Genomic DNA, 57671 nt, shown 5'->3' on the forward strand with positions numbered 1-57671 from the left:
GCACGTTTTAAAAAGTTCATATCATTTCCTCCTATGTTTCATGTATAACGTCCACTGTTATTGCTTACAAATAGGAGTATATGATGCAAATAGGTCAGGAATATGTCAGCGCAAAAAAATAGAACCGCTAAGCGATTCTATGTTCTATTATAAGCATGCCTCTTTCATCAATAACTGGACGAGTTCTCCAGCAGGCATCATTCGGATTTGTTCAAAATTGACACCTGCCCACATTGCCAATATGTCTGGTCGATCGAGCGCAGCCGCTTTTTTACGAAGTGATTGTGATACGTAATGCATTTCTGGATAAGCTTGTGGTGCTTCCTGATGACGCTTCATAAAATCGTTTGCAAGGCCGCGTGCGATTCTTCCCGTATAAGCACGCGTCAGCATCGTTTCGGTAAATACGCCACTCGTCAACGCTTTAATGTGTGTCGGTTTTGTCCCACTTTCCGGACAACATAAAAACGCCGTCCCGAGTTGTGCCGCCGTTGCACCCGCATCGAGTACATCGCGAATCATTTGACCATTCATTATGCCGCCCGCTGCAATAATCGGCACATCGAGCACTGCTGCAAATTGTGCAACGAGTTGTGGAAGTGGCAATACGTCTCCTGTATCAGCATCATCAAAAGCGGCGCGGTGCCCACCTGCTTCAATCCCTTGAAGACAGATAGCATCTATCCCCTGTGCCACTGCTTGTTTTGCTTCTACTAATGTCGTCACCGTCTGAATTGTGTACATATTAGCACGTTTGCATGCATCAATCACTTGTGTAGACGGTAAAGCAAATGTAAAACTGACGACCGGTACGCGTTCATCTATGAGTAATTGTACTTTTTCTGTCCATTCATCATCAGAAAAAACGTATGTACCTACTTGTTCCCCTAATAACGTCGCTTCTTCTGTCAGTGCTGTTATATGTGCTTCGATCGCTGTCGTCCGTTCGTTCGGTGCTTGTGGGACGAACAAGTTTACCCCAAATGTCGTCGTTCCGAGCGTCCTTAATGAATGAATTTCTTCTTTTAATGCTTCTGTCGTTTTATAGCCCCCTGCTAAAAAGCCGAGTCCCCCTGCTTCTGATACGGCATGTGCCAATGCGGGCGTTGCATTGCCACCTGCCATCGGTGCTTGAATAATTGTTCGCATGTCACCTTCCCCTTTCTTCATATAAAAAAAGCTGCCCTCAAAGAGCAGCTCATCAAGCATTTAGCGTACGCCTAACGCCATTTTTGCATAACGTGACATATTTTCTTTAGACCAAGGTGGATTCCACACGATGTTAACATCTACGTCTTTCACTTCTGGAAGATCAAATAATGCTGTGCGAATTTGATCCACGATGATTGGACCTAATGGACAGCCCATAGATGTTAGCGTCATTGTGATCATCGCTACGCCTTCGTCATTCATATCAATTTCATAAACTAGACCTAAGTTAACAATGTCGATACCAAGCTCTGGGTCGATAACGTTTTCTAATGCGCCTAGAATGCTTTCTTTCATATCTGCTTCAATTGCCATGAGAAAGTTGCTCCTCTCTATATCATACTTATTTCTATCATACAATTAACGTAAATACTGTGCAAGCCAAGCAACTCCGGCAAGCATACCGCTACGGTTTACTTTATGACCTTCATGTTTTGCAATATCAAAACGAATGCGTTCCGGTGTTTCTACATATAATGGTTCGAACTTTTCGACGAATGTATCGTGCGCTAATTTAAATGGTACAGTCTGGTCTTTTGCGCCATGCCAGAAGTAAATGGGACGATTGTTCAAATGTTCTGGCGTTTTACTTAAATCAAATGCTTCTAACGTCGTCATCAATTTTTGCATTTCATCATCTGACATCTTTAAATCGAACCCTTGTGCTTCGATTTGTGCAAGCTGCCCTTGTGCAAGTTTCACGTATGTAGCTGTGCCCATATAAACCGCAGCCGCTTCAATCCAGTCATACACCTTTAAGCAACCGAGTGTCGTAATACCACCCATCGATGTCCCCGCTAAACCGAAGCGACCTGTGTACCCTTTTTCGCGTAAACTATCATATAAATATTTTACTTCTTGAATATTCGTTAGTACCATTTCCCAAAAGCGCATACTCATTTCAACGGTACTTAATCCTTCTGAACGTTCACCGTGTAAAATCGCATCTGGCAATAGCACGCGCATACCTTGTGCCACTAAATTGTATGCATAGTGTAAATTATGCTCTTTTGCACTTTGGAAACCGTGTACAAAAATGACGATAGGCGTATCTTTTGTCGCATGTTGCTCGTCGTATACATGTAGTAAAGGGATATTTCCCCACGTTTCGTTATCTATTTTCATTGCGCCATCACTCCTATTCTCCTTTTATCGTAACAAAAATGCGAATATGAGACAAAATTTTGACGTAGGACAAAAGAAAAAGTAAACTTATTTCGTTAGCACTAGCTGAACGTACAGAAAGGGGTAAAAACTTATGAACCCTCATTTAATTGTGTTAGACTTAGATGGTACGCTATTAACCGATGAAAAAACGATCTCTGTTCATACAAAAGCTGTATTAGCAGAGGCGCGCCGTCAAGGTCATGAAGTAATGATTGCCACTGGTCGCCCATTTCGTGCGAGTAAATTGTATTACGAGGCATTAGACCTTTCGACACCAATCGTGAACTTCAATGGTGCATATGTCCATCACCCAAAATCGCGTGCTTTTGCGGCGACACATTCGCCCATCGCACTGAATATGGTTCATGATATCGTCGATTCACTAGCACCGTTTGAATTAGATAACGTGCTTGCTGAAGTGATGGACGATGTATATATTCAACGTCACGATGATCAATTACTCGACATTTCAAGTAGTGGCAATCCAAAAGTCACGACAGGTCCACTTATTCAGACATTAAAAACGTCACCGACGAGTATTTTACTGCAAGCGAAAGAACAACAAGTTGCGTTGATTCGTCAACATTTAGCGGATACGAAAGCAGATTTGATCGATCATCGTCGGTGGGGAGACCCATGGCATGTCATTGAAATCGTTCGCAATGGTGTTCATAAAGCAAAAGGTGTGGCCCACGTCTCACGTGAACTTGGCATTCCAAGCGAACGTATTATTGCATTTGGCGATGAAGATAATGATTTAGAAATGATTGATTATGCGGGAGTCGGTGTTGCAATGGGTAACGCGATTCCGCAATTAAAACATATAGCAAACGAAATAACTGACAGTAATAACGATGACGGTATTGCTGCCCTATTAGTTGATCGTCTTCAGCTGAAATTATAGGAGGTAATTATATATGAAAATTTTTACAGATAGTGCTTGTGATTTACCAAAAGCATATTACGCAGAGCATGATGTACACTTATTCCCACTACGTGTGGAAATCGATGGAAAGGAATATGCCGATGTCATCGGTATTGATCCATTCGAAATTTATAATGAGATTCGTAATGGTAATCGTCCAAAAACATCTCAAGTGTCTCCTGAAGCATTTATAGAAGCGTTCACAGATCTTGCAAAATCAGGTGAACAAGGTATTTATATTGCCTTTTCTTCTGGTCTATCAGGTACGTATTCAACAGCAATGATGCTTCGCGAACAAGTAAAAGAAGAATATCCAAATTTACAACTTGAAATTATCGACTCAAAATGTGCATCACTTGGCCTTGGTTTAGTCGTTGAGGAAGTTGTCCGTTTACGTGATGAAAACTTCAATTTTGAAGAAATCGTCAAACGTGCGAAATTCCAAGCAGAACATATGGAACATTTATTCACAGTAGAAGATTTAGACTTCTTAGCAAAAGGCGGACGCGTGTCAAAAGCGAGCGCATTTATCGGTGGTCTATTAAGCATTAAACCGTTAATGCATATGGAAGATGGTAAACTCGTTCCGATTGAAAAATTACGTGGACGTAAAAAAGTGTTCAAACGCATCATTGAAGTAATGGCTGAACGTGGCGAAAACTTATCAGACCAAGTGATCGGTATTTCACACGGTGATGATATGGATGCTGCGAATGAAATGAAACGTATGATTGTCGATGCTTTCCACCCGAAAGCGGTTCAAATCGAAATCGTTGGTTCCACAATCGCGAGTCATACAGGTCCTGGCGTTATTGCCATTTTCTTCTTAAACAAACAATTTGGCGCATAATAAAAACACTCCCGTGACGGGAGTGTTTTTTTAGCGTAAAAATGTCATACCTAGTGGTAAGTAGCTACCTAATAAGAATGTAGCGATGAAAACAACGATAAAACCGATAAAGAAGCCTTTACCATTTTGACCTTTAGCTGTTTTCACTAATGCCATTTCCATCATTGCAATGACAACTACACCTAAAATAAGTTTAATACCATAACCCATCTCACTTAGTTGATGATTACCAATAAATAAGAATAAACCTGATGCGATAATGATTAAATAGAATAGACGTAAAATCATATGTGTAATTTTACGGCCTTTCGCTGCCGGATTCATAAAATACGCGACGAAAAATAAAATAATGCCAATCGCCCAAGCTGTAATATGCAAGTGCGTTGTACTTGATAACATGTCCATCAAAGTACCCCCTCAAAAAATTTTGTTCGCTCTTATCGTATCAAAGCCATTTCAACTTCACAACTGATAAAAGCCCCGCAAATATGTATTTGCGAGGCTTTTGCCTAAAATTAGACAATTATTCGAAGTAGTTAGCTAGTGTACCGATACCTTCAATTGACACTTTCACTGTATCGCCTGCTTTTAAAAATTGTGGTGGATTCATGCCTTTACCAACACCCGCTGGCGTACCTGTTAAAATAACATCCCCTGGTTCTAATGTGACAAGGTTTGAAATTTCAACAATTAAATCTGCAACTGAATGTGTCATTTGTGCAGTCGTACTATTTTGACGTACTTCGTCATTGACTTTCGTAACGATTGTTAAGTTTTGTGGATCAGGAATTTCATCTTTTGTCACAAGGTATGGACCCATTGGGCAAGAACCGTCTAAAGATTTTCCTAAGAAGTATTGTTTATGTTTAGCTTGTAAGTTACGCGCTGTTAAATCGTTGGCAATTGTATAACCGAATACGTAGTCGAATACTAACGCTTTCGGAATGTTTTTACCTTTTTTACCGATGACAACAGCAAGTTCACCTTCATAATCATATGAATCTGTTACGTCTGCGTGTACTGATAAAGTTTGTTCATCTGCAGCGATTGCTGTTGGGGCTTTCGTGAACACGACGATATCTTCTGGTGCTTCTCCACCCATTTCAGCTACGTGCTCGCTGTAGTTTTTACCGACACAAATAATATTTTTTGTCGTACGTGGAATCGGTGCTAACCATTCAATTTCAGTAAATGTACGTTTGAAATCAGCTGGATTTTCTGATTTTTCGGCTGCTTCAACAAGTTTACGGGCAGCTTCTACGAATTCGAAGCCAAATGTCATACCTTCAACAATTGTTTTAGCGAATGATGGTAATACTTGTAGTTGTTCTTGGATTGCTAGCACGTCCCAAACGGCTTCCTCTTTTTTTACTTTCGGTCCGAAGCTAACAACATCGTTATAGCGAAATGATAAAATTTTCATGAATAGTAGCACTCCTTCTTTTTTTTCCATCATACATCATTTTTCAAACAATTTCCTCAATTTTCACATAATTTTTCAGTAAGTTATGAATTTATGCATAATTCAAAGAAATGCCATTAAAAAATGATCGGTTGTGAATGTTTTGATTTACAAAACATGATGCAAACGTGCACGATAGGCCAAGTTTACAATCATGATTTTACAATAATAATTTACAGTACCACTGTTTTCGCTATATCAAACGCATAAATGACTTTTTGTGCAATGCGAATACTTAAAATATGTTCGATTGCTTCCGTATAAATATCGAGCTGTACGGCATAACGGTCGCGTAATACACTTTCTGGGTCTTCTACGTGCTGTAGGTGGTCCGTTTTGTAATCTAGTAAAATCCACTCACCGTCTGTCGTCTCTATTAAACAGTCGATAATCCCTTGAACGATTTGATCGTCGCCGTCTTCGTCTGCGCGACGATACGTAAATGGCAATTCACGATGAAGTGATTTCGCTTGTTGGAATACGTGGCCGATATTCGTATCAAAGAACGATAAAACATTTTTATAGTAAACTGTTTTCCCTTCAGATGGCGTTAACAACTCTTTATCGACAAGTTTTTCAACGAACGATGCGACTTCTGCAATCGTTTTAAATCCTTGCTGTGGCGCATGTTGCATCACCGTATGCATCGCTGTTCCTGCTTCTGCTGCAGTCATCGTACGTTGTTGCATAAAGCGCGGGCGTGTCGCGACACGTTGTGACGATGCCTTCGTATCATTAAAAATTTCAGGCAGCTCTTGTTGCGCTAACGTTTGCAAACGTTTTAATTCACTCACCGACGCTTTCGAACGTTTGTGTAAACGATTTTTGTACGGATACGGTGTATCAAACGTTTCCGTAATACGCGTTAACAATGGTTGTTCCACTACCGTTTGCGGTACATCTGTCGCCTCTTCTGTTATGTCAGCAGCTTGGAATTGCGTCACATCAACAATTTGAATGTCAAAGCGCGATGGTTCATCTTTTCGTGCTGCCAGTGGAAGTGACAATTGCGTTTGATAATCGGCATGACGAGCGACTGCTGGACCGATCCAGTCGAAATAGCTATTTGCCGTTCGACGTACGTACGGTGGTAATGGTTCATCTAACGAAAGATGCAACATTTCTTGCCAGCGCACTTGCGTCGTTTCCCAATCTTTCACATGGCCGACTAAATAAAGCTTTTCTTTCGCACGCGTCATCGCCACGTATAAAATACGCATTTCTTCCGATTTCATTTCTAATAGCTTTTTCTCTTTAACCGCTAAAAATGGTAACGACGTATATTGCAGACGTTTTTCTGGGTCAATCATTTTAACAGCAAGACCGAAATCTTGGTCGAATAAATACGGTAAATGGAAATCCATTTTGTTAAATGAGCGACCGAGACCTGCCACAAAGACGTACGGAAACTCTAATCCTTTAGACGCGTGAATCGTCATTAAACGGACGACATTTTCCGATTGGCTAATCGCCTTCGCTGTACCTAAATCTTCACCACGTAAACGAATGCGATCGACGAAACGAAGGAAACGGAACAATCCACGGAAAGCCGTTTTTTCATAAGCGACAGCGCGGTCATACAATGCGCGTAAATTCGCCTGGCGTTGTTTGCCGTTCGACATGGCCCCAGCCATTTCATAATAGTTCGTATCCATATACACTTGCCAAATTAATTCAGCTAAAGACCCACGACGCGCTAAATCACGCCAATCATCAAATTGCAGTAAGAAGCGTTGTAATTTTTCAGCCGTTTTCGCATGAAGACCGCTTCGTTCACGTAACACAAATGTTTTCAACGCATCGTAAAACGCGCCTTTCGGTTCCGCTAAACGAATTGCCGCTAAATCATTTTCCGTCATGCCGACGAACGGTGCGCGCAATACAGAAGCGAGAGGGATATCTTGATATGGGTTATCGATAATACGCAACGTATTCATCATAATCATCACTTCAAGTTCTTCAAAGTAACCTGCTGATAATTCAGCATATAACGGAATACCTGCTAATTTAAACTCTTCAACGAAGTCATTTGACCACGTCATTGAACGCATTAAAATGACGATATCGCGATATTCTAAATCGCGTTTTACCGGATTGCCCGCCGCATCTTTTTCGTATGCATCATACACTTGTGCACCGGTATTCATTAACTGTTGAATTTGGCGAATAATGTAGCGTGCTTCTAGTTGCGATTTTTTCATTTCTTCTTCCGCTTCAAGCTCTGGTGTATCCGCCTCTTCTTCCAATTCTGGCGCATGTAATACCGATACGGTCACCGGCATGTCGAGTGTCGGATACGGCGCACGTGGTTTTAACGCCGCCGCGTCGTCATAATCAATTTCGCCGACTTCTTCGGTCATAATTTGTTTAAAAATGTAGTTCGTACCATCGAGCACTTCCCGACGGCTACGGAAGTTCGCATTTAAATCAATTTTTAAACCACCAGCGTCCCCCGTCGTCGTAAAGTCACGATACTTTCCTAAAAATAGCGCTGGTTCTGCGAGGCGGAAACGATAAATCGATTGCTTCGTATCACCAACCATAAATAAGTTGCCGTCTGCTTCCGTACCTGATTTCACGAGCTGTAAAATCGTCTCTTGCAATCGGTTCGTATCTTGGTACTCATCGACAAGCACTTCTTTAAAACGTGCTTGATAATCTTTCGCTACGTCAGAAGGTACAACTTCGCCATCTTCATCAGTCGTTAAAATCGCTAACGCAAAATGCTCTAAATCTGAAAAGTCGACGATGCCTTTTTCTGCTTTTGCCGCACTATAACGCATACTAAATTGCTTCGCTAATTCAACGAGCGTTTGCATGAGTGGATACATATGCTGCATTTCTTCAAGCAAGCGATCTGGGTGACGGCTGAAAAATTGCTCCGTCGCATCGGCTAACACTTTTTTCGCATCGTTTCGTTTCGCTTTTGCACGATCGAGTAACGATTCATCGCACGTCCCCTTTTTTTGCGACTTTAGTTTTCCCCATTTGAACGTGCTGAAAAATTCATACGCTTCTTGCCAACTACGCTCATTAATGAACGCGCGCGCTTCGTATAACACCGTTAAATCCATCTCTGCCGTTTCACCGTATGCGTCTGGTCCGTCCGGCATGAGCGCTAATGCACGCATTTCTAAAATGAGTGCTATCGCTTCATCGACGCTATGAGACATCGTTTGGCGAATCGATTGAATGATCGATAAATCATCAATGCGCTCGACATCTTCCATGTTGTAACGCTCTGGTAATGCATCAAGCCATTTAAACGGCTGTGGATTCACACGTGCCATTTCATACAATTTTTCAATCAACACTTCGATATCTTGGTCGTTACGGTCTGATGTGAACGCATCAACTAAACGATACATCGCAGACGGGTCCGCAACATCATAGGCCGCTTCAAGCACTTCTGCCATCGTATCGTCTTTTAATAACGCTGCTTCATTTTCATTCGCAATACGGAACCCGGGGTCAATATTTAATAAATACGCATATTGACGCACGATATTTAAACAAAATGAATGGAGCGTTGAAATTTGCGCTTTGTTAATCAATGTTAATTGACGGCGTAAATGTTGAGATTCCGGATTGTTTTTGACCGCTTTTTCAAGTGCTGCGGCCATTCGTTGGCGCATTTCCGCAGCAGATGCGTTCGTAAACGTCACGACGAGCAATTCATCGACGTTCATCGGATTCGTTTCATCGATTACTTTTTGAATCAAACGTTCAATGAGCACCGCCGTTTTCCCTGAACCGGCAGCCGCTGATACGAGCGTATCTTGCCCTTTCGCCCAAATCGCTTGCCACTGTTCATCTGTCCATGTTACTTCTTGTGGTTTAATCGGTATGTTCGGCATCTATAGCTGCCTCCTTACGAATTTTTTCAATCACTTTTTCTGGTTTATCAATCGGTAACGCGCGGAATTGTTGATGCGCATCGTTCACGTCGAACTGACAAACCGATTTGTATGAGCAATATTCACATGCCGTTTTTTGCTTCATGCGGTACGGGCTAATCGACGTATCACCTTTTAAAATGCCTTGGCCCGCTTCTTTATGTTTGTGACGGACAAACTTTTGTAAATCGGCCATATCTTTTTCATTAATGACCGAGCTCCAACTCGCAGACGTCGAGCCATCTTTTTTCAAATAAGCTGGAACGATATGCGAGCGACCACCTGCTTCGGCAAGCGTTTCGTCCATCTCGACGATAACGTCGCGATTATCGAGCAGTAGTCCTTTCATTTTAAAGTCTTTCAGCACTTCTTCTTCGTACGCATCTGGCGTCATGAGCGTATCCGCTTTTAACATCGGATTGTGGACGTGAATGTATAAAACGCCACCCGCTTCGGCATGCAGTGGCAACCATTCGCTTGAATTGGTCATCGCTACGTCTAAATACGTCAACATTTGCAGCGACAAACCATGATATACATCATTCAAATCAAGTTTTTGCGATGACGATTTGTAGTCGATGACACGAATGTACGGTTTATCATTAATTTCAGTTGCGTCAATACGGTCAATACGACCTCGCATTTTCAATTGATGTTCATCGTCTAATTGAATCACGAGTGGTGGTAACATATCCGCTTGGCCTGGACCGAATGCCGCTTCAATCGCAATCGGTTTAAAGCCTGTCACACGTGCATGACTCGTCAGCGATAGCATCGTTCGTTCAACAATTTGCGTTAGCTTGCGCATAATGTAACGATAACGTGCGGTACTTAATAAAATTTTGTGATACAACATCGGTACGATGACTTCTACCGCTTCTTTCGATAACGCATGACATTGTTCCGGCGATAATTGCGCCCATGTCAATTGTTGTTCCGCTGTTTTTTCAGAAATGTATTTGAGTGCCGCGTGGAATAAATCCCCGATCGTTGGCGTTTCGAGACGATATTCTTTTCGTTCTTCTAAATGCAAACCGTACGTCGTAAAGTGAGAAAATGGACAGCTATAATATTTCTCAATGCGCGATACGCTTGAAATAATGTCTTTGCCGTACAGTTGTTGCGTATATTGTGGCAATAAATCTTCTGCCTTATTGTGCGTAATGAGTGGTTTCATTAAACGTGCAAGCACATCCGCCCAATACGGATCGTTTTCGTAATATGCCTTTAATGCTGCCCATGATGCGGGTAACGGTTCTGCATCGTAATATTGTTTTCGCAATTGCACCATTAAGTAAGCAAGCGCTGTTCGTGGATGCGCGATGTAATGCCAATCGTCTTCTGTATCGAGCGATTGTTCTGGACTCATGTAAACGTAGCGCTCTTCCATTTGCGGTACGATATCCCGTATTTTTTTCACATACGTTGATGGTAGTAACGCTTTCCCTTCGCTATCGGACATCGCATAACTAATGAACAATTCATCACTCGCTACTGTCAAAGCACTATAGACGATTAAATTTTCTTCGAGTAATCGCTCACGTGATGTCGGCGCAATTTCGTTCCCCGTTTTTTCAAACCATTCGCGTTCTGCATCTGCTAGTAGTCCTTCACTGTCCAGTCGTTGTGGGTAAACCCCTTCGTTCATACCGATAACAAACACAGCTTTCATATGTGTTAAACGGGCTAAATCAGCGGTCACGACAGTCACTTCATCGATTGCTGGTGGGATACGTGAAAATTCGAGCGTATCCAACCCTTCATCTAAAATGTGAATAAACTCCTCTAACGATAGTTCTTGGTCACCAAACATTTCGACGAATTGATCGAGTACGTTCACCCATTCATTCCATGCTTGCTCGTGCTCTGTTGCGTCGAGTAATTTTCCTTTATCGTGCTCATAATCTTTCAATTCTACGAGCTTCGCGTAAATGTTCAATTCATCAATAAACGTATAGAGCGCTGTCGCATAGTCAATGCCTGTTTCTGCGCGTTCAAGTGCATCCGCTAACTGTTTTAACGGCTCACGTACGAGCGCGCGCACCGCTTCGATTTCAGCTTGAAAAGCACGTTCTTCATCGGTCTGTTTCGTCGTGAAAAACTCAAGCCCTTTATATTTTTTATAAAGCCAGCGCGTTTCATCAAACCAGCGATCGCCATAAATCCCTTGTGCCATAACAAAGTTTTCAAGACGGTCTGCGCGCTCACGCCAAATTTTACGATCGGCATTCACCGGGAAAAATAAATCCGTTTTAATCGCGCGGAATATCGGTTCATATTTCCAATCCGTTTGAATGCTTTCTAAAATCGAGCGACTAAACTCAATGAGTGGATGATGCAACATCGGTTTTTTCTGACTTAAGAAAAATGGAATGTCGTATTGCGGGAAAATCGTCGAAAGCAGCGGGTCATATTGTGCTGACTGACGATAAATGAGCGCCATTTCGTTGTACGCAATGCCTTGCTTTGACAACTTACGAATATGACGGGCCACTTCATGAATTTCCGCATGTGGATTGACCGCAGCGACGACTTGAACGTGATCCGCTTGTGTCGCCTGCACCGGATGAAATTGGTCAAATTGTGATTCAATCAACTGTAATGTCGCATCATTAAATCGTTGCATTTCTGTTAAATGCACGTCTGGTTTTACTTCAATACCGTTCGCAAAAGCGGCATCTTTTAAACGGCGCGCTGTTGAAGCAGTTTCATAAAACAATGCTTGCTCATCATCTGCATCAAATTCATTTTCATAAGTCAGTGCAATCGTCACATCTTTCGCCGTCGCGAGTAATTCTTGCACGAGTTCAAACTCTTGGGTCGTAAACGAGTTGAAACCATCGATATAAATCGATGCTTCACGAATCATTTCTGATTCCACGAGCTTTTGTTGGAGAAGTGGTAAATAACCTTCACTATCTACGTACGTCGTGCCGAGACGTTGCTCTACAGCAGCTTGAATCAATTGAATATCGTGCACTTTATCGCGCAACGTACGCGGTGCATCTAATTGGTCAAATTCGGCTTGAATACCGGCCATTTTTTCACCATTCACGTTATAACGGCTTAATTCCCGAAGCAGTTGCTCCATCTCTTCGGTAAAGCCACGTTTATCGGCTGCTTTCGTAAATAGTTTTAATTCATCTTTATGTTCATCTAACACACGTTTCAATAACATACGATAGCCAAAACCGTTCAGCTCTTGTCGGCTAATCCCACCTGCTTCTTGCAAAATACGCCATGCAAGTCGTTTAAACGATGTTACTTGCACGCGAATCATACCGCGCGCATCACCTGCTAATTTCGTTAAATCACGTTCACTTGAGAACGACATTTGATCGGGCACGACCATGAAAATCGGCGCTCCGAGTGGTGCCTCTTCGACGGCTTTCATTACTTCACACTCCATGAAATGCGTCTTCCCTACACCTGTTCGACCTGAAATTACGCGTAAAGCCATGTAAATCCCCCTTATTTCGTAGTTCTTTTATTATACATGTTCTGCACGTATTAATCATAAAAAACGAACATATATTCGTATGCAAAAAAGACTCTTATTGAGAAGAGTCTTTGTTTTTTATAGTACTATTTAAATCATCAGCCATTTTTTGATGCATTCTTTTTTCAACGTATTTTCCGCCACCCCAAAGTGCCGCGATGAGCACAAGTACAATAATCGTACGTGATGGTTGTGTAATGAGCGCACGTAAATCTGACCCAATCCAACTAATGACAAATAGTTGGATTACTTTCGCAGCCATAATCGTGAAAAAATAATGTTTTTTCTTTAACTTCGATAAACCTGCAACGACATTGACGATGGACGTCGGTGTAAACGGAAAACAAAGCAGCACGAATAACGGTGTAAATCCATGGTATTCAACCCAATGAATTAACTTGATAACTGCTTTTCTTTCCGTAATGATGCGAAAGATTTTCCAATGACCATATCGTCTCACGAGCCAAAACACACTGTACGCCCCTGTGACAGAACCTGCCCACGATAATAAAAAGCCAAACCATAAGCCATATGCCGAAGCATTCGCAACAACGAACGCAGCGAGTGGTAAAATCGGTAAAAACGCTTCTAAATACGTTAATAAAAAGCCAATGATCATGCCAACTAATTGGTATTCATGGGCAATGCTTTGAAAATTTTCTAGCGTAAGCCATGCTGGCATATAAGCATCCCCTTTCATCCGAACTATCCTTTTATATTAGGACGATATAACTATTAAAAAGTTGCCCATAAAAAAGGAAGGTACAATACTGTACCCTCCTTTGACGTTATTTTAAAACAATTAATCCGATTCGGAAATGGTCATGTCGGAAAATGACATGTTGACGAATGCGGATTTCGTGCTGTGCATCGAGTACTTCAATACGACAATGTGCGGCATTAATTTGTAATGCTTCGTACAATTCTTCTTCCGTTTTCACCGGAATACCATTGACACGACGAATGACTTCACCAATTTGAATGCCCATTGCTTCTGCAGGGGATTCTGGTAAAACGGCCGCGACAACGACACCATCATTTTGTGGTGTTACTGCAAAGACACCTTTGCGTTCACGAACAGAATAAATAATCGAAATTAAAATACGTCCGATGATTGCAACACCGACTGCAGCGATGCCCATAATTGGGAAGAAAATCGCGATAATCGCTTCGATAAACACTAACAGCGCCAATAGTTGCATCGTTAAGCCAACTTGCGGGTAAAATGCGTTCGGTAACATTTTACGTGCGCGCTGTTGGAAGCCCATGACGATTGGGAATAATACGATACCATACGAATCGCTACCTAATGATAATTGTGGCCACCATGGAGCCCAATCTGGAATAGCACTACCTGGTATTAAGAAAAATACGGGTAAAATCCATAAGCGTTTCGCTAAATACGTCACAGCTTTTAAACCGCGCTCTGTCGTTTGCAAACGAGGAGATGCATTGTTAGCAGCATATTTTTTCACGAGTTGTCCTTCGACAAATAATAAAATACTCATCAATAACGGTACTGTGATTAATAAATGCTTATGCATGACATCTGCATCAAACGTAAAGCGCCATACTTGCCATGACCAATCGTACATATATGTAAGCCATAAAATGATGAATGCTACCCCGAAGCTATAAACGACCGAAGCCAGATGATAATAAAATGTTACGATACAAATCATCATGACGATCGTTACGAGCACTATGTATTGTAACGGTAAAACGAACCCGACAAGTAAACTAATCGCAGACAGTATGAGCGCCATACCCCAGCCTTCTTTTAATAAGTAAACTGCTTCGTACATGCCCCAATGAATGCGGCGGTTAAATGACTGACGCTCACTCATCACACGTCGATATCCAATTAGTACACAAAATAAAATCGCTACATAAAGTAGCGGATTCATAAATAGTCGTCCGATACCTTTTAAAACTTCCACGACGATATCCAGTATGATTCACCTCGCTATGTTGTAAATTATTAACTATTCCTATTGTAACAAAATGCGTCGTATTAGGCGAACGAACATGCCATTTTCCTATAAAAAAAGAGGATGCTTATGCAACCTCTTGTCATTATTTTACCGCTAAATATTTACGAACGGACAATGCACTACCAAATACGCCAATAATGATACCCATCAGCAACAAACTAATGCTTAACGTCCCTAGTAATTGACTCGGTTCAATAAAATGAAATGCTTCATTTTTCACGAGTGGTGCGATGCGATTGTAAACATTGACGTAACTAATCGCGACAATCGTAATCGGCAATATCGCTCCTAGCATACCTAGCCACATACCTTCTAACATAAATGGTACACGTACGTAACGGTTTGTCGCGCCGACAAGCTTCATAATCTCGATTTCCGTGCGACGTGCCGCAATCGTTAATTTAATCGTATTGAAAATTAAAAATGTCGCGATTAATACGAGCACGACGATAAAAATTGTCCCAACCGTACGTGCTGTATCGACAACGTGAAATAGTTTTTCAATTTTCCCTTTACCATAGACGACTTCGTACGTTCCTGCAACGTCGCTAATTTCTTTTGCTAATTGTGCCGTTTTTTCAGGCTCACTCGCTTTTACATACAATACGTTATGTAGCGGATTTTCTTGATCAAACAAACTTAAATCTTCCCCAAAATCATCGACGACTTTTTTAAGTTCATCTTCTTTTGAAGCATAGCGCACCCCTTCAACGTCAGGCATTTTTTTAATCGTGCGCTGTATCGTAAAAATATCTTTTTCTTTGACCGTCGTATCGATAAGTACTTTGATTTCGACGTCGTTTTCAAAATCTGATGCAATTTTATTTAAATTCATTATTATCGCGACGAATACACCGACGAGTAATAACGTAACCGTTACAGCACCGATCGAAGCAAACGACATCCAGCCGTTACGCCAAATCGTTTGCAAACTCGCACGAATATGACGATTCCACGTTTTAATAGCCATCGTAACTACCTCCGCGTTGGTCGTTGACGATACGGCCTTTTTCAATACGAATGACGCGATGGCGCATCGCATTAACGACTTCACGGTTATGCGTCGCCATAATGACGGTCGTTCCTTGCGCATTAATTTCTTCAAACACACGCATAATATCCCACGTCGTTTCCGGATCTAAGTTGCCTGTCGGTTCATCAGCAATGACGATATGTGGTTGATTGACGATTGAACGCGCAATCGATACACGCTGTTGCTCGCCACCGGATAATTCATGCGGGAACCGTTTCGCTTTCGATGCGAGTCCGACAAGTTTTAACACTTCTGCGACACGCTTTTTAATAAACTTCGTATCTTTTTCAATAACTTCTAACGCATACGCCACATTTTCGTAAACGCTTTTTTTCGGTAACAACTTATAATCTTGGAACACAACACCGAGCTGACGGCGTAAAAACGGTACTTTTCGTGCCGGTAACTTCGTAATATCAACATCATTGACGATGACATGCCCTGCCGATGCGCGTTCCTCTGCATACAATAATTTAATAAAGGTCGATTTCCCAGCTCCACTCGGCCCAACGACATAGACGAATTCACCTTGCGCTATTGAGACGTCTATCCCTTGTAGTGCTTTGCTACCGGTCGGATACTTTTTGACGACCTTTTTCATTTCAATCATCGTGGCGCTCCACCTTTTCTATAATCTCTGTCTGTATCATATCATAAAAAAAGAGGATGCTGAGGCATCCCCTAGAAATCGATGATTACAATGCGTAACGAATTGTGACAGAGCTTGTGCGCGCTTCTGCTTCTAAAATTAATGGCGCATTTTCATCTACTTTTTTCTCAAAACGTACAGATTTCGATAAGAACTGATCTTGTGATTGAATTAGTTGCACATCTGGTAATTGTACGTCGATTTTACCGAAGTTTGACGTTGCTTCACCGCGAATACCGACCGTATCCGGCACTTGAATTTCTAGCGCACCGGCTGTCGTTTGTGCTTTAATTTTTTCTGCATTTGGATCCGTCGTTTTCACTTTAATCGCGCCATTTGCCGAACGTGCGACGATTTCACGGAACGCGCCATCAACCGTTACAGCACCGTTAATCGTCTCTGCTTCAATCTCTGTTGCTGCCGTATCACGCACGTCAATCGCACCGTTTGATGACTCAATGTCTATTTTACGGAAAGTTGCGTGATCAACTTGAATTTTCCCATTCATCGTTTGCACGTCTAGCTCATCAGCATCCATATTTGAGAGCTTAAAGCTACCGTTAAACAATTCTGCACGTACTTTTTGATACGCACCACGTGGTAAATATAGTGTGACGTTCGCATGGAAACCACGACTATCGCTCGTAATACGTACTGTACCGTGGTCATTTTCAGCGCTGAAATGTTCTTTAAACTCCGCTTCTACATCATCATTGCGAACGATAAATGATGGAGAAACAGCAGCTTCAACATAAGCTGTCCCATTTGGCGATTGCTCAACTGTAAAGTGGCCGTTTGGAATTTTTGCATTCACACTCGTAATCGACGTGGCGTTTTGTAAATCCACGTGATGTGTAAAACTACGGCGTTCACCCGTAAAGTCCATATCACGTACTTTTGAAAATGTATTCGTCAGCATGTCCATAAATTTCGTACTAAATTGCGTAAAATCTTGCTTTAAATCTTCAATAAATTCTTTATCCGTTTTTTCATCGAATGAACGATCATCAAACGGTTCATCTTGTCGTTTTTGCTGTTGTTCTTTTTTCGGTTCTTCTACTTGTTTTACTGGTTCAATTTTCGGGATGTCTTCGACTGGTGTCGCTTGCTGTGATTTTTCGACATCAATTTTTTCAAGTAAGTCGAGTGCCTCTGTTGCGGAAATAACACCTTTTTCAACCAAATCTAAAATACGTCTACGTTCATCTTGCATGCAAACAGCCCCTTTAAAAGTTAATACTACTATTTACGAAACGACGCGTAAAAAGTTTCATTCCGAGCGAATGTTTTTCACGAGCGCTTCGATACGCGCCTCTGTTAATGGTAATCCATTGTCATATGAAATTACGACATTTTGCTCAAATAACTCGCCATCTGAATAAACCGGAAAGCGCGTTGCAACGTGTGCATCAAAATCTATCGACGCGTATAACGCTGGGTTATGTGCCGCTAATTGTGCTCGTTCTAACGCTACGTCCATCGTAATTTCCACATGCTTTACAGCCATTTCATGACGTTCGACGATGTGCGCATCACTATAATACGTCGATAACTCTAGCACCGTATCTAACCCAACTTCATCAAAATCTAGTACCATTTGACGCAACGCTGCGACGGCACGATCCGTTTCTAAACGTTTTTTCATCGTCGTTTGAAAATCATCACCATCTAACCGTTTCGCAATGATGATTTCTTCCATTAAATGTTCAACCGTTTGCGGACCGTTAATAAACGCCGCGTTCATTTTATTGGCAATTCTTTTCGCTATCGTCGTTTTACCGACACTCGCATATCCAGAAACTATCACTAACACTACTTGTTCATCCTTCCAAAAAAAGAGACGTTTGCACGTCCCTTTTCGTTATTACTTCGTTGCAGCGTCTACTTGACGTTGCATACGTTTACGGTCACGTTCTAATATCGGTTTTAAATATTTACCCGTATAAGAACCAGACACTTCAGCTACTTCTTCCGGCGTACCTGTTGCCACGATTTGACCACCGCGGTCGCCACCTTCAGGACCGAGGTCAATAATATGATCGACCGATTTAATAACATCTAAATTATGTTCAATAACGATGACCGTATCACCGTTATCGACAAGACGTTGTAACACACCGAGTAATCGCGCAATGTCATCAGCATGTAGCCCTGTCGTCGGTTCATCTAAAATGTAAATCGATTTCCCATTTGAACGTTTATGCAGTTCAGAAGCGAGTTTCACACGTTGCGCTTCACCGCCTGATAACGTCGTTGCGGATTGACCAAGTTTCATATAGCCTAAGCCGACGTCGACGAGCGTTTGCAATTTACGGCTAATTTTCGGGATATTTTTGAAAAATTCCGTACCGTCTTCAATCGTCATATCGAGTACATCGGCAATGCTTTTATCTTTATATTTCACTTCAAGCGTTTCACGATTATAACGTTTACCATGACAAACTTCACACGGAACATACACGTCTGGCAAGAAGTGCATTTCGATTTTAATAATCCCGTCACCTTTACATGCTTCACAACGACCGCCTTTCACGTTAAAGCTGAAACGACCTTTTTTATAGCCGCGTACTTTCGCTTCATTTGTCGTTGCGTACACGTCACGAATGTCGTCAAATACACTCGTATACGTCGCCGGATTTGAACGCGGTGTACGACCGATTGGCGATTGGTCGATATCGATAATTTTTTCAAGTTGCTCGATACCTTCTACCGCTTTCACTTTCCCAGGCTTCGCTTTCGCACGATTAATTTTTTGTGCAAGCGTTTTGTATAGTACTTCGTTTACGAGTGTACTTTTTCCCGAACCAGAAACGCCGGTAATCGCTGTGAAAATACCGATTGGAATATCAACACTGACATCTTTTAAATTATTTTCAGCCGCGCCTTTAATCGTAATTTTACGACCGTCACCGCTTCGGCGTTCGACAGGTAGCGGTACGAATTTATCACCACTTAAATAACGACCTGTCAGTGATTTTTTATTTTTCATTACTTGTTGAGGTGTTCCTGCCGCAATAATTTCACCGCCGTGCACGCCCGCACCAGGGCCAACATCGATTAAATAATCAGCTGCAAGCATCGTATCTTCATCGTGTTCAACGACGATTAACGTATTGCCGAGGTCGCGCATCGATTTTAATGTCCCAATTAAACGGTCATTATCGCGTTGATGTAAGCCGATTGACGGTTCATCTAAAATGTAAAGCACGCCCGTTAGTCGAGAACCAATTTGTGTCGCTAAACGAATACGTTGCGCCTCGCCACCTGATAACGTACCTGATGCACGATTTAACGTTAAATAATCAAGACCGACATTATTTAAAAATGACAGTCGCTCATGAATTTCACGTAAGACGAGCTTCGCAATTTGTAAATCTTTTTCGGATAGCGTTAACGTATCGAAAAATTGTTGTGCTTCTTGAATCGAATATTCCGTTACTTCACCGATATGTTTGCCATTAATTTTGACCGCAAGTGTTTCCGGTTTTAAACGATGACCGTGACAGCTCGGACAAGGTAGCTCGGTCATATATTTTTCCATTTGCTCGCGCACCCAGTCAGAATTCGTTTCGTGGAAGCGACGTTGCACGTTGTTTAATACCCCTTCAAACGGCGCTGTTTTTTTACGTGTATTGTTGAACTCATTCGTATAAACGAAATGAATATTTTCCGTACCTGAACCGTTTAAAATAATGTCCATTTGTGCTTTCGGTAAATCTTTCACCGGCGTATCCATATCAATATTGAAATGGTCACAAACCGTTTTTAAAAGCGTTGGGTAATAAGCCGAACTCGTCGGAATCCATGGGACGATAGCATTTTCATTCAATGATAAATCCCAATTCGGAATGACGAGGTCTGGATCGACGACAACTTGTGAACCGAGACCATCACACGTCGGACAAGCGCCGAACGGACTATTAAATGAAAACATACGCGGTTCTAATTCACCGATTGAAAAACCACAAATCGGACATGCATGATGCTCGCTAAATAACAGCTCTTCTTCGCCGATGACATCTACTTTCACACGACCTTCCGCTAGACGAAGCGCCGTTTCAAGCGAATCACTTAAGCGTGCTTCAACACCTTCTTTAACGACGATACGGTCGACTACCGCTTCGATATCATGCTTTTTATTTTTTTCTAAGCTCACACCATCATCTAAATCAACGACTTCCCCATCAATGCGGGCACGAATAAAACCTTGTTTTTTCAAGTCGTCTAAAATTTTCACATGCTGCCCCTTGCGACCCGAAACGATCGGCGCTAGCAATTGAATTTTCGTACGTTCTGGATATGTCATGATACGGTCGACCATTTGCTCTACCGTTTGTGAAGAAATTTCGATGCCATCGTTTGGGCAAATCGGTTTGCCGACGCGCGCATATAATAAACGTAAATAATCATAAATTTCCGTAACCGTTCCGACTGTTGAACGCGGATTTTTACTCGTCGTTTTTTGGTCGATTGAAATCGCTGGCGATAAACCTTCAATTAAATCGACGTCTGGCTTATCCATTTGGCCTAAAAATTGACGCGCATACGCAGATAAAGACTCTACGTAGCGGCGTTGACCTTCTGCATAAATCGTATCGAATGCGAGTGATGATTTCCCTGATCCAGATAACCCAGTCATGACGACTAGTTGATCGCGTGGAATCGTCACATTAATATTTTTTAAATTGTTAGCGCGTGCACCTTGCACGACAATTTCAGTATTTTTCACGATGTCACCCTTCCGCCTTTAACTCTATGATCGTATCGCGAAGCTCTGCTGCACGTTCAAAATCAAGCGCACGTGCGGCTTCGGACATTTCGACTTCTAATGTCGCGATTAATTCATCGCGTTCTTTTTTCGTTAATTTTTTATTCGTTACATATTTTTCGACTTCTTCGGCTACCGTTGTTGCGCGAATCGATTCACGAATTTCTTTATGAATCGTCGTCGGCGTAATGCCATGTTTTTCGTTGTAAGCGATTTGAATCGTACGACGACGCGCCGTTTCATCGATTGCTTTTTGCATCGAATCTGTTATTTTATCCGCATACATAATGACATGACCGTTCGCGTTACGCGCAGCACGACCGATTGTTTGAATCAATGAACGCTCAGAACGTAAAAATCCTTCTTTATCCGCATCTAAAATCGCGATAAGTGACACTTCTGGAATGTCGAGCCCTTCACGCAATAAGTTAATGCCGACGAGGACGTCATAAGTGCCGAGTCGCAAGTCGCGAATAATTTCCGTTCGTTCTAACGTTTTTACTTCTGAATGTAAATATTGCACTTTAATGCCGATTTCTTTTAAGTAGTCCGTTAAATCTTCAGACATTTTTTTCGTCAGCGTCGTAATTAATACACGTTCATTTTTCGCAATACGTGCTTGAATTTCATCGATTAAATCATCAATTTGACCTTCGATTGGACGCACTTCAATCTCAGGATCTAATAAACCTGTCGGACGAATAATTTGTTGTGCCATCTCTGGCGTATGTTCTAATTCGAACGGTCCAGGCGTCGCTGATACGAAAATCGCTTGTTCGATATGTTTTTCAAATTCTTCAAAACGCAACGGACGGTTATCCATCGCAGAAGGTAAGCGGAAACCATGATCGACAAGCATCTTTTTACGCGCCTGGTCACCATTATACATACCTCTAATTTGCGGTAGCGTAACATGACTTTCGTCGATAATGAGTAAGAAATCATCCGGGAAATAGTCAAGTAACGTATACGGCGTCGCCCCTGGACCACGTAATGTTAAATGACGTGAATAGTTTTCAATTCCTGAACAGAAGCCCATTTCGCGCATCATTTCTAAATCATAATTCGTACGTTGTTCTAAACGTTGCGCTTCTAATAGCTTCCCTTCCTCCCGTAATACGTCAAGACGTTCTGCTAATTCTGCTTCAATATTTTTAATCGCAATTTGCATTTTATCTTCACGCGTCACAAAGTGAGATGCTGGGAAAATTGCGATATGTTGACGGTCACCGAGCACTTCACCTGTTAAGGCATCAATTTCACGAATACGATCAATTTCATCACCGAAAAATTCAATACGGACACATTGCGTATCACGAGACGCCGGGAAAATTTCGACAACGTCACCACGTACACGGAATTTACCACGTGAAAAATCGATATCATTTCGTTCGTACTGAATGTCTACGAGCTTGCGCAACAATTGATTGCGCTCGATTTCCATTCCTGGACGAAGTGATAATAACATTTCTTTATATTCTTCCGGCGAACCTAAACCGTAAATGCATGATACCGACGCAATAATAATGACATCGTCGCGTTCAAATAATGAAGATGTCGCAGAGTGGCGCAGCTTATCGATTTCATCGTTAATACTTGCGTCTTTCTCAATATACGTATCCGTTTGTGGTACGTATGCTTCCGGTTGATAGTAGTCATAGTAACTCACAAAATATTCGACCGCATTATTCGGGAAAAACTCTTTAAACTCGCTGTACAATTGCCCTGCAAGCGTCTTATTATGCGCAATAATAAGCGTCGGCTTTTTAATTTGTTGAATGACGTTCGATACCGTAAACGTTTTCCCTGTACCTGTTGCACCGAGTAACGTCTGATAGCGCTTATTGTCGCGCACACCTTCTACTAACTCAGCAATCGCTTGTGGTTGGTCACCACTCGGCTTATACGGTGCTTGTAAATCAAAATCCATGAAATTTCCTCCTCACAGTTGCCATAATCGTACGTACATTTTATCATAAACAACATAAAAAAGCCGAACATACGTTTCAAACATAAAAAAAAGAAAAACACCCACTCTCATGGATGTTTGTCGTTTATTCTGACGCTCGTAGCGCATTTAATTCAGATGTTAAGCGCATAAACAGAACTTCATCACGATTGTCTAATGCTTCATCAATCTTTTGCATATAGTATTCTTCATATTGATCTGCATGCACATGGTTTAAAAATAAATCTAAGTAAATGTCATTCAGTAATTCTTTTCCTTGCAACCCGTGGCTTAAGTGATTTGTATCATTTGATTTAATAGAACGATATTCCATATGTCATCACCTCTATACCTTTTTTTCATTATATACTAAATACTCTACATAATTCAATATAAATTTTCTGAATATTTTGTATAAATATCAGTAACATATTGGAAAAAAGTTAGATAAATAGTATTGAAAAATAACAAATATGTCGTTTATAATATGGTTGTAAAACGAAAGGAGGTGATGTGTACGTGAAATTAAAAATGATGGACTTGCAACATTTTACGATCTCGCGAGACCTCATGTTACTCGAACCTCGTATTTGGAAAGGACAACGTTGCACGCTTGTTTATGAACGTGACCGTACATATGTTGTACTCGCTTCTGTCAAACGCGTCATTTCCCGCGCATGTGCTTCCTACGGGACATCTTTACAAACATCGACTTTGTTATCGAAAGAGATAACGAAGGGTACGAAGAAGTTACCAATCGGTCTAGGGACGAAGCAACCAATCATTTTAATCCCTACTTCTTCACCTTCCAACGGTCATACACAATGGGTTGTTTATGACGCTATCCAAAATTATTCACCAGCATTGTATAACGAATGCCACATACAATTCGTCAACGGTGATACTTTCACATTACGATTATCTTATCATAGCTTGCGCACGCAGCTATCCCACGCTCACGCAATCTCTAAATATTTCCAAGCCTTAAGCGTTGAGCAAATCTCCCACTTACAATCCTCCCTCTTTTTTGGCGAAGTATCAATGGATGCCCTCTTGCCCGTTGATTAACGCAAAAAAAGCAACGGCCATTTGAAGCCGTTGCTTTTTCTATTGTTACATTTGTGCGCGTAAGTACGCGTTGATGAACGGATCTAAATCGCCATCCATAACCGCTTGGACATTCCCTGTTTCCTCATTTGTACGGTGATCTTTCACCATTGAATAAGGGTGGAAGACGTATGAACGAATTTGGCTAGACCAGCCAATTTCTTTTTGTTCCCCACGGATTTCATCTAAATGTTCTTGTTTTTCTTCTAATTTTAATTGATACAATTTCGCTTGCAGCATTTTCATCGCTGTTTCACGGTTTTTCAGTTGTGAACGTTCCGCCTGACATGCGACAACTGTATTTGTCGGTAAGTGTGTAATACGAACAGCCGATTCCGTTTTGTTAATGTGCTGACCCCCGGCACCTGACGCACGGTACGTATCGATTTTTAAATCTTCCGTACGAATATCGACAACGACTTCATCAGTAAACTCTGGCATAATATCGCATGATACAAACGACGTATGACGACGCCCCGCTGAGTCAAACGGTGAAATACGCACTAAACGGTGTACCCCTTTTTCCGCTTTTAAATAGCCATATGCATTATGACCGCGTACCGCAATCGTAACCGATTTGAGTCCTGCTTCATCACCTGCTAAATAATCGAGCATTTCCACTTTGAAATCATGTTTTTCAGCCCAACGTGTATACATACGTAACAACATCGAACCCCAGTCTTGAGACTCTGTACCACCCGCACCTGGGTGAAGTTCTAAAATTGCATTGTTTTTATCGTATGGACCACTCATCAGTAGTTGTAGCTCGAATTCAGCAACGCGCGCTTCAAATGCATGCATCGCTTCACCAAGTTCTTCAAGCATATCGTCATCCATTTCTTCTTTTAGCAATTCAAGTGTCATTTCTAACTCTTCTTGTTCTCCTTGAAGTGCGTAAAATTCATTGACGATATCTTTTAACCCTTTTGATTCGTTAATGATAGCTTGTGCTTTCGATTGGTCATTCCAAAAAGATGGATCTAACATAATTTCATCCATTTCTTGAATGCGGAACTCTTTGTTTTCTAAGTCAAAGAGACCCCCTAAAATCTTCAATTTTCGTCGCTGTTGCGTCTAATGCATTTCTAACATCTGATAGTTCTAACATAACGTTCCTCCAGTAAGATTCTACAACAAAGAGCTGTGACAAAACTTCTATAGGCGAAGTCATATGCCACAGCTCTTTCAGCTGAATCAATTATTCTTCAACTGCACCGTGACAGTTTTTATATTTTTTACCGCTACCACATGGGCATAAATCGTTGCGGCCGATTTCTTGTTTTTTACGAATAGGTTGGCGTTTTTTCTTTTTCGCGCCGCCTTCTTCTTTCGGATTCACCGCTTGACCTTTTGCGACTTCTTCACGTTCTAAGTTTGAACGGATTTCTGCTTTCATCGCGAAGCGTGCAACGTCTGCTTTAATTGCTTCAAGCATTTCGTTGAACATACGGTAACCTTCTTGTTCGTATTCGTGAAGTGGATCTGTTTGTGCATACGCACGTAAGTGGATACCTTGACGAAGTTGTTCCATTGCGTCGATATGGTCGATCCATTTTGAATCAATCGCACGTAATAAAATAACTTTTTCAAATTCACGCATACGTTCAGGTGACATTTCTGCTTCTTTTTCATCGTATTGTACTTTCACTTGCTCACGTACCATATCGATGATTTCTTCAGATGATTTATCTTGAAGGTCTGCAATTGTAAACGTATCATCACGTAAAATGTTTGCATGTAAGAACGCTAACATTGAGTCATAGTTCCAATCTGCGGGATCTTCTGACGCTGTGAACGCTTGAATGTTCGCTACTAATACGTCATCGATCATTGATTCGACTAAATGACGCATATCTTCTGAATCTAACACTGCATAACGTTCTTTATAGATGATTTCACGTTGTTGACGAGATACATCATCATATTGTAATAAACGTTTACGTGCATCGAAGTTGTTACCTTCTACACGTTTTTGCGCAGATTCAACCGCTTTTGAAACCATACTTGATTGAATTGGTTGAGAGTCGTCCATACCTAGACGTGCCATCATCGCTTTCATGCTATCAGAACCGAAACGTTTCATTAAGTCATCTTCAAGTGATAAGTAGAATTGAGACACACCAGGGTCACCTTGACGACCGGCACGACCACGTAATTGGTTATCAATACGACGAGATTCGTGACGTTCTGTACCGATTACTGCTAAGCCGCCTAATTCTAATACACCTTCGCCAAGTTTAATATCGGTACCACGACCAGCCATGTTTGTTGCGATTGTAACCGCACCTTTTTGACCTGCAAGTGCAACGATTTCTGCTTCACGTTCGTTGTTTTTCGCATTTAATACTTCATGTGGAATACCGTGTTTACGTAATAATGAAGAAAGTAACTCTGACGTTTCGATGGCAACTGTACCGACAAGTACTGGTTGGCCTTTTTTATGACGTTCTGCAATTTCTTTTGCGACCGCTTCAAATTTACCGCGCATCGTTGCGAAAATTAAGTCTGGACGGTCCTCACGTGCAATCGGTTTGTTCGTTGGAATGACGACAACGTTCATGTTGTAAATGTTACGGAACTCTTCTTCTTCGGTTTTCGCTGTACCTGTCATACCAGACAATTTTTCGTACATACGGAAGAAGTTTTGGAACGTAATTGTTGCCATTGTCATTGATTCATTTTGAATTTCAACGCCTTCTTTTGCTTCAATCGCTTGGTGAAGACCGTCTGAGTAACGACGACCATTCATAATACGACCTGTGAAGCCATCAACGATCATAATTTCGCCATCTTGTACGACATAGTCGATATCAAGGTGCATTGCTGCGTGCGCTTTTAATGATTGGTTAATGGCGTGTAGTAATTGGACGTGTGATAAGTCGAATAAGTTATCGATATTAAACGCGCGCTCTGCTTTTTCTATACCTGAATCAGTCAGTGCAGTTGCTTTCGTTTCAATGTCGTAAGTGTAGTCGCCTTCACCATACTCCATTTTACCTTCTTTGTTTTTCTTACCTTGTGCTTGTTTTAATGTGCGCACGAATGCATTTGATTGCTTGTAAAGTGCAGCAGATTTATTCGCTTGACCAGAAATGATTAACGGTGTACGCGCTTCATCGATTAACGCTGAGTCGGTTTCATCGATTACGGCATAGTAAAGTGGACGCTGTACGCGCTCTTCTTTGTAAAGCACCATATTATCACGTAAATAGTCGAAACCTAATTCGTTGTTCGTGCTATATGTGATATCGCACGCATACGCTTCACGTTTTTCATCTTTTGATAAACTGCTGACGTTTAGACCAACTGTTAAGCCTAAAAATTCATACAGTGGACGCATCGTTTCCGCATCACGTTCTGCTAAGTATTCATTGACCGTTACAACGTGAACACCTTTACCAGTTAATGCGTTTAAGTATACCGGTAATGTCCCTGTTAACGTTTTACCTTCACCGGTTTTCATTTCTGCGATATTACCTTCATGTAATGTCGCACCACCCATGATTTGTACACGGTATGGATACATACCTAATACACGTTTTGCCGCTTCACGTACGTTCGCGAAAGCTTCTGGGCGGATTTTATCCAAATCTTCGCCATTTGCAATACGTTGTTTGAATTTCTCTGTGTTTTCGCGCAGTTGCTCATCTGTCATTGCTGCGAATTGATCCGCTAACGCTTCTACTTGATCGGCTACTTTGTTTAAGTGCTTAATCTCACGTTTATTCGGATCGAAAATTTTATTTAAAATGCCAAGCATTTAAGTTCACATCCTATATAGTCTTAATCCTTTACGTAACGCTACTCGATACAAAAGTAGCATTATGATCGAATTTTATAATGCTGAATTCCCTTTAATTTGTATATTTCATTATACATCGCCATACTTTATTGTAATGAAAAAATAGGATTGTAGCAATGAAAAGCGCTGATTCTTCCAAAAAATTACGCATTTTCGGAGAATCAGCGCGCTGTTATTCATCTTTATCTAAAATTCGCGCCGGACATCCTACTGCAGTGCACCCTGCTGGCAAATCTGCAATGACCGAAGACCCTGCGCCGACGATAGACCATTCACCAATTTTACGGTTCGGAATGACCGTACTATTCGCACCGAGACTAGCGCCTTGCTCGACCGTCACTTCACGTGTAATGACGGCTCCCGTTGAGATGTGAACGTAATCTTTTAATACACTTTCATGTTCCACAACAGACATCGAATTCAAAATGCTATGTTTGCCGACGATTGCACCCGAGTTAATAATTGCGCCAGGCATAACGACGGTGCCCACACCAATTTCACTAAATGGGCTAACGATTGCTTTCGGGTGAATAACGATGCCGTAACGGTCTTCACGTAAATTTAAAAATTCCACGAGTTGCTTCCGCACACCGTTATCGCTATACGACAAAATGACACGTCGATCGTCAATTTCTAACAACCGTTGCAATTCACTAATCGGTCCTCTAAAAATGTCGCCATCCATTGATGGAATCACATCACGGTCGTCTAAAATCGCAAATACACGTCCGTGACTTTCTTCAATACAATCGCGAATAACTTTCGCATGACCACTGTTTCCAATTAAAATATAGTCCATTGAATTCGCCCCCTTTGTACGTATATTCCCAATTCCTACAAAAAAACCACACAAAAATAGCCTAAAGCATACGCTTTAGGCTATTTGGATATACGAGTTAGTTCGTTTCAATTAAACCGTACTTACCGTCTTTACGACGATATACGATATTTGTTTCGTTCGTTTCAGCGTCCGTGAAGATGTAGAAATCGTGTCCTAATAAATTCATTTGTAGGATTGCTTCTTCATCGTCCATCGGTTTTAATGAGAATTGTTTTGTACGAACTACTTGTAGCTCATCTTCTACTTCTTCTACATTATCTGTTTCTGGTTCTGGAGGTGGTGTCGTTGCGAAGTATAAACCTACACCTTCACGATCACGGAATTTACGGTTAATTTTCGTTTTATGTTTACGAATTTGACGTTCTAATTTATCGATAATCGCATCGATTCCTGCGTATAAATCATCATTGCGTTCCTCAGCACGTAACGTTAAACGTTTCATCGGAATCGTTACTTCGACTTTTGTACGTTTGTCATTGTAAACTTTTAAATTAACGTTAGCTGTCGCATCCATTTCATTATTGAAGTAGCGTTCTAATTTAGAAATCTTTCCTTCAACATAGTCGCGAATTGCTGGAGTTACCTCAATGTTTTCACCACGAATGTTAAATGTTAGCATGTAAACTCCTCCTTTATAAAACCTATAATGCTATATTCTACATTTCCCTTCGCATTTCCTTCTTAAACGTGAAAATAAATGCCGAATTTCCAAAAATATTTTTGGAGTATAGAAAAAAAATGCATTTCTTTACGAAATACACCTTTTCTTTTCACATCTATTATTTTCTTTTGCTCATCGCAACTTCTGCTTTGCGACGTAGCTTTAAATCTTCAATAATCGCACTTTGTGTCGCCTCATTAATATTTAAGCGTACACCGTAAGTACGCAAACTTTGACGATACGGACGCTCACCGACGATTTCAGCTGCTAAATTGTGCGTACGATCGTGAATGACGAACGATAGTAATACTACGCATTCATTCGCATCTTTCGGTAACGCCTGTTCAAAACCGATACATAAACCGCCAGGACTAATGTCGAGAATTTGTCCTGTCGTACTCACCGCCGTCTCACGTTCTGGATGTTTCAACGTGCACGTTAGCTGAATTGGGTGCACTAATGTATGTCGAAAAGATTCTTTACGTTTATATTCCATGTGTATGATTGCCATTAGCGAATTGCTAAAGGTAATCTCCCCTCCTATCATTGTGTAATGATCTATGCATGTATTATGCCAAATTATTACGTTATATTATACCTTTTTTCTTATCTTTTATAAATAATTTATGACGATATGTTCAAAAATATACATATTTTGGTGCGTTCATACATTAAAAAAGTAGCCCCATGCGATGAGGCTACTTTTTTATTATTTTGGGAAAGCTTCGTTGAATTTTTTCAATTGATGCTTCATGTCAAATAACGTGTAGTAATAGTGGTAGCGTGCTTGTTTTTTCGTATCTACTGCCACTAATGGTTTTAACGATACGCCATTAATTTTCACACTTTTATTTAATGCATTACGTAAATTCACCATATCTGCTACGTCTTTTAAATAATCTTCACGCGTATCTTTTGATTGACCTGCTTGATTTTCATCTAAGTAATCAATCAGCTCTTCATACATAATAATCATTTCATACGGATTGTATGAATCATTATCTTTATACGAAATTTCGGCATCGCCGTAGAAGCTATATGAATATTTCACTTTATCGACTGCTTTATCGTACTTTTTCAAGTCAGCTTTTTGTTTTAAATATTGTTTTTGCTTTTTCGTTAAAGCGTCATATGATTTACGTGCATTAACGTACGATTTAAAGAACGTTGAACCTGATTTTACGTTGCTAATTAACTTATCTGTCTTTTCAGCTTCGTTCACATCATACGCATCTGTTAAGTACTCAGCATTTTCAAGATCCTCAGCATCTAAAATTGCTTTTGCCTCTGGCGATAATTTATTGTATAAATCTAACGCCTGTTTCAATGCTTTACTTTCTTCATCATCAAAGTTGTCTGGATCTGCTTCGTCATCATCTAACGCAAATGGTGGTAATTTCTCTAAGTTCTCAGCAATCGTCACGATTGGTTCGTACTTTTTATATTGCGTTAACACTTTTGAATCGATCCACGCTTTTTGATAATCACTAAATTCATCGTAAATATCTTTTAATACAGCGATATCATCTAACGTTGATTTACTATCAATGTCGGCCACTGCTTGTTCAAATTCATATACAGCTTCATATGCTGCATCAAAATCTTCTTTTTGTGCTGCTAAGCCTTCATCATTTTGTAAATACCAAACGGCATTGTTCGATAATTTATCGTACGCTAACACTAATTTTTTCAACTCATTTGCATACGTTGCTGCCTCTTTTGCAACAAGTGGTGGACGGTTATTTTTTGGATTCGCGTCGATATATGGTTCTGTCCCGTATTTATCGACAAACTTTTTATACGCCGCATCCATTGTCGCTGCTTCTTTATAATAAGCTTCTTGATCAATGTACGTTTCAAGCGCTTCTTTTGTACCAATTGGCTCTTCACCGTTGTTTAACGTATCATCTTTTTTCGCGATTGTTTTTTGAAGCGTGCCAAGTTTTTTATACGTTGCTAACGCATCTTTAATGCGCGTAATTTCTTTCGGTGTATACGGCGTAAATCCTGTCGGACGGTCAGAAGCTGGATCTGCAGTTTGCGCCTCATCACGCAACGCTGGTACTTGAATGTCTAATAGCGGAATAAATTGACTATATTTCTTCTTCAAATCGTCTGCAATGACTTGTTGGACATACTCAGGTAAACGATTGTACGCATCATATGCTTTATTGACAGATGCTGCGCCAATAATATTCCCTTCTGCATCTTCAATGTAGTCATCCATCGGTTGTGGTGCAATTTGGCTATCTGCTGATAACGATTTAATGATTTTTTCCATTTCTTGAAGTGCATCGAAATCCGCTTTATATTTTTCTTTTAATTTTAAAATGTCTTCAGCATGTTTCACGAAAGGTTGGGCGTAAGAGTTCGCATTTTCATACGCATTGACAACTTCCATAACTGATTGTAAATAGTTTTTATCTTTCGGTTTTAACGCTTCATACATTTTATCGATTGCGTTTGCTTCATCTACATATTTCGCACTCGCTAAAAATGATGTATCACGAATAACCTTTTTCTCTGCTTCTTGAGAAGCTTCATCTTTCCCCGGTAAATAACAAGCACCTGGGTTCGCTTTTTCTATTTCTGTCTTTTTAGGAGTTACCGCTAAAATACCCTTTTGTTCGGCATCCATTTTATTGTACTTTTTAAATACTTTCACAAGATCTTCTTGCGTTAAACTTACGTATAAATAGTCGTACGATAAAATATCATCTTCTGCGCACCAATAATTGTAGAAATAGTTATAACGTGCAACATCTTGTACATCAATTAAATACATAAACTTCTCGAATTCTTCATTCGTTTTCTCAGGAATAAACGCTCGAATAATTTCATCACTTTCAATATTCGCTTCGTAATATTCTTTTAAATCATTCACATCACCCATATTACTTGAGCTCGTTAACGCATCGACTTCACCTTTGAACGCCATCGCTGCTTCATATTCAGCTGCGTAATCTGATTTCACTTTTTCTAAATCATCTTTCGCCGCAACGAATTTACGCACCGTTTCAGAAGCATTCGCATATGTCGTATAAATTTTAATCATATCAACTTTATATGTTGGGCTAGACGGTTTCAATTTTTGATAGTCTTTATCGATCGTTGTTGCTGTTTTAATATCTGCAGCTTTACTTAAAATTTTTGCGATATCTGTATGTGCACCATCTATTGTATTCATTAACGCTTTACGTGGCCCTACTTCTAGCTTGTCATATAACGCAATCGCTTGTTGAATATTTTTAATATCTTGTGTGTCTGGTGATACGAGATCAGATGCCAATAATAAATGGTACGTATTATACGCATTTAAATATTTATTGTATTTCGTCATGATCGACTTCTCAATAATACTTTGTGTACTCGTATCGTGTTCAATCATCGTATCGTAATACGTTACCGCTGTCATCACCGGTGTTGACTCATCAGGATCATCTGTTTTGTCGACTGTAATTGCACTATCGGCATTTAATTTAGAAACATACTTTTTAAATTTATTCGCAATTGCTTGCGGATAGTTCCCAGACTTTTTAGACACTAAACCGTTAAACCAGTGTAAACGCTCTTGGTTGATGACATATTTTTTCACTTTCGGTGGCGCTGATTTATAGTCGTTATATATTTTCTTCACTTCAGCTGCGAATTTTTTGCTACCGGTATTTAATTTTAAAATTTGCGCATCTAGCTTTTGCGCTTGTGCAACGAGCGAAGCTTCCTGACCCCAAATACGTGCAATCGGCGTCGTATCTTGAACGCGGTCTAATTCAATCGTCATCGCAACGAGCGTTTTTTGTGGTTCAGTTAATTTATTGAACGTTTTCGCAAAATCAACGATACGTTGTTCATCATTCGTATTATATTTAAAATCTTTTTCTTCAACACGTAATTCCGCTGTATCTGGATCGTACGGTTTCTTTTCTAAATCTAACGCTAATACCATACCTGCACGAATTAATGCAGGCATCGTCATATATAATTCATAATCTTTTACGGTCGCCTTCGACAACATATCGATTGCCGCTGGTTTCCCTGGATTATCTTGTTTCTTTTGTGCAAGCGTATCATACGCCTCTTCTAAATCTTCTAACTCACTTAATACTTCATCTGCGTCCGCTTCCGTCAAACCTTCTAACGTATTTAACTTTTTCAAACGTTGCTCAAATTCTTTAATATCAGCAATTTGTTCTGCATACGTTTCATTCACCGATTGAATTTCTTCACCAAACAATGAATACTTTTGAACGTTCGGTAAAGCGCTACCGTATGAAATCGATGCAGCAATCATACCTTCTAAATCACTCGCATTGTACGCTTTCGTATAACTATTATCGAGTTTTTCCGCAGCTTTCACGTCCGCTTCTTCTTGTGTATACGGTAAGTTTTCAATCGCTTGATCAATGTCTAAGTCATATCCAGATGACGTATCAACGCCATCATTCGCAAGCGCTAACGTAAATGCTTGTTGGTCTTTTCCTAATGATTTAAAAGCTGCCTGTGCATCTTTCACTTTATTCAATTCTTGCGCAGAAGGTATCGGTGATTCCGCTGTTACATCTGGATAAGGTAATGCTTTACTAATCGTTTTTAATACAGCAGGCACTTTTGCGTATTCTTGATACGTTTTTAATAAATCTTTATCGACATATTTCGTTAAATTAAATTTATTAGCAGGTGCATTCAGTTCATTATATTTTTGCTCTGCCTCGTAAATCGTATCAAGACGTAAATCTTTTTTCATTTCATTAACAGCGTCTTGGAATTCATTAATTTTCGCAATCGGTTCTTCGTTCTTCTCCGCGATTGCTTCAATCGCACTATAAATAGCACTATCAAAATATTCATCTGGTGATTCCGATTCAAAGTCACCGATAAAGTCACTAAACAATAACGCTACTTCGAACGCTTTCGCCGCATACGTATTCGCTGTCGGCTGTAGCTTTTCATACGCATTAATTAACGCAACCGTACCGCTAATTTTCGCCTCATCCGCTAAATAGGCTTGAATGAGTTGATTTTCATCGTCGGTAAATAAGCTTTTTTGGAACGTATCGAGCGATTTATATGTCGGTAAAAACGTATTTAATTGCTTCGCAAGTTCCGTTTTACTTTCGTTAAATTCGCCGCCTTCATCTACGATACCATTTGTTGAATCGCCTACTTCGACTTCGACATTGCCATCTTCATCTGCCGTCGCTAACAGCTTCGCAACCGACTTAAATTGCGCACGTGCTGTCGCTGAAGTCGTATATTGATTCAGCTTTTTCACAGTTGCTGCTGGTACAGCCGCTTTCGTGATGCTGTTCATCGCCTTATACGTCTTTTGTGCTTTTGGTGCAGTCATCGTATAGTTTTTATTCGTAATTTTTGCCACTTGTGTTTTTAACGTCGTAATTTTTTTCTCAAGTGGCGCAATTTTTGTCATATGTTTTTTTAACGTTTTATAGTTTGAAACGAGTTTACGATCTTTCGCTGATAGTTTTTTGTAAGCATTGTTCGCCGCACGTACTTTCGCAATGTAATTCGTCTTTTTCGAATCGATCGCTTTAATTTTATTGATGACAGCTTTCGCTTTTTTCGTTGGTTTCTTTGTCGCCGCTTGCGCAATTTGCCCACCATCTGGATAAGCAGCTGTGAGCCAAACCGGTAACGTCAGTGCAGTCGCCATTGTGACGCTTAAAAATTTTTTTCGCACCCCTAAAACCCTCCTTTTAAAATATGTATTGCTGTGAGTTCTTCGTTTTCTTGGTATATTATTTTTATCGACAAAAAAAGCGCGCTCTAAAGGCTTATACGATATTCAAAAGGTTAAAAAAGGTATTTAGACCTAAACAAAAAGGAAGCCCATAAATATTGGACTTCCTTTTGATTATTTTCTTTTATCGTAATACGTGCCATCGCGATTAAAAAAGGCACCATAAGGATTATGATATTGCTGTTCCGATTTTTTCGTTACTTGTAATTGCTTCATATCTTCCGCAATTTGCTTTTTAAAATCGCCTAAACGTTGCTGAATACCTCGGTCTAATGTTCGAAGTTGTTGCTCATCTGCATGTCCGATAATCGGATTTGTCGGGAGCGCTTTTAATTGATCAATCGTTTGCCCTCTTGCATCTAACAATTTATTAATATGCTCAATATATGCATCACGCTTATCCTCTTTATCTTCAGGTGCTGTCCCTAAAAGAGCATACAGTTTTTCAGATAATAATAAAAACTGCTTTACAAGATCCATTAAACTTGGCCGCCTGGTGTAAATGTATGTTGTTTTTGACGGTTCATTTGAATGACTTGCTTCCACGTATCGCGGAACTCCACTGCCATTCCTTCTACTTCATCTAAAATCGCAACATCATTTTTAATATTTGCTTGTGTTAATTGATGGTACATATATTCATATAAATTAAACATATTTTGAGAAACTGGAATATCCATATTCAGTGTAGACATCAGTTCATTTAAAATAGCTTGTGCCTTTTGAATATATTTATTACGATTTGGAATATCTTTTGCTTCAATTGATTTTTTTGCTTGATGGATAAATTTAATACATCCATTGTAAAGCATTAATGTCAGTTCACCTGGGGACGCGGTATTTACACTATTTTGTTTGTATGCATTGTATGCATTTTGTACTGACAAACTAAACAACTCCTTTAAATTCTATATCTATTCTAGTATGAATCAAAAATAGAAGTTTGGCTATTCGCTTTTTGAATCGCTTTCTCCATTGCAGAAAATTGATTCCAATAACGTTCTTCAATATCCTTTAAACGATCTGTCCAATCATCAATTTTTGTTTTTAATGATGAAATCGTTTTTCCTAATGAATACGTATTATCTGCTGAAGACGTTTCACTACCAGCTTTGTCTTTAATTGTTGTCACTGCATTTTGTGCTGTTTTACGAAGCGAAGCAATAATACCATCTTTACCATTTGAACTATCACCAGCGAAAATACGAGATACGATATCTGGATCATCTGTTAAAGCTTTTTTCAACTTATCTTCATCAATTTCTAGTTTACCACCATCAGACCATGTAGATGATGTTGTAATACCAATTTTATATAAAACATCTGTAGGATTTTTTGTATAAATTTTGTCTTTACCATCAGCAGAGAGCGTATACGTATTATATTCTGCTAAAGTTTGACGCATATTCGATACAACTGTATTCAGTGTACTATCGCCTTTTAATAACCCTTTTTTCGCTAAGTCTTCCCACTTCGTAATTTGATCTGTCGTCATTTCTGATTTTTGCGCATCTGTTAATGGTGAATAACTTGTGTTTTTCTTTTCAGATGTGCGTGCAGTAATATCAGCGATTAATTCATTATAAGACTTTACAAACTCTTTTACTTTATCAACGATTTTATCTGTATCTGTTGTAGCACTAATTTTCGTGACTTCATCTGGATTTGTACTTGCAGTAGAATCAAATGACTTGTTAATTGTTAAATTATATCCTGAAATAGAATATTTATTTGAAGTACCTTTAATTTCAACGCCATTTACCGTAATAGAGCCATCTTCACCTTTAGAAGCTATCGCAGTAGCTGTTCCTGCAGTTAAATCTCCTGTCTGTCCACTTAATAATCCTAATTTTTTAAATAAACCATTTACATCTTCTTCTACATTCATAGCTCCTAGATTGTCTTTTCCTGCACCTTCTGTATTAACCGTTAAAGACAATTTATCACCAGATACAATAGCCGTAATCCCAACACCTGAAGCATTGATTTTATTCATTACATTGCTTAATTTATCCGTAGCTTTATAAGAAATTTCTTTTGTAACATATTCTCCATTTTCACTAATAGCTTTAATTTTAAAACTACCATCTTTTAACCCCATCTGTGCTAATGTCGTATCTGCTGTAACCCCTTGTTGAGTTAAAATGGTCTTACTTCCAGATGTAGAAAGTGAATTAGAACTAGCATCAACTGTAAATCCTAGTTTTTTAGCAAATTCACTTGAATAAGGACCGTCTGTATCATTAACATTAACATTACGGCCTTCTTTCGTTTTAACAGTTATTTTACCTTCTGCAATAGAAGCCTCAAAAACTCCTGTATTATTTAATTTAGTAATAAGTGAATCTAATGTATCATCTTTACTATATTCAATTGTTTGTGTATCACCACCATCTACACTAAAACTAAATTTCCCGTTAGTAGATGTAACACCTAAATCACTGACTTTACCTGAAGAACTAACGACGTTTGATAATGAAGCAATTGTTTTTCCTGCTGTTGCTAAAGAGGCTTTTTCAATGCTTAAATTGCCGTTTGCTGAAGCTGTGGCTGTAGCACTAACAGCAGAATTAGAAGTCGTCACTGTTTTCGCGTTCCATGAGCTTTGTAAACCATATGAAGTTAACGCATTTTCTTCAAATGTTTTTAATTTCGTATTGACTTCACGGTACGCATCACGTTGCCATTCGTATTTTTGTTTTTGTTGCTGCAACTTTTCTTTTTGGGCATTTTCAGCCTTCATTAATTTTTCCATAATCGAGTCAATATCCATACCAGATACTAATCCACCAATTTTATTTTTATATTGTAAGTAAGAAAAGCTCGGCGTACTTGACGCAGAATTCGTATTATTTGTTGTAACCATTTCGTGATCTCCCTTCTTTATTAAGCTTGTGTATCAAAAATTTTACCTGCAAGCTTTTGCATTTCATAGTAAGCGTCTAATAGTTCTTTCGGTGGTACTTCTTTAATAACTTCTTGCGTTTGTGCATCAACGACTTCAACATAATAACGTTCTAAATCTTGATGGAATATAAACTTAGAATTTTTTTGACTATATTCCATAAATTCATTTAGTTTATTTACAGCCGTTTGGTATGCCTGTTCGGTAGGATTACCATTTTCATCTGTCATTTCATTAATATTTGTCGCATGATTTTGCGGTATCATTGCTTGTGTCTCAGAATAATTGACAGTAGTAGCTGTATTTTTCGTAGGATGTGTCTCTTGCGTAGCATTCAGAGAAGATAATTTCATCGTAAATCCTCCTTTAATTCAGTCTATCTTATTCATAATATCGTCTCTAACAATACATTTTTGAGCATATAACATTAATTTATAACAATAACATTTCTCAATAGAGGCTTTATTTCTTTAATAAATAATTGAGCAACTCCTTCATCATCGCAAATATCTAATAAATTTTGTAATAAAATTAATTGCTGTTTAAGTTGTAATTGCATTTGTATAGAAATAGTATTCGAAGCTGTATAAACATCTATACAACTTGCAAATTGCATAATTTTATTGTAACCTTCTTCAATTTGATTCTCTTGAAAACAAACAATAATACAATCACACATTTGATGAATATCCATTCTTCACCTCATTTCATAAAAAAAACGCTTAGGCTTTTGCCTAAGCGTTTTGTAAAAACGTCTTTGATTATTGTAATAAAGAAAGAACGCCTTGTGGTTGTTGGTTAGCTTGAGCTAACATAGATTGAGCTGCTTGCGTTAAGATGTTGTTCTTAGTGAAGTCCATCATTTCTTTCGCCATATCTGTATCGCGGATACGAGATTCAGCAGCAGTTAAGTTTTCAGAAGTAGTACCTAAGTTGTTGATAGTATGTTCTAAACGATTTTGAACAGCACCAAGTTGAGAACGTTGAGTAGATACTTTATTAATAGCAGAATCGATTGTAGTAATTGCAGATGCAGCGTTTTCGTGAGTTGAAATATCTAATGATTTTTCTACTGCAGTAGCATTTGTACCATCAGTTACAGTTGCATTATCTTGGAATCCTTTGCCTGAACCAACAATTCCAAGGGCTTTTGCACGCATATCACCGATTGAAACTGAAAGTGATTGTTTTTCATTAGCACCAATTTGGAATTTAAGAGATTTATCTTCAGTAACATCAGCCGCTTTTTCAGCAAATGTATCATTTTTTAAATTGAATGTAGTAGCAGTAATCGCACTTGAGTCTTTAGCATCTAAAGTGAAACTTACGCCATTTTCTTTGAAATTAATAGCACTTGTACCATCCCAGCTTTGTACTGAGCTAGATACTTTAGTTGTGCCATCTTCTTTTAAGAAATCAACAGTTAAATCTGTACCGTCCCATGTAACACCTACTTTAGTGACATCAGCTAATAATTGTTTACTGTCACCATCAACTTTAAATGAAGTTAATTCAGCAGGAGCATCACCAGCCGCTGTTGTATGATTTAACTTTTGGATACCTGAATCAGTATTTGTTGTTAGGGCACCACCTGTTGCCGTAATTTTAGTTAAATCGATTGCAGCTGTTTTACCCGCAGTCCAGTTATTAACTTCATCAGCAGTTAAAGTAAAACTTACACCCTCATTGTCATAAGTGTATTGATTTTTATCTGCATCAAATGACATTTTATCTGCATTGATATTTAATTTATTACCTGTTGCATCTTGTGCTACGATATCAATCGTGATATCATTTCCAGTTTTACCAATTGTGATAGTATTAGTTTCGTCTGGATCTAAATCTGTCCATTCTAAACCATTTGACGCTGTACCCGTAGCTTTAACATCTGTTTTAGCAAGTGCTTTATTATCTGACCATGTAACTGGATTTTCGCCTACAGGAATGTCTTGAGTTACCGCTTTTACTACATCTGTAGTAGCGCCTTCAGTAATTACATGTTTATCAGAAAGTTCACCGTTTACTAATTTTTTAGTGTTGAACTCAGTAGTGTTACCGATACGGTTAATTTCTGAAGTTAATTGGTCCATTTCTTTTTGTAATTGACCACGGTCATCAGCTGTGTTTGTATCGTTACCAGCTTGTACTGCTAATTCACGCATACGTTGTAGGATAGCGTGAGTTTCATTTAATGCACCCTCAGCAGTTTGGATAAGAGAGATACCATCGTTGGCGTTTTTAGAAGCCATGTCTAAACCTGAGATTTGACCACGCATTTTTTCAGAGATAGCAAGACCTGCAGCGTCATCGCCTGCACGGTTGATTTGGTAACCTGAAGATAATTTTTCTAAGTTTTTAGATGCAGCTGCTTGGTTAGAGCCTAAAGCACGATGTGTGTTTAAAGCTGCGATATTGTGTTGAATTCTCATTGTGAGATTCCTCCTTGAATTTTAAGTTTTCTTCCACGTCCCTGTGGAGTTGTGTAGCAGTTGTTCTGCTGTACACTCTATATATCGTTAATAGATTGAAATGTTTAACTGTTTTTTATAAATTTTTTCTTTAATTTAAAAGATTTAAGACCCAATCATTTTTCACATTCGAATGACTAAGGGCGGATTGCATCGTTTCTTGTAATACTTCATTTTTCGTAAGCTTCATAACTTCAGTTGCAACATTCGCATCACGAATTACAGAATCAGCAGACTGAAGGTTTTCACCTGTCTGTCGTAAGTTCGAAATATTGTGTGTAAAGCCATTTTGATAAGCACCTAACTTTGCTCGTTGTGATGAAACGCTTTCTGCAGCTTCATCTAGTTTCTTTATAACTGCAGTTGCTTTTTCACAAGGTGTTAAAGCAGTATTTAATAAATTTAATTTTTCTACAGAAACTTCTTCTAACAGAATATCCTGACCTTGCTTTTCATTTGCACCTAGTTGTAAAGAGATGCTTTTTGTCGACCCATCGAACAACTTGAGCGTATTAAACTCTGTATCTGTGCCAACACGATCAATTTCGTTTAAAAGTTGCTCGTACTCATTTTGAAGTTGCTTACGATCAGATTCTGTATTCGTATCGTTCGCAGCTTGCACCGCAAGCTCTCTTCCTCTAATAATCATATCATTTACTTCAGATAGAGCACCTTCTGCCGTTTGTAACAATGAAATACTATCTTGTGTATTTTTTGCTGCCTTATCTAATCCAGATATTTGTGCGCGTAGCTTTTCTGAAATAGACAATCCTGCTACATCATCACTTGCACGGTTAATGCGCAAACTTGTTGCTAATTTTTCTGTATGCTTATCTACATTTTTGTTCGCACTTCCGAGTTGTCTCACCGTATTAAGTGCTGTGATATTATGACGAATATACATATGTTCTCCTCCCCTTACGTCATTTCTTTTTTTATCGGAACGAGAAGATATGTATAAATTTGTTATTTTTATTTTTTTTAGTAGATTAGCATAAATTTAATTCTGAAAAATCAGATTTTTTCATAAAATAGTTCTTTAGTCTTTTTTAAATAAATTCTATCGAATAAAAATATAAAAAAGAGCTCAAAATTTTACGTTTTGAGCTCTTTGAGTTCATTTTATTGCCAGCCATCTAAAACACTTAAGTTTTGTGTTTCTAGTGCCGCTTTATTTTCTTTTTGAATTTCCTCATAAAGTTCTTTACGAAATATTTTAAGTGAACGCGGTGCTTCTATGCCAATTTTTACTTGGTCACCATCAATAGATACAACCTTCACTTGTATATCTTCTCCAAGCATAACTGTTTCACCAGGTTTCCTCGTCAACACTAACATTATTTCACACTTCCTTCAGCAACTTTTAAAGGGTATCTTAATAAATCATCTTTTACATCTGTTAAAACAATTTGCTTTGCTAATTTTTCTTTTGCATTGACAACTACTGGTGCTAACAAATTAATTGTAGAATTAATCAACGTATCTCTTAATGTTAAAATCCCGTAAACTATTACATCTTCTGGCTTTTCAACATTTAATTGTACGACGTCACTTTGTTGTAAATCAAAAGCATAATCCGCTTTAAATACATACGGTGTTGCAACCATAAAACCAACTTCTTGTAAATTAATAGACTGTAAAATCAAAAATGGTGACAAATCATTTAAAGGTACGATTGCAAATTCTTTCTGATCAGGAAATCCTGGAATGCCTTCTGGAAAAGAAATAATATCTTCTTTTTCAATTTCTACTGTACCGATGAATTTCGTTTTAATTTTCATAACCTATTCTCCCTTAATAACATTTGTTTCTACAGAAGCTCTTTGTACTGTAGTGCCTGATACGCTACCAGGCGTATATTGTCCTTGGATATCCCCTAGTGTAACATCGAATTTAGGTTTTTGAGGGGTAATATTGATATCCAATTTTCCAGGTATATAAGTTGATTTTACAGAACCGATAGACGGCATCCATTTAATTGCAGAACGAACAGGTTGAATTTCTAGTTTTGACTTCGCGATAGCTTGGATTTGATTTTGACCGGAAGCTATTTCCATCATTTGCCAACCTTCTCTTGCACGTCTTTCCGTGCCAGCTTTAACTGCTTGCATTCCCTTTTGTGCAGCCTCTTCAATAGCTTCTTTTACAGTTAAAAGACCGATATCTTTTCTTGCTTGTGATTGGTCGATTTGAAGTTGTGCAGCTTCAGTACTGATTTCTAATATGGCAGCTGGTTGTTCTATTTTTACTTGTGCATCTGTAGATGTCATTTCTAATTTAGGATGCGTTGAGTGAATTTCTACTTTTTGGTCTGTTGTTCGTATGTCTACACGATCTAATTTCATCTATTATCCCACCTTTAAAAAAAACGCTCGCACATGGCGAGCGCTTATTATTATCGAATGAAATCAACTAATGTTTGTTGAATAATTTTGCCACCTACAGATAAAGCTGCGTTATGAATTGATTCTTGTGTAATCAAATTCGTAATTGCCTCTTCATATTCAACATCTTCCACATTAGATTGCTGCTTCGTTAATGTCTCTTTTTGCAAAGCTAAACGATCTGCCATCATGTCTACTCGATTTTGCTTAGCGCCTACTTGTGAACGTTCTTTTAATACAAGGTCTACTACCCCTTGAATCGTTTCGTTAGCACGATCCGCAGCAGAATTTGTACCACCTAATAGCACTGTTAATTTATCATGAGAAGTTTCATCGTTTACATCACCTGTAAGTGCAGCTTCAACTTTTGCAAATACAGTATCTAATTTTGCAAACATCAGTTGAGCTCCTGTAGACGTTACACCCAATTGTATATCGTTATAAATTTCGACGTTTGCTGATTGATCCATACCTGTAATATTTTGAGCAATTTTCTTATCGGCAGATTCTTTTTTCTCACCGTAGTTATTCGTTGTATCGTTATTTTTGATATTTACTTTGCCCGTTGCATCAGATTTAATTTCTGTTTGTGTTGGTGTATTTAGGGTTAATTCACCTGTATTACTTGAATCAATTGTCGTTCCTTCTGCTGTTTTATACATCACAGAAGCATTTGGTTGGATAGTGATTTCACTATTATTATCGCTATTTGTAATCACAACATTTCCTGTTGCATCTATATTTAAAGTACGATACAAATCAAGTTGAAGAGCGCCAGATGTTGCTGTTAATGGCTGATCATTTTGATCAGTAATCGTACCATCCGCTGCTATTTTTGCAATTGTATCTCCATTAGCATTTGTAATTGATGTCGCTGTACCATCGTTAGAAATTGTTAGTGTATTAGGCGCATAATCATTATCCGTTAAAATCGTTGTGACTTCTCCAGGATTCTCATTATTCACAACTGTGTTAATACCAAGATTTGCAGAAGGTGTTAAAACGGTAGAAGTAGCTGTCGTTGACAATAGTGTGGCTACTGTAGTTGGTGTCGCATTATCTGCTACTTTCTGTACAACATTATTTGTTACTTTCGCAACTAATTCTCCATCTTTATCTCGTGCTGTAGCAATTGTTGAGTTATCTTTTTGCGTGTAGAGCTCAAGAGATTCCACTGGATTGTTATTTGCATCTACGTATGTTGTCATATCAACAGTTGCATTTAAATAAACAGGTTCATTCGTTCTTGTGCCACTAAAAATATAGTTATCGCCAACTTTTGTGTTAGCAATATCTTTAACTTCCTCACGAATTTGTTGAATTTCAACGAGCATTTTTTCACGATCAATCGTTTGATTCGTATCATTTGCTGCTTGAGTGACAAGTTCTTGAACACGCGTCATTGCGTTTGTGATTTGTCCTAATGCGTCATCGGACATATCAAGCCATTTTGTAGCTGTGTCTAGATTGTCTTGATATTGTTGATTTTGCTGTAATTGCGTTCGATAGCTCATCGCTTTTGTCGTACCTACTGGATCATCAGAAGGACGCAAAAGCTTTGAACCTGTTGAAATTTGCTCTTGTAAAACTGCCATTCGATTGTAGCTGCTATTTAAGTTACGTAGCATTGTATTCGATAGCATCGATTGTGTTACACGCATTTAAAATACCTCCCTATAAACCTACTCGGCCCATACTATTAATAATCTTATCTAATGTTTCATCGATTGTTGACATCATACGTGCTGACGCGTTGTATGCTTGTTGGAATTTAATCATATCTGTCATTTCTTCGTCCAAAGATACTGTCGTAATAGAATCTCGATTGTTAGAAATTGTTAATTGAATTGTCCCAGAATTATATTCCATTTTCATTGCTTTTTCGCCTTCAGTACCAACATCAGCTACCATTGATTCATAGAATTTGGCTGCAGAAGAACCATTTAAACCCGCAAGAGTTGTAGTCTTCATATTTGATAGTTTTAGCGCTAAATCACCATTACCTTCTTCACGGTCACGAGAAGAAGCAGCAATGTTATTAAAATTAGACATCTCATCATTTACTTTAATATTCGCTGCTGTAATAGTTGTAGGAGTCGTTCCATCAGAATTTTTTGTCTGCTCGAAAAACGCTAATCCTGTAGGAGAATTTTTAATACCATCTGTCGACAGTCCATAACCATCTTCATGAATAGCGTTAAATGCTTGTGCAAATTCATTTGCTAGTTTATTTAAGTCATCCATTTTTTGAGCATAGAAACCTTGAACATTTAATTTAGGATTTCCATTATCGTCTAATACAATATTGCCAGTGGCATCTTTTAAGATCGTTTCATTTGTATAGCCATATGAAACTGCATAAGAAGTCAGGCTACCTTTTTGCATATTCATATTGCTGAAGCTAATGTTATCTGATGTAGTCGTACCTGTTTTTACAGATGCGGCTGTAATCGCATTTGTCGCTGCATCACGTGTGAATGTAAATGTAGAAGATGCTCCGGTAGAGTCCGTTAATACAACTTCACCATTTGCTCCTGGGTTCACGGTTGTAGCAGCTTGACCTGCTTCAGTAGCTGTAAATGTACCATCTGCATTCGGTACAAGTGTCCAGTTGCCACTCGTAATTGTCACTGCATTTGTCGCTGGATCTGTCGTAACAGTAGCTTCTGCTGACGTTTCAGTCGTTTTGACTACATTAATACCTGAGAATGCTTCAAAGATGTCATCTTTTGAAATATTGTTGCTTGTAATCTTTCCCGCTGCATCTACTGTATCTGTAGTTAGAGAAATTTTTGCAGCAATAGATTTACCATATAACGGACGATCTACACCATTGTAGTTTTGTGTACCTGTTTTTTCAGAAGATACTAATGCTTGCTTAGAACCGTCTGCCTTTACTAAATAAACATCTATCGCACCTTCAGCTGCATCAGTTGCCACGCCACCTGAATAGTGACTTTCTATAGAAATGGGAATGTACTCAGATAAATTATCAAGTAATTTATCACGTTCATCATATAATTCATTCGGAATATAACCATTTGGCTCTACACGCTTAATTTGATTATTTAAATTCGCAATTTGTTCTAAAATAGAATTGATTCTATCAGTTGTATTCATTGCTTCATATTTTAAATTTGTTTGTACTTGCGTCATCTGTGTATTCATATAATTGAAAGAAGAAGCTAAATGAGATGCTTTTGTATATACTACTTGGCGTGCAGCTGATGAACTTGGCGCATTTGCTAATGTTTGCCACGCTGTATAAAAGTCGTCAAAAGCTGCGTTTAAACCGTATTCAGATGGTTCCGACATAATGTCTTCCATTTGGCTAATCGCATTCGTTTGTTGCGACCAGAATCCTAAATTATTCGTTTCTTGACGATATTGTTTATCAACAAATTGATCACGAATACGTGTAATTGATTCTGACGTAACCCCTGTTCCTAAATGCCCTGCCATCATCGGTGCGTTCATCCCTGCTGATGGGAAACCAGTAGTTGCCTCTAAATTAACTCGTTGACGCGTATAGCCAATTGTATTGGCATTAGAAATATTATGACCGACTGTATAAAGAGCTGTTTGTTGTGCAGTTAAGCCACGTTTATTTGTTTCAAGCCCCATGAATGTAGAAATTGCCATGATCTTACCTCCTAAAAATATTATCCCGTTTATATTTCACTCTTTTTTTCATCGGTATGTTGTATTAAAAATGAAGCGAAAACATAAAAAAAACGTTAAAATGCAATCGCATTTTAACGTTTATGCTTTTGAATTAAAGCGTCCTATCATCGATGCCACTTGTCGGGCACCTTGCGTTTCGCCATAGTTAAAGTTTTCTTGCTGTGGTCGCATCATATCAAGCGTCATATTGACGACTTTTAATGATTCGAACAATAATTTTTGGTTTAAATCGTTGCATCGTTTTAAATGGTTAACCGATTGCAATAGCTGTTGTGACGTATCACGTAACTGCTGTCTTTCCTGCTCCGTCGGTACAATGGCAATTAACTGTTCAATCGTCGGTGATGTTGTTGGCACGTTATGTGCTTTGAAATATGCATCGACTAGTTGCTGACGTACCCCTTCTAACTGAGAGATAGCAGAAATATGCGATTGCTCATCGTTCAACATTTGCTTGATGCCGTCCATATCCCCTGTCGTAATCAGTTCGGTTTTATGGTCAGCTAGCTTGATTAAGCTTTGATGCAGCATATTCAGCTTCGCCATAATCGTATTGATTTTTTCAATGGACATCGTTTAAACCCCTTACTATCTACGGAAATATGTTAACATATCTTGCGCAAGTTTCTTTGAATCCACTTGGTAAGTTCCATCTTGGATTTGCGTTTTTAGTTGTGCAACACGTTCTGCGCGTTCAGTCGCATATGTTTTTACACCTTGTAAATCTTTCGCTTTTGTCGAAATCTCGATATGATCTTTGAAAGAAGCGTTTGATTGTTTTGCTACATTGTTTTTTGCTTGCGTATTTTGATAAGGATTAATACCGTTTACGCCATAACCTTGAATTTTCATCATTTGGAACCTCCTTTGTTTAGTACTGTTCATTTACCCTATATTTCGGTACTAATTAAAATATGTTAAGTAAATTTTAAGAAAAGAGGCTACAAACCTATAAATTCATGATTAACTAGTCCTATTTTCTGTGACAAAATTAAAAAAATATACTTTTCGTCGTAGGTCTAGCGCTTCCTTCTTTCAGATAAATACGTTGCGCGGCTTGGTTTTGTAATCGCTTCGCGGAATTCTCTACCCGCTTCAAAGCGATCTAAGTCTTTTTGTAACGTTTTTGAACAATCATCACAAAGTTTTCCTTGCGTCGTTAAATGACCGCAATTGTCACAAGGATAGCCTAGGTTCGGGAATACCGCCGGTTGTAAGCGACCTTTACGTACCCAACGATATAATAATTCTTCTGGGCACCCTGTTGCTTCAACAATACGTTCCACCGTTGCTGCGCGGTTTTCACGGCGACGGAGGAAGCGATACACTTCGTCATAGATTTTCTCCTCGTTCATTAAACAGCTCGCACATACTTCTCGTACACCATTATAGTTAAATAATTGTCCGCAAGTAGGACATGTTTTGATTTCACCCATGTTGTAGGTCCCCTCTCTTTCGAAAACGTGCAGAAATAAAGACGACTACGCTAATATTCGTGAAACCGTCTGCTTCTAATGTTTCGCGTGCTAGTCGTATCGTCGTACCTGTAGTTATAATATCATCAACTAATACGACATGTGTGTCTTTTTTCAAATTTGTGCGATTTCTCCTAAAAAGTGCAGTCGTTTGCTTACGCTCTATGAGTGTTTTTCCACTTTGTGAGTCTAATGTCATCTTCTCTAATAGGTGGACAAATGGCACATTTGCGACACGAAGCAACTCATCGACTTGTGCAAAAGTTCGTTGTTTTAACTTTTCAGGATGCAACGGAATCGGCACGAATGTCGCATTTTTATAAGGTTTTAAAAACTGTTGAATATGTTCTTTGAATACGTGCGCCAGTGCGATATCTAATCCAAATTTATAGCGATGAATATAATCGCGCATCGCATCGTTGTAATAAAATAATGTTTTGACGTTTTCGTACGGTTGTTCTTCTACGCGTTCAAACTTTGCCATACACTTTGCACACGCTTGAAATGTTGTGCATTTTTGAAATAATGCTTGCCACGTACTTAGTTGTTGGATCGGTTGATGACATAATAAACAATACATGTCATCACATCCTATTCAATCGCATAATTTCTCGACGCGCATCGTCCATATCACTCGTAATGCCATGATGAAAGAAAACGATATCCCCTTTAGGATCATGAGCAGCTCGTCCGACACGACCACTAATTTGAATGAGTGCACTTGATGTAAAAATTGCATTTTCTGCACCGAGTACCGCTACTTGTAAGCTCGGTATCGTTATGCCTCTTTCTAAGATCGTCGTCGTAAGCAACCCTTTTATTTCTCCGTTGCGAAGTTGCATTACTTTTTGTTTTCGTTCTGGCTCCTCAGCATACACGTACGGTACGTCAAATAAATGTGCACTTTTCTCCATTAAATCAATAGTTGGAAAGAAAATTAAATAAGGTTTGTGTGCACATTCGCATTTTTCAATCCAGCGTGTTAACTTTTTCGGCACACGTCCAACACGAAGTTGCTTGTCATAAAACCAAAGTGATTCAAATGTTGGCACTGGTAAATCAAAGCCATGAAATCGTCGTGGAATAAATGAGTATGCTCGTTTCTTTTTAAAACGTGTCAGCATTTCAATAGAAGGAGTTGCGGTGACAAACATAATAGCACCATCCTTTTTCACCGCTTTTTCGACTGCTATTTGGAGCGAACGATCGTACGTATATGGGAATGCATCTGCTTCATCGACAAAAATAATATCAAACGCTTGTTGAAAACGGTATAGTTGATGCGTCGTCGCAATGACGAGCGGTGCATACGCTACACTTACTTCAGCGCCCCCATACAATGCATGAATCGTCGTATCGGGAAATACTTGTTGAAACCGAGGAAATAATTCTAATACAACATCGGTCCGTGGCGTAGCGACGCATACTCGATCACCGCGCTCTAATGCGACTCGAATCGCTGAAAACAAAATTTCGGTCTTTCCTGCCCCACATACCGCGTGAACGAGCCGCGATTGTTTTTGCATCACACTTTCGACGAGCTGTTCGGAGACACGTGCTTGTGCGTCAGTAAATGTCCCACGCCAATCGAAAGTTACTTTATTCGTAATGGTCGGTTTTGGTCCCGTCCAAATGATTAACTTATCGCAAGAAGCGACACGTTTCATGCGAATACAGTTACGACAGTACGTACAAACGCTATGACATTTCGCACAATAAAAGTCGACATAAAAATGGCTTTCCTCACAGCGACATCTACTACAAACACGCTTACCATCGTAAATTTGCAACCCGTCTATTTTCTTAATCCAATTCCTTTTTTCTGCCTTTTTTAGCACCGATTTTTCAAACGGCAAAAAATCTTCATGCCAAATACGTCCGCACAAAAAATTTTGCAATGCGCGTAGATCGTTGTCTTCTATACGTTCATGCACAATCAACACCTCTTTTTTCCATCTATTGTAAGCGCTTTTAGACGAAAAAAAAGCACCTCTAGCGCGCGCTAGAAATGCCCCTTTGAGATATTGTTTAGTATTAATAATCATTTTAGCCGTTTATACTCAAAATGTCACTCGTTTTTTACTAAATTCGATAAAAAATTTACGGAAATTAAATTTTCGGTTCGATTTTCTTAAACCAACCCATCGCCAGTGCGCCTTCACCTAAATGTGTCCCAACGACAGCGCCGAAATAGGATGGATTAAATTGTACTGTCGGGAATTTTTCACGTAAATGTGCAAGCCATTCATCACGTTCTGCTTCACAATTAGAATGAATCACCGTTGCTTCTAGTTCACCGTATTTTTCAACGTCTTCAGCAAGTAATTCTTCAATACGTTTTAATGCTTTTTTCTTCGTACGGATTTTTTCATACGGTACGATTACTTTATTTTGGAACGATAAAATTGGTTTCACTTGAAGGAGACTACCGATTAATGCCGATGCTGCAGATAAACGACCACCGCGTTGTAGATGAGATAAGTCATCTACTAAAATGAAGTCTTTTTCCGTTTCTTTCATTTCATTTAAGTGCGCTAAAATTTGTTTCGCATTCGCGCCTTGTGCAGCTAATTTAGATGCATGAATCGCATACATTGACTGCATATAACATGCGACTTCCGTATCGAAACCGTATACATCAATACCTTCTACCATTTCACCAGCAGATAAGGCACCTTGATATGTGCCGCTAATACCACTTGATAAATGAATCGTTACGATTTCATCATAATCTTGTGCTAGTTTTTCAAATAACTCTACAAATTTACCGATCGGGGGCTGTGAAGATGTTGGTAGCTTTTTGCCGCCACGAATTTTTTCGTAAAAATCTTCCGCTTGTAATGTTACTTCTTCCTCGTACGTTTCACCGTTCAGTACGACTGTTAGCGGAATCATATGAATATTATATTGTTCAAGTTCAGCTTTTGGCATATATGCTGTACTATCTGTTACGATTGCTGTTGCCATTCGTTATTCACTCCTCTACATAAGTTTCATTTTATTAAAATATGCAAGAAAAGGCAAATAACATATGACAAATATCACTTCACAAATAAATAAATGATGATAATAAAAAACACCGACTCATAAGAATCGGTGTGAAAAATTAAATTAGCGTACTTCTACCCAACCGTTTTTGATTGCTGTTACAACAGCTTGTGTACGGTCGTTTACGTTCATTTTTTGTAAAATACTTGATACGTGGTTTTTAACTGTTTTCTCAGAAATGTATAAAGTCTCACCGATTGCACGGTTAGATTGGCCATCTGTAAGAAGTTGTAGTACTTCACATTCACGTTTTGTTAATAAGTGGAATGGACGGCGAATTTCTGTTTGATGGAATGAGCCTTTATTTTCACGTTCGCTTAAGCGACGGTATTCTGCGACAAGATTTTTTGTAATTTTAGGGTGTAAGTATGAGCCGCCAGCTGCTACGATTTTAATAGCATCGACGATTTCATCTGCATCCATTTCTTTTAGCATGTAGCCAAGGGCACCTGACTTTAATGCGTGAGATACGTAAGATTCATCATCATGGATTGATAAGATAATGACTTTCGCATCAGGATATTTTTCGATTAACTCTGCAGTAGCTTCCACACCATTTTTTTGCGGCATATTAATGTCCATTAATACAACGTCTGGTTGGAATTCTTCATATAGAGGAAGTGTATCTACACCGTCATCGCCTTCTGCCACTACTTCAAAAGTGTCTTCGAAATCTAGAATGCGTTTTACGCCTTCACGGAATAATTGGTGGTCATCAATAATAATAATTTTTGTCATAATAATTTTCCTCCTCAAGTACCTCTACAAAAGGTTATGTTCCCTTTTTCACAGGGATCTTAAACATGATTTTCGTTCCTTGTCCGATAGCGGACTGTATATCCATAGTACCATCTAATAGATCGACGCGTTCTTTCATTCCAACGATACCGAAAGAATTTTGTTTCGTGACGTTCGTATCAAAGCCTGTACCATTATCCTTAATAGAAATATTAACATTTTCTTTAAGCCATTCAAAGTTCACCCAAATGTCTTTGGACGCACCGTGCTTGATTGCATTGTTCACACATTCTTGAACGAGCCTAAAAATGGCTGTTTCGAAATTCATTGGCATCCGCTTATCTTCTCCACGTGAATGAAACTCAATATATGTACCGGGATTGTAGTCCTGTACAGAGTTCAAATATTTCTTCAACGTCGGAATGATGCCTAAATCGTCTAATGCCATTGGTCGTAAGTCATAAATAATGCGACGTACCTCATGGAGCGTATCTCGCACCATGCCCTTTAAATCTTGTAACTCTTGAATGGCACGTTCTACACCTTTTTCATCATAAGAGCGCGTAATTAAATCTGTACGAAGTAAGACGTTCGCTAACATTTGTGCTGGGCCGTCATGTACTTCGCGCGAAATTCGTTTACGTTCTTCTTCTTGCGCTTCGATGACGCGAATAGCAAAATCTTCTTTTACTTTCGCATTTTCTAAAGCTGGCCCTACATTTTTCAAGTCATCAGTTAAGTAATTTAACACGACATTAACTTGATTCACAAGGTGATCGGCTTTGTCAATTGTGTCTAAAAGCCCACGCATGCGACGTTCTAAATCGTCACGACGTTCGCGCAATAGCTTTTCTTCAGATTGAACGACTGAGTGACGAATTTGAAATGTATTCGCAGCATTATAAGCCTCATGTACTTGTTCTTCTGTATAGACACGGAAATTTTGTGATACTTCAGCAAGACGAGCTCGAGCTTGCTTTACCTTTAGTTGTAGCATATCATTTTCTTGAATAATGTCCTTTAATTTAGAACGTACATTACTAAGTTCAAGTTTCATTTCTTCGAATGATTGACGAGATTGTTCACTGATCGTAAAAATGTCATTTTTAGATGTGTCAATGGTCTCGACCATACTATTGAATATTTTGTCTAACATTTGAATGTCAATTTTATTTCCTCTAACCATATCCATACTCCTCACAATGCATACTTACTAGGATAGCATGTATTTTGTAGTACTGACATCACAATTCTAAAATTCTTTACATTAATTATAACATTGTTGAGCCATTAGCATATTAAAAACCAATGTTTAAAAGATGACAATTGTATCATTTATATTAAATTTTTACTAGGAGAATAAAATGAGATCAAATTACCTTACTTTAAAAACGACAGCAAGTGATGAAATCATCATTTCGAAATCACGCTTTATCGCTCATTGTGCCCGTGTCGAAACGGAAGAAGACGCACAAAATTTCATCGATGCGATTAAAAAAGAGCACCGTAATGCGACCCATAACTGCTCTGCCTATGTTATTGGGGAGCACGATCAAATTCAAAAAGCGAACGACGACGGTGAGCCAAGTGGCACAGCTGGCGTACCGATTCTCGATGTACTGAAAAAACAACATTTAAAAGATACTGTAGTAGTAGTTACCCGCTACTTTGGGGGGATTAAACTTGGTGCTGGAGGATTAGTACGTGCCTACGGAAAAACGACTACAGTCGGTATCGATGCGGCCGGTGTCGTGGAACGTCGTTTACATGACAAATTAAAAATCAGTGCAGATTACACATGGCTTGGTAAATTAGAGAACGAACTTCGAAATTCTACCTATATATTAGAACATATTAATTATGCAGAAGGTGTCGAATTTACAGTTCTCGTCCCAGTAGAAGAGACAGAAGCGTTTTACGCGTGGATGACAGACCTATCAAATGGACAAACGCAAATCAAACGTGTCGAACAGCTATTTTTAGAGTTCGATCGTACCTGAAAATTCGTTTTACGTATTCGGCTCGGCATAGTATAATTAATTTCGTTGTACAAAATTTTAAAATTTTTCCCACAAAAGGAGAATGACTATATGCCAGAGAGAAGAGCCGGCAATAGACAACCAACCCGCTCCGGAGCACAAAAGCCAAAACCTAAGTCTCATGCGAAAACAAGTGCCACTAAAAAGAAAGAACGTGCACAGAAAAAGCAAAAGGAACAAGGCGGTTGCTTATGGAAAGTACTACTCGTTGTCTTAATTTTGTTACTGGCAATCGGCGGCACATATGCTTATTACATTTACCACACTGGTAAAAAAGCAGCCGAAAACGCATATGTTGCAGACTCACGCGAGAAATCTGCCCTGCGTGATGAAAGCGTTGAACCATTAACAGATAATATATCTATCATGATCGTTGGGATTGATGATAGTGAAAAACGTAGTCAAGGTGAAGGCAACTCCCGTTCGGATGCGCTACTCGTTGCTACATTAAATAATGAAGAAAAGTCGATTAAATTGTTAAGTATTCCACGTGACTCTTACGTTTATATTCCAGCAGTTGGCTATAAAGATAAGATTACACATGCACATGCTTACGGCGGTATTGATTCTACACGCGAAACGGTTGAAGGGCTATTAAACTTACCGATCGATTACTACTTCCGCGTGAACTTTGATGCCTTTATCGAAATCGTCGATGCGTTAGGCGGTATTACCGTCGATGTACCTTATGAAATTAATGAACTAGATGAAAATGATAAACGTACTGTTCATTTACAACCAGGTACGCAAGAAGTGAACGGTCGCGAAGCATTAGCGCTTGCACGTACACGTCATCAAGATAGCGACGTTGAACGTGGTAAACGTCAACAAATGATTTTAGAAGCCATTGCGGATAAAGCAACTTCTGTGACATCATTTACGAAATATGCAGACGTCTTATCAGCTGTCGGTAACAACATGCAAACAGATATGACGTTTACTGAAATGAAATCATTGTTCGCTTATTTACAAAAAGGAATGCCAGACATTGAATCATTATCGATTGACGGTACAGACGATATGTCGACAGGTATTTACTATTACAAAATTATTAATGATAGCCTACTGAAAACACGCCAAACGATGCAACGTCATCTCGGTTTAGATGTAGACACATCATTAGAAGATTTAGAAGACCTTGAAAATGGTTATTAATGTGGATTGCGCGTGATGCGCAATCTTTTTTTACGCAAAAAAAGACCGAGCGTTTGCTCAGTCTTTTTTCTTTTTATCGCTTTTTACTTTTTTTTACGAGTTTTAACAACGGTTTATAACGATGCCCTGCAAGGCCAATCACTTCGACGAAAATTTCGAGCGCTATTAACAATACGACGATTAATAAAATCGCGCCCCATAATTTTGCCATTGAGAAGATGACCGCTGCTAAGCCGAACATTGCCGCAATGCCGTAAATGATAATGACCGTTTGCTTATGTGTAAAGCCGATGCTTAACAGGCGGTGATGTAAATGCGATTTATCTGGTTGAAACGGCGGCTGTTTGTTTAACAGTCGACGCACGATTGCAAAAAAAGTATCCGAAATAGGTACGCCTAGCATGACGATTGGAATAACGAGTGACACGAACGTTACATTTTTAAAACCGAGCAATGCTAGAACGGAAATCATAAAGCCAAGGAATAATGCACCGGTATCCCCCATGAAAATTTTTGCGGGATTAAAGTTATAAAATAAAAAGCCGATGCAGCTTACCGCAAGGACAAGCGCCATGACGAGTACGAACGTATTGCCCATAATAAAAGCCATCGCGGCAAGTGTAACAAGTGCAATTGTCGATACACCCGCTGCGAGGCCATCTAGGCCATCAATTAAATTAATCGCATTCGTAATACCGACAATCCAAATTAACGTAAGTGGAATGCTTAAATAACCAAAGTCTAAAATGCCGCCAAACGGTAAATTGATAAAATCAATTTGAATGTCTCCAAAGAAAATAACGATCGCAGCTGCGACGGTTTGACCGAGAAACTTCGCTTTCGCAGAAATTTCTAACATGTCATCTAACACACCCGTTATAATAACGATGAAGGCACCGATTAAAATCGGAATCATCGCTTCATTCGTCGGTCTTAGTACGACGACACCGACAAGGAAGGCTAAGAAGATTGCTAAACCACCTAAGCGCGGCATAATTTTTGCGTGAACTTTTCGATAGTTAGGCTTATCAACTGCACCAACACGAAAAGCGAGCTTCTTCACAAGCGGTGTGAAGAGGATAGATCCAATAAATGCCGCCACTAATGACAGGTAAAACATACCCTTCCTGCTACTCCAAATAAGGATAACGCGCTTCGTACTTTTGAGCGTACACTAGCGTTATCGAGTAGCAGAATCCCCCTTTCCTTCTATTAAAAATTGCGCTTTCGGAAGTCAATCGTATTTTCTCAAATGACTTCCTTCTATAATAAGAAATATTATGTTCAATTTTTTCAGTAAATCATCTTGTATTATAGCATGATTCTTCTAAAAGCACACTTTCACTTGTTAACTGTAACGTTTGAAACGTAAATTTGTTGCATATGAATCGTTAGAAACATAACATGCAATATATTAGATGAAACAATTTACACTAATACATTGCACACAAAAAGTATAGATGCTCTTAATTATGCTCGAAAATGCTATATGATTCGAAAAAAATAGCCAATTTCCCATTTTTTTCGCTTTTCTCAGAAAATAACCATTTCTTTATTTCGATATTCATGATAGTATATTGAAGTACTTTTATTGACGCTTTAATCTAAATTTTCAGACAAAATAATTTTTTTAAGTTTCTTACAAACATAGTCGTTCGGACTAATTAGTCAGAACATTTAGAAGATTAAATCCCAAAAGGAGTTGTACATAATGACAAAACTTTCATTCGGTGAAAAAGTCTCCGTAGGCTTTATGCTTTTCGCATTGTTCCTTGGAGCTGGTAACATCATTTTCCCACCTTTACTTGGTCAGCAAGCTGGTGAAAACTTCTGGATTGCGATCATCGCCTTCTTAATTACAGGCGTAGGTCTTCCGCTACTCGGCGTAATCACTGTTGCGAAATCAGGTGGTGAGCTAGAAGATATGGCAGGTAAAATTAGCCCTGCATTCGGTATTTTCTTCACAGCAGTCGTTTATTTAACAATCGGGCCATTATTCGCCCTACCACGTACAGGTACAGTATCGTACGAATTAGGGGTTAAACCTTATTTATCTGAAGCAACTGCTTCTCACGCTTGGCCACTTGCCGTTTTCACAGTGATTTTCTTCTTAATCACAACGTTCTTTGCATTGAACCCAAGCAAATTAATCGACCGTGTCGGTAAAATTTTAACGCCCTTATTATTATTAGTGATCTCAGCGCTT

49 protein-coding genes (1 of these 49 running past the window's edge) are annotated in these 57671 nt (G+C 39.2%); 6 read left to right on the forward strand and 43 right to left on the reverse strand.

Features of this window, described 5'->3' with window-relative positions; translation table 11 throughout:
* Nucleotides 1–147 precede the first annotated feature (147 nt).
* From KMHG_RS02960 to KMHG_RS02970, 3 genes are read right to left on the reverse strand one after another with little or no spacing between them, the layout of a single operon-like run.
* Nucleotides 148–1149, reverse strand: a complete 1002-nt coding sequence (locus KMHG_RS02960; protein ID WP_026021986.1) for an NAD(P)H-dependent flavin oxidoreductase — start codon at nucleotides 1147–1149, stop codon at nucleotides 148–150.
* Between the two features lie 60 nt (nucleotides 1150–1209).
* Entirely contained in the window at nucleotides 1210–1524 is a 315-nt protein-coding gene (locus KMHG_RS02965; protein WP_010286788.1) for a metal-sulfur cluster assembly factor, read from the reverse strand.
* 45 nt (nucleotides 1525–1569) lie between these two features.
* Nucleotides 1570–2334 (reverse strand): serine aminopeptidase domain-containing protein, encoded by a 765-nt coding sequence (locus KMHG_RS02970; RefSeq protein WP_010286791.1) that lies wholly within the window; start codon nucleotides 2332–2334, stop codon nucleotides 1570–1572.
* A 133-nt stretch (nucleotides 2335–2467) separates the two neighbouring features.
* Here KMHG_RS02970 and KMHG_RS02975 point away from each other — a divergent pair, with 133 nt between their 5' ends.
* Nucleotides 2468–3280: a Cof-type HAD-IIB family hydrolase gene (locus KMHG_RS02975; RefSeq protein ID WP_010286793.1), complete on the forward strand. Its 813-nt coding sequence runs from the start codon at nucleotides 2468–2470 to the stop codon at nucleotides 3278–3280.
* A 13-nt stretch (nucleotides 3281–3293) separates the two neighbouring features.
* Nucleotides 3294–4151: a DegV family protein gene (locus KMHG_RS02980; protein ID WP_010286795.1), complete on the forward strand. Its 858-nt coding sequence runs from the start codon at nucleotides 3294–3296 to the stop codon at nucleotides 4149–4151.
* Nucleotides 4152–4181: 30 nt separating this feature from the next.
* Here the strand turns inward: KMHG_RS02980 and KMHG_RS02985 are convergent, their stop codons facing one another.
* The 13 genes from KMHG_RS02985 to KMHG_RS03045 all read right to left on the reverse strand — a co-directional run bounded on the left by KMHG_RS02985 (nucleotide 4182) and on the right by KMHG_RS03045 (nucleotide 23734).
* Nucleotides 4182–4556 (reverse strand): YisL family protein, encoded by a 375-nt coding sequence (locus KMHG_RS02985; protein ID WP_010286796.1) that lies wholly within the window; start codon nucleotides 4554–4556, stop codon nucleotides 4182–4184.
* A 118-nt stretch (nucleotides 4557–4674) separates the two neighbouring features.
* Complete coding sequence (locus KMHG_RS02990) at nucleotides 4675–5574, reverse strand: fumarylacetoacetate hydrolase family protein (RefSeq protein WP_010286799.1); 900 nt, start codon at nucleotides 5572–5574, stop codon at nucleotides 4675–4677.
* 212 nt (nucleotides 5575–5786) lie between these two features.
* On the reverse strand, nucleotides 5787–9470 hold the full coding sequence (gene addA, locus KMHG_RS02995; RefSeq protein WP_010286801.1) for a helicase-exonuclease AddAB subunit AddA: 3684 nt from the start codon (nucleotides 9468–9470) through the stop codon (nucleotides 5787–5789).
* Nucleotides 9451–12969 carry a helicase-exonuclease AddAB subunit AddB gene (addB, locus tag KMHG_RS03000; protein WP_010286803.1) on the reverse strand — a complete coding sequence of 1173 codons (3519 nt, stop codon included), beginning with the start codon at nucleotides 12967–12969 and terminating at the stop codon, nucleotides 9451–9453. The genes addA and addB overlap by 20 nt, the downstream gene beginning before the upstream one ends.
* Before the next feature lie 94 nt (nucleotides 12970–13063).
* On the reverse strand, nucleotides 13064–13690 hold the full coding sequence (locus tag KMHG_RS03005; protein ID WP_044504216.1) for a TVP38/TMEM64 family protein: 627 nt from the start codon (nucleotides 13688–13690) through the stop codon (nucleotides 13064–13066).
* A gap of 106 nt (nucleotides 13691–13796) precedes the next feature.
* The gene (locus tag KMHG_RS03010; protein WP_010286807.1) at nucleotides 13797–14948 is read right to left on the reverse strand and encodes a PDZ domain-containing protein; all 1152 of its coding nucleotides are present in this window, start codon (nucleotides 14946–14948) and stop codon (nucleotides 13797–13799) included.
* A gap of 136 nt (nucleotides 14949–15084) precedes the next feature.
* On the reverse strand, nucleotides 15085–15972 hold the full coding sequence (gene ftsX, locus KMHG_RS03015; RefSeq protein WP_010286808.1) for a permease-like cell division protein FtsX: 888 nt from the start codon (nucleotides 15970–15972) through the stop codon (nucleotides 15085–15087).
* The gene (gene ftsE, locus KMHG_RS03020) at nucleotides 15962–16645 is read right to left on the reverse strand and encodes a cell division ATP-binding protein FtsE (RefSeq protein WP_010286809.1); all 684 of its coding nucleotides are present in this window, start codon (nucleotides 16643–16645) and stop codon (nucleotides 15962–15964) included. Before ftsE ends, ftsX begins: the two co-directional genes overlap by 11 nt.
* A gap of 85 nt (nucleotides 16646–16730) precedes the next feature.
* Nucleotides 16731–17897: a DUF4097 family beta strand repeat-containing protein gene (locus KMHG_RS03025; protein WP_010286810.1), complete on the reverse strand. Its 1167-nt coding sequence runs from the start codon at nucleotides 17895–17897 to the stop codon at nucleotides 16731–16733.
* Nucleotides 17898–17954: 57 nt separating this feature from the next.
* On the reverse strand, nucleotides 17955–18497 hold the full coding sequence (locus KMHG_RS03030; protein ID WP_010286811.1) for a phosphotransferase-like protein: 543 nt from the start codon (nucleotides 18495–18497) through the stop codon (nucleotides 17955–17957).
* A gap of 51 nt (nucleotides 18498–18548) precedes the next feature.
* On the reverse strand, nucleotides 18549–21413 hold the full coding sequence (gene uvrA / locus KMHG_RS03035; protein ID WP_010286812.1) for an excinuclease ABC subunit UvrA: 2865 nt from the start codon (nucleotides 21411–21413) through the stop codon (nucleotides 18549–18551).
* A 4-nt stretch (nucleotides 21414–21417) separates the two neighbouring features.
* Nucleotides 21418–23382 carry an excinuclease ABC subunit UvrB gene (gene uvrB, locus KMHG_RS03040; RefSeq protein ID WP_010286814.1) on the reverse strand — a complete coding sequence of 655 codons (1965 nt, stop codon included), beginning with the start codon at nucleotides 23380–23382 and terminating at the stop codon, nucleotides 21418–21420.
* A gap of 124 nt (nucleotides 23383–23506) precedes the next feature.
* Nucleotides 23507–23734, reverse strand: coding sequence for an IDEAL domain-containing protein (locus tag KMHG_RS03045; RefSeq protein ID WP_010286816.1), 228 nt, complete (start codon nucleotides 23732–23734; stop codon nucleotides 23507–23509).
* Between the two features lie 185 nt (nucleotides 23735–23919).
* On the opposite strand from KMHG_RS03045, the gene KMHG_RS03050 reads away from it, so the two are divergent.
* Nucleotides 23920–24468 (forward strand): competence protein ComK, encoded by a 549-nt coding sequence (locus tag KMHG_RS03050; RefSeq protein WP_010286823.1) that lies wholly within the window; start codon nucleotides 23920–23922, stop codon nucleotides 24466–24468.
* A gap of 45 nt (nucleotides 24469–24513) precedes the next feature.
* Here the strand turns inward: KMHG_RS03050 and prfB are convergent.
* The 26 genes from prfB to KMHG_RS03190 form a co-directional block, all read right to left on the reverse strand.
* Nucleotides 24514–25615, reverse strand: a protein-coding gene (gene prfB, locus KMHG_RS03055; RefSeq protein ID WP_187116257.1) for a peptide chain release factor 2 whose coding sequence is annotated in 2 segments (ribosomal slippage) — nucleotides 24514–25539 and nucleotides 25541–25615 — 1101 coding nt in all. Because the reading frame shifts where the segments join, the coding sequence is not laid out codon by codon here.
* A 90-nt stretch (nucleotides 25616–25705) separates the two neighbouring features.
* Entirely contained in the window at nucleotides 25706–28267 is a 2562-nt protein-coding gene (gene secA, locus KMHG_RS03065; RefSeq protein WP_010286829.1) for a preprotein translocase subunit SecA, read from the reverse strand.
* A gap of 214 nt (nucleotides 28268–28481) precedes the next feature.
* A complete protein-coding gene (locus KMHG_RS03070) occupies nucleotides 28482–29108 on the reverse strand; it encodes an acetyltransferase (RefSeq protein WP_010286832.1) in 627 nt (208 codons plus the stop codon).
* A 97-nt stretch (nucleotides 29109–29205) separates the two neighbouring features.
* Nucleotides 29206–29769: a ribosome hibernation-promoting factor, HPF/YfiA family gene (gene hpf, locus KMHG_RS03075; RefSeq protein ID WP_010286835.1), complete on the reverse strand. Its 564-nt coding sequence runs from the start codon at nucleotides 29767–29769 to the stop codon at nucleotides 29206–29208.
* Between the two features lie 160 nt (nucleotides 29770–29929).
* A complete protein-coding gene (locus KMHG_RS03080) occupies nucleotides 29930–30322 on the reverse strand; it encodes a PilZ domain-containing protein (protein WP_010286836.1) in 393 nt (130 codons plus the stop codon).
* A gap of 198 nt (nucleotides 30323–30520) precedes the next feature.
* The gene (locus KMHG_RS03085) at nucleotides 30521–35509 is read right to left on the reverse strand and encodes a hypothetical protein (RefSeq protein WP_010286839.1); all 4989 of its coding nucleotides are present in this window, start codon (nucleotides 35507–35509) and stop codon (nucleotides 30521–30523) included.
* Between the two features lie 174 nt (nucleotides 35510–35683).
* Nucleotides 35684–36049, reverse strand: coding sequence for a flagellar protein FliT (locus KMHG_RS03090; protein WP_010286844.1), 366 nt, complete (start codon nucleotides 36047–36049; stop codon nucleotides 35684–35686).
* A complete protein-coding gene (fliS, locus tag KMHG_RS03095) occupies nucleotides 36049–36456 on the reverse strand; it encodes a flagellar export chaperone FliS (RefSeq protein WP_010286845.1) in 408 nt (135 codons plus the stop codon). The genes KMHG_RS03090 and fliS overlap by 1 nt, the downstream gene beginning before the upstream one ends.
* Before the next feature lie 32 nt (nucleotides 36457–36488).
* Entirely contained in the window at nucleotides 36489–38435 is a 1947-nt protein-coding gene (fliD, locus tag KMHG_RS03100) for a flagellar filament capping protein FliD (protein WP_010286846.1), read from the reverse strand.
* A 20-nt stretch (nucleotides 38436–38455) separates the two neighbouring features.
* Entirely contained in the window at nucleotides 38456–38827 is a 372-nt protein-coding gene (locus KMHG_RS03105) for a flagellar protein FlaG (protein ID WP_010286847.1), read from the reverse strand.
* Between the two features lie 74 nt (nucleotides 38828–38901).
* Nucleotides 38902–39168 carry a hypothetical protein gene (locus KMHG_RS03110; RefSeq protein ID WP_010286848.1) on the reverse strand — a complete coding sequence of 89 codons (267 nt, stop codon included), beginning with the start codon at nucleotides 39166–39168 and terminating at the stop codon, nucleotides 38902–38904.
* Nucleotides 39169–39235: 67 nt separating this feature from the next.
* Nucleotides 39236–40903, reverse strand: a complete 1668-nt coding sequence (locus KMHG_RS19675; protein ID WP_010286849.1) for a flagellin N-terminal helical domain-containing protein — start codon at nucleotides 40901–40903, stop codon at nucleotides 39236–39238.
* A gap of 130 nt (nucleotides 40904–41033) precedes the next feature.
* Complete coding sequence (locus KMHG_RS03120) at nucleotides 41034–41846, reverse strand: flagellin N-terminal helical domain-containing protein (RefSeq protein ID WP_010286852.1); 813 nt, start codon at nucleotides 41844–41846, stop codon at nucleotides 41034–41036.
* A gap of 218 nt (nucleotides 41847–42064) precedes the next feature.
* A complete protein-coding gene (gene csrA, locus KMHG_RS03125) occupies nucleotides 42065–42280 on the reverse strand; it encodes a carbon storage regulator CsrA (RefSeq protein ID WP_010286854.1) in 216 nt (71 codons plus the stop codon).
* Entirely contained in the window at nucleotides 42280–42723 is a 444-nt protein-coding gene (gene fliW / locus KMHG_RS03130; protein ID WP_010286856.1) for a flagellar assembly protein FliW, read from the reverse strand. Before fliW ends, csrA begins: the two co-directional genes overlap by 1 nt.
* A gap of 3 nt (nucleotides 42724–42726) precedes the next feature.
* Nucleotides 42727–43287, reverse strand: coding sequence for a DUF6470 family protein (locus KMHG_RS03135; RefSeq protein ID WP_010286859.1), 561 nt, complete (start codon nucleotides 43285–43287; stop codon nucleotides 42727–42729).
* Between the two features lie 50 nt (nucleotides 43288–43337).
* Nucleotides 43338–44987 (reverse strand): flagellar hook-associated protein FlgL, encoded by a 1650-nt coding sequence (gene flgL / locus KMHG_RS19515; RefSeq protein ID WP_010286862.1) that lies wholly within the window; start codon nucleotides 44985–44987, stop codon nucleotides 43338–43340.
* Between the two features lie 13 nt (nucleotides 44988–45000).
* Nucleotides 45001–46968 carry a flagellar hook-associated protein FlgK gene (gene flgK, locus KMHG_RS03150; RefSeq protein WP_010286865.1) on the reverse strand — a complete coding sequence of 656 codons (1968 nt, stop codon included), beginning with the start codon at nucleotides 46966–46968 and terminating at the stop codon, nucleotides 45001–45003.
* Nucleotides 46969–47088: 120 nt separating this feature from the next.
* Nucleotides 47089–47583 (reverse strand): flagellar protein FlgN, encoded by a 495-nt coding sequence (locus tag KMHG_RS03155; protein WP_010286867.1) that lies wholly within the window; start codon nucleotides 47581–47583, stop codon nucleotides 47089–47091.
* Between the two features lie 15 nt (nucleotides 47584–47598).
* Nucleotides 47599–47865, reverse strand: a complete 267-nt coding sequence (gene flgM / locus KMHG_RS03160; protein ID WP_238984660.1) for a flagellar biosynthesis anti-sigma factor FlgM — start codon at nucleotides 47863–47865, stop codon at nucleotides 47599–47601.
* A gap of 164 nt (nucleotides 47866–48029) precedes the next feature.
* Nucleotides 48030–48446 carry a TIGR03826 family flagellar region protein gene (locus KMHG_RS03165; protein WP_010286870.1) on the reverse strand — a complete coding sequence of 139 codons (417 nt, stop codon included), beginning with the start codon at nucleotides 48444–48446 and terminating at the stop codon, nucleotides 48030–48032.
* The gene (locus KMHG_RS03170) at nucleotides 48439–49065 is read right to left on the reverse strand and encodes a ComF family protein (protein WP_010286872.1); all 627 of its coding nucleotides are present in this window, start codon (nucleotides 49063–49065) and stop codon (nucleotides 48439–48441) included. The genes KMHG_RS03165 and KMHG_RS03170 overlap by 8 nt, the downstream gene beginning before the upstream one ends.
* Before the next feature lie 4 nt (nucleotides 49066–49069).
* Complete coding sequence (locus tag KMHG_RS03175) at nucleotides 49070–50419, reverse strand: ATP-dependent helicase ComFA (protein ID WP_010286873.1); 1350 nt, start codon at nucleotides 50417–50419, stop codon at nucleotides 49070–49072.
* Between the two features lie 175 nt (nucleotides 50420–50594).
* Nucleotides 50595–51452 carry a DegV family protein gene (locus tag KMHG_RS03180; RefSeq protein ID WP_010286874.1) on the reverse strand — a complete coding sequence of 286 codons (858 nt, stop codon included), beginning with the start codon at nucleotides 51450–51452 and terminating at the stop codon, nucleotides 50595–50597.
* A gap of 144 nt (nucleotides 51453–51596) precedes the next feature.
* Entirely contained in the window at nucleotides 51597–52271 is a 675-nt protein-coding gene (locus KMHG_RS03185; protein WP_010286875.1) for a response regulator, read from the reverse strand.
* 34 nt (nucleotides 52272–52305) lie between these two features.
* Nucleotides 52306–53457 carry a sensor histidine kinase gene (locus KMHG_RS03190; RefSeq protein WP_010286876.1) on the reverse strand — a complete coding sequence of 384 codons (1152 nt, stop codon included), beginning with the start codon at nucleotides 53455–53457 and terminating at the stop codon, nucleotides 52306–52308.
* Nucleotides 53458–53635: 178 nt separating this feature from the next.
* Here KMHG_RS03190 and KMHG_RS03195 point away from each other — a divergent pair, with 178 nt between their 5' ends.
* Both KMHG_RS03195 and KMHG_RS03200 read left to right on the forward strand, forming a co-directional pair.
* The gene (locus tag KMHG_RS03195; RefSeq protein WP_010286878.1) at nucleotides 53636–54271 is read left to right on the forward strand and encodes a YigZ family protein; all 636 of its coding nucleotides are present in this window, start codon (nucleotides 53636–53638) and stop codon (nucleotides 54269–54271) included.
* Nucleotides 54272–54361: 90 nt separating this feature from the next.
* A complete protein-coding gene (locus KMHG_RS03200) occupies nucleotides 54362–55465 on the forward strand; it encodes an LCP family protein (RefSeq protein WP_010286880.1) in 1104 nt (367 codons plus the stop codon).
* A 73-nt stretch (nucleotides 55466–55538) separates the two neighbouring features.
* Here the strand turns inward: KMHG_RS03200 and KMHG_RS03205 are convergent, their stop codons facing one another.
* Entirely contained in the window at nucleotides 55539–56585 is a 1047-nt protein-coding gene (locus tag KMHG_RS03205) for a glycosyltransferase family 4 protein (RefSeq protein ID WP_010286884.1), read from the reverse strand.
* Nucleotides 56586–57176: 591 nt separating this feature from the next.
* Here KMHG_RS03205 and brnQ point away from each other — a divergent pair.
* A protein-coding gene (gene brnQ, locus KMHG_RS03210; protein ID WP_010286885.1) for a branched-chain amino acid transport system II carrier protein crosses the window boundary here: on the forward strand, nucleotides 57177–57671 show its 5' portion. The gene runs 819 nt beyond the window's last position; the window shows 495 of its 1314 coding nt (coding positions 1–495); it begins with the start codon at nucleotides 57177–57179; its stop codon lies off the right edge, out of view.

This window comes from Kurthia massiliensis (assembly GCF_000285555.1).
In the GTDB taxonomy this organism is placed as follows: domain Bacteria; phylum Bacillota; class Bacilli; order Bacillales_A; family Planococcaceae; genus Kurthia; species Kurthia massiliensis.

What these genes read in the sequence shown, in the direction of transcription:
- KMHG_RS03025 (WP_010286810.1), bottom strand. Translation starts at nt 17,897, where the DNA reads ATGCAAGATGAACGTAGACGTATTTTAGATTTGGTTGAAAAAGGTGTT.
- ftsE (WP_010286809.1), bottom strand. Translation starts at nt 16,645, where the DNA reads ATGATTGAAATGAAAAAGGTCGTCAAAAAGTATCCGACCGGTAGCAAA.
- KMHG_RS02965 (WP_010286788.1), bottom strand. Translation starts at nt 1,524, where the DNA reads ATGGCAATTGAAGCAGATATGAAAGAAAGCATTCTAGGCGCATTAGAA.
- KMHG_RS19675 (WP_010286849.1), bottom strand. Translation starts at nt 40,903, where the DNA reads ATGAGAATTCAACACAATATCGCAGCTTTAAACACACATCGTGCTTTA.
- flgK (WP_010286865.1), bottom strand. Translation starts at nt 46,968, where the DNA reads ATGGCAATTTCTACATTCATGGGGCTTGAAACAAATAAACGTGGCTTA.
- addB (WP_010286803.1), bottom strand. Translation starts at nt 12,969, where the DNA reads ATGGCTTTACGCGTAATTTCAGGTCGAACAGGTGTAGGGAAGACGCAT.
- fliW (WP_010286856.1), bottom strand. Translation starts at nt 42,723, where the DNA reads ATGAAAATTAAAACGAAATTCATCGGTACAGTAGAAATTGAAAAAGAA.
- KMHG_RS03135 (WP_010286859.1), bottom strand. Translation starts at nt 43,287, where the DNA reads ATGAAATTAGATCGTGTAGACATACGAACAACAGACCAAAAAGTAGAA.
- flgM (WP_238984660.1), bottom strand. Translation starts at nt 47,865, where the DNA reads ATGATGAAAATTCAAGGTTATGGCGTAAACGGTATTAATCCTTATCAA.
- KMHG_RS02980 (WP_010286795.1), top strand. Translation starts at nt 3,294, where the DNA reads ATGAAAATTTTTACAGATAGTGCTTGTGATTTACCAAAAGCATATTAC.
- KMHG_RS03165 (WP_010286870.1), bottom strand. Translation starts at nt 48,446, where the DNA reads ATGGGTGAAATCAAAACATGTCCTACTTGCGGACAATTATTTAACTAT.
- KMHG_RS02990 (WP_010286799.1), bottom strand. Translation starts at nt 5,574, where the DNA reads ATGAAAATTTTATCATTTCGCTATAACGATGTTGTTAGCTTCGGACCG.
- hpf (WP_010286835.1), bottom strand. Translation starts at nt 29,769, where the DNA reads ATGCTAACATTTAACATTCGTGGTGAAAACATTGAGGTAACTCCAGCA.
- KMHG_RS02985 (WP_010286796.1), bottom strand. Translation starts at nt 4,556, where the DNA reads ATGGACATGTTATCAAGTACAACGCACTTGCATATTACAGCTTGGGCG.
- KMHG_RS03190 (WP_010286876.1), bottom strand. Translation starts at nt 53,457, where the DNA reads ATGGTTAGAGGAAATAAAATTGACATTCAAATGTTAGACAAAATATTC.
- uvrB (WP_010286814.1), bottom strand. Translation starts at nt 23,382, where the DNA reads ATGGATTTTGATTTACAAGCACCGTATAAGCCGAGTGGTGACCAACCA.
- KMHG_RS03045 (WP_010286816.1), bottom strand. Translation starts at nt 23,734, where the DNA reads ATGGAATATCGTTCTATTAAATCAAATGATACAAATCACTTAAGCCAC.
- KMHG_RS03080 (WP_010286836.1), bottom strand. Translation starts at nt 30,322, where the DNA reads ATGGCAATCATACACATGGAATATAAACGTAAAGAATCTTTTCGACAT.
- KMHG_RS03185 (WP_010286875.1), bottom strand. Translation starts at nt 52,271, where the DNA reads ATGACAAAAATTATTATTATTGATGACCACCAATTATTCCGTGAAGGC.
- KMHG_RS03180 (WP_010286874.1), bottom strand. Translation starts at nt 51,452, where the DNA reads ATGGCAACAGCAATCGTAACAGATAGTACAGCATATATGCCAAAAGCT.
- KMHG_RS03110 (WP_010286848.1), bottom strand. Translation starts at nt 39,168, where the DNA reads ATGGATATTCATCAAATGTGTGATTGTATTATTGTTTGTTTTCAAGAG.
- KMHG_RS02970 (WP_010286791.1), bottom strand. Translation starts at nt 2,334, where the DNA reads ATGAAAATAGATAACGAAACGTGGGGAAATATCCCTTTACTACATGTA.
- KMHG_RS03205 (WP_010286884.1), bottom strand. Translation starts at nt 56,585, where the DNA reads ATGTTTTACCTGTCATTAGTGGCGGCATTTATTGGATCTATCCTCTTC.
- secA (WP_010286829.1), bottom strand. Translation starts at nt 28,267, where the DNA reads ATGCTTGGCATTTTAAATAAAATTTTCGATCCGAATAAACGTGAGATT.
- csrA (WP_010286854.1), bottom strand. Translation starts at nt 42,280, where the DNA reads ATGTTAGTGTTGACGAGGAAACCTGGTGAAACAGTTATGCTTGGAGAA.
- KMHG_RS03090 (WP_010286844.1), bottom strand. Translation starts at nt 36,049, where the DNA reads ATGGATCTTGTAAAGCAGTTTTTATTATTATCTGAAAAACTGTATGCT.
- KMHG_RS03195 (WP_010286878.1), top strand. Translation starts at nt 53,636, where the DNA reads ATGAGATCAAATTACCTTACTTTAAAAACGACAGCAAGTGATGAAATC.
- KMHG_RS03070 (WP_010286832.1), bottom strand. Translation starts at nt 29,108, where the DNA reads ATGGACTATATTTTAATTGGAAACAGTGGTCATGCGAAAGTTATTCGC.
- KMHG_RS02975 (WP_010286793.1), top strand. Translation starts at nt 2,468, where the DNA reads ATGAACCCTCATTTAATTGTGTTAGACTTAGATGGTACGCTATTAACC.
- KMHG_RS03200 (WP_010286880.1), top strand. Translation starts at nt 54,362, where the DNA reads ATGCCAGAGAGAAGAGCCGGCAATAGACAACCAACCCGCTCCGGAGCA.
- ftsX (WP_010286808.1), bottom strand. Translation starts at nt 15,972, where the DNA reads ATGGCTATTAAAACGTGGAATCGTCATATTCGTGCGAGTTTGCAAACG.
- flgL (WP_010286862.1), bottom strand. Translation starts at nt 44,987, where the DNA reads ATGCGTGTAACACAATCGATGCTATCGAATACAATGCTACGTAACTTA.
- KMHG_RS03120 (WP_010286852.1), bottom strand. Translation starts at nt 41,846, where the DNA reads ATGTATATTCGTCATAATATCACAGCACTTAATACGGTGAGACAACTC.
- KMHG_RS03105 (WP_010286847.1), bottom strand. Translation starts at nt 38,827, where the DNA reads ATGAAATTATCTTCTCTGAATGCTACGCAAGAGACACATCCTACGAAA.
- fliD (WP_010286846.1), bottom strand. Translation starts at nt 38,435, where the DNA reads ATGGTTACAACAAATAATACGAATTCTGCGTCAAGTACGCCGAGCTTT.
- KMHG_RS03170 (WP_010286872.1), bottom strand. Translation starts at nt 49,065, where the DNA reads ATGTATTGTTTATTATGTCATCAACCGATCCAACAACTAAGTACGTGG.
- KMHG_RS03005 (WP_044504216.1), bottom strand. Translation starts at nt 13,690, where the DNA reads ATGCCAGCATGGCTTACGCTAGAAAATTTTCAAAGCATTGCCCATGAA.
- KMHG_RS02960 (WP_026021986.1), bottom strand. Translation starts at nt 1,149, where the DNA reads ATGCGAACAATTATTCAAGCACCGATGGCAGGTGGCAATGCAACGCCC.
- addA (WP_010286801.1), bottom strand. Translation starts at nt 9,470, where the DNA reads ATGCCGAACATACCGATTAAACCACAAGAAGTAACATGGACAGATGAA.
- KMHG_RS03155 (WP_010286867.1), bottom strand. Translation starts at nt 47,583, where the DNA reads ATGTCCATTGAAAAAATCAATACGATTATGGCGAAGCTGAATATGCTG.